Annotated in this window: 43 protein-coding genes and 1 tRNA gene (2 of these 44 only partly in view); 22 read left to right on the top strand and 22 right to left on the bottom strand. The window is 42.7% G+C overall.

Features of this window, described 5'->3' with window-relative positions:
* Positions 1-1,096, bottom strand: partial view of an FUSC family membrane protein gene (locus tag DBZ36_RS05200; protein ID WP_147394996.1) — the 5' portion only. Its footprint begins 1,007 nt before the window's first position; only the first 1,096 of its 2,103 coding nucleotides appear in the window; it begins with the start codon at positions 1,094-1,096; its stop codon lies beyond the left edge, outside the window.
* A gap of 64 nt (positions 1,097-1,160) precedes the next feature.
* Positions 1,161-1,817 carry a Bax inhibitor-1/YccA family protein gene (locus tag DBZ36_RS05205; protein WP_120353863.1) on the bottom strand — a complete coding sequence of 219 codons (657 nt, stop codon included), beginning with the start codon at positions 1,815-1,817 and terminating at the stop codon, positions 1,161-1,163.
* A 226-nt stretch (positions 1,818-2,043) separates the two neighbouring features.
* Here DBZ36_RS05205 and crcB point away from each other — a divergent pair, with 226 nt between their 5' ends.
* From crcB to DBZ36_RS05240, 7 genes are all read left to right on the top strand, one after another.
* Entirely contained in the window at positions 2,044-2,430 is a 387-nt protein-coding gene (gene crcB, locus DBZ36_RS05210; protein ID WP_120353864.1) for a fluoride efflux transporter CrcB, read from the top strand.
* A 117-nt stretch (positions 2,431-2,547) separates the two neighbouring features.
* Positions 2,548-2,638: transfer RNA gene (locus DBZ36_RS05215), tRNA-Ser, on the top strand.
* A 1,022-nt stretch (positions 2,639-3,660) separates the two neighbouring features.
* Positions 3,661-11,253, top strand: coding sequence for an OmpA family protein (locus DBZ36_RS05220; RefSeq protein ID WP_120353865.1), 7,593 nt, complete (start codon positions 3,661-3,663; stop codon positions 11,251-11,253).
* 1 nt (position 11,254) lies between these two features.
* Positions 11,255-14,617 carry a hypothetical protein gene (locus tag DBZ36_RS05225; protein WP_120353866.1) on the top strand — a complete coding sequence of 1,121 codons (3,363 nt, stop codon included), beginning with the start codon at positions 11,255-11,257 and terminating at the stop codon, positions 14,615-14,617.
* Position 14,618: 1 nt separating this feature from the next.
* Complete coding sequence (locus DBZ36_RS05230; RefSeq protein ID WP_120353867.1) at positions 14,619-17,921, top strand: phospholipase D-like domain-containing protein; 3,303 nt, start codon at positions 14,619-14,621, stop codon at positions 17,919-17,921.
* A gap of 146 nt (positions 17,922-18,067) precedes the next feature.
* Entirely contained in the window at positions 18,068-18,652 is a 585-nt protein-coding gene (locus DBZ36_RS05235; RefSeq protein ID WP_120353868.1) for a hypothetical protein, read from the top strand.
* Positions 18,649-18,981 (top strand): hypothetical protein, encoded by a 333-nt coding sequence (locus tag DBZ36_RS05240; protein ID WP_120353869.1) that lies wholly within the window; start codon positions 18,649-18,651, stop codon positions 18,979-18,981. The genes DBZ36_RS05235 and DBZ36_RS05240 overlap by 4 nt, the downstream gene beginning before the upstream one ends.
* A 39-nt stretch (positions 18,982-19,020) precedes the next feature.
* On the opposite strand, the gene DBZ36_RS05245 is transcribed toward DBZ36_RS05240, so the two are convergent.
* The 4 genes from DBZ36_RS05245 to cls all read right to left on the bottom strand — a co-directional run bounded on the left by DBZ36_RS05245 (position 19,021) and on the right by cls (position 23,827).
* A complete protein-coding gene (locus DBZ36_RS05245) occupies positions 19,021-20,082 on the bottom strand; it encodes a hypothetical protein (RefSeq protein ID WP_120353870.1) in 1,062 nt (353 codons plus the stop codon).
* Positions 20,079-21,155 carry a lipase family protein gene (locus DBZ36_RS05250; RefSeq protein WP_120353871.1) on the bottom strand — a complete coding sequence of 359 codons (1,077 nt, stop codon included), beginning with the start codon at positions 21,153-21,155 and terminating at the stop codon, positions 20,079-20,081. The genes DBZ36_RS05245 and DBZ36_RS05250 overlap by 4 nt, the downstream gene beginning before the upstream one ends.
* A gap of 241 nt (positions 21,156-21,396) precedes the next feature.
* On the bottom strand, positions 21,397-22,002 hold the full coding sequence (locus DBZ36_RS05255; RefSeq protein WP_120354469.1) for an N-acetylmuramoyl-L-alanine amidase: 606 nt from the start codon (positions 22,000-22,002) through the stop codon (positions 21,397-21,399).
* A gap of 397 nt (positions 22,003-22,399) precedes the next feature.
* Entirely contained in the window at positions 22,400-23,827 is a 1,428-nt protein-coding gene (gene cls, locus DBZ36_RS05260) for a cardiolipin synthase (protein ID WP_199711775.1), read from the bottom strand.
* A 576-nt stretch (positions 23,828-24,403) separates the two neighbouring features.
* Here cls and DBZ36_RS05265 point away from each other — a divergent pair.
* The 5 genes from DBZ36_RS05265 (at position 24,404) to DBZ36_RS05285 (ending at position 31,082) form a co-directional block, all read left to right on the top strand.
* Positions 24,404-24,796 (top strand): hypothetical protein, encoded by a 393-nt coding sequence (locus tag DBZ36_RS05265; RefSeq protein ID WP_120353873.1) that lies wholly within the window; start codon positions 24,404-24,406, stop codon positions 24,794-24,796.
* Positions 24,797-25,362: 566 nt separating this feature from the next.
* Positions 25,363-27,636 (top strand): bifunctional diguanylate cyclase/phosphodiesterase, encoded by a 2,274-nt coding sequence (locus DBZ36_RS05270; protein ID WP_120353874.1) that lies wholly within the window; start codon positions 25,363-25,365, stop codon positions 27,634-27,636.
* Between the two features lie 497 nt (positions 27,637-28,133).
* The gene (locus DBZ36_RS05275) at positions 28,134-29,090 is read left to right on the top strand and encodes a tripartite tricarboxylate transporter substrate binding protein (RefSeq protein ID WP_120353875.1); all 957 of its coding nucleotides are present in this window, start codon (positions 28,134-28,136) and stop codon (positions 29,088-29,090) included.
* 61 nt (positions 29,091-29,151) lie between these two features.
* Positions 29,152-29,598 carry a tripartite tricarboxylate transporter TctB family protein gene (locus DBZ36_RS20815; RefSeq protein WP_120353876.1) on the top strand — a complete coding sequence of 149 codons (447 nt, stop codon included), beginning with the start codon at positions 29,152-29,154 and terminating at the stop codon, positions 29,596-29,598.
* A gap of 8 nt (positions 29,599-29,606) precedes the next feature.
* Positions 29,607-31,082: a tripartite tricarboxylate transporter permease gene (locus tag DBZ36_RS05285; RefSeq protein WP_120353877.1), complete on the top strand. Its 1,476-nt coding sequence runs from the start codon at positions 29,607-29,609 to the stop codon at positions 31,080-31,082.
* A gap of 106 nt (positions 31,083-31,188) precedes the next feature.
* Here the strand turns inward: DBZ36_RS05285 and DBZ36_RS05290 are convergent, their stop codons facing one another.
* From DBZ36_RS05290 to DBZ36_RS05300, 3 genes are all read right to left on the bottom strand, one after another.
* A complete protein-coding gene (locus DBZ36_RS05290) occupies positions 31,189-31,743 on the bottom strand; it encodes a TVP38/TMEM64 family protein (protein ID WP_120353878.1) in 555 nt (184 codons plus the stop codon).
* Positions 31,740-32,237 carry a hypothetical protein gene (locus DBZ36_RS05295; protein WP_120353879.1) on the bottom strand — a complete coding sequence of 166 codons (498 nt, stop codon included), beginning with the start codon at positions 32,235-32,237 and terminating at the stop codon, positions 31,740-31,742. The genes DBZ36_RS05290 and DBZ36_RS05295 overlap by 4 nt, the downstream gene beginning before the upstream one ends.
* A 260-nt stretch (positions 32,238-32,497) precedes the next feature.
* Positions 32,498-33,262 (bottom strand): glutathione S-transferase family protein, encoded by a 765-nt coding sequence (locus tag DBZ36_RS05300; protein ID WP_120353880.1) that lies wholly within the window; start codon positions 33,260-33,262, stop codon positions 32,498-32,500.
* A gap of 209 nt (positions 33,263-33,471) precedes the next feature.
* Here DBZ36_RS05300 and DBZ36_RS05305 point away from each other — a divergent pair, with 209 nt between their 5' ends.
* Entirely contained in the window at positions 33,472-34,323 is an 852-nt protein-coding gene (locus tag DBZ36_RS05305; protein ID WP_120353881.1) for an NAD(P)H-binding protein, read from the top strand.
* Positions 34,324-34,342: 19 nt separating this feature from the next.
* Here DBZ36_RS05305 and DBZ36_RS05310 read toward each other — a convergent pair whose 3' ends face one another.
* Positions 34,343-34,765, bottom strand: coding sequence for a MarR family winged helix-turn-helix transcriptional regulator (locus DBZ36_RS05310; RefSeq protein WP_120353882.1), 423 nt, complete (start codon positions 34,763-34,765; stop codon positions 34,343-34,345).
* A gap of 178 nt (positions 34,766-34,943) precedes the next feature.
* On the opposite strand from DBZ36_RS05310, the gene DBZ36_RS05315 reads away from it, so the two are divergent.
* The 5 genes from DBZ36_RS05315 (at position 34,944) to DBZ36_RS05335 (ending at position 39,014) form a co-directional block, all read left to right on the top strand.
* Positions 34,944-35,723: a siderophore-interacting protein gene (locus DBZ36_RS05315; RefSeq protein WP_158589032.1), complete on the top strand. Its 780-nt coding sequence runs from the start codon at positions 34,944-34,946 to the stop codon at positions 35,721-35,723.
* 160 nt (positions 35,724-35,883) lie between these two features.
* Positions 35,884-36,369, top strand: coding sequence for a DUF4405 domain-containing protein (locus DBZ36_RS05320; protein WP_199711776.1), 486 nt, complete (start codon positions 35,884-35,886; stop codon positions 36,367-36,369).
* A complete protein-coding gene (locus DBZ36_RS05325; protein ID WP_120353884.1) occupies positions 36,369-36,656 on the top strand; it encodes a hypothetical protein in 288 nt (95 codons plus the stop codon). The genes DBZ36_RS05320 and DBZ36_RS05325 overlap by 1 nt, the downstream gene beginning before the upstream one ends.
* Positions 36,657-37,035: 379 nt before the next feature.
* Positions 37,036-38,262 (top strand): D-mannonate dehydratase ManD, encoded by a 1,227-nt coding sequence (gene manD / locus DBZ36_RS05330; RefSeq protein WP_120353885.1) that lies wholly within the window; start codon positions 37,036-37,038, stop codon positions 38,260-38,262.
* Between the two features lie 545 nt (positions 38,263-38,807).
* Positions 38,808-39,014, top strand: coding sequence for a cold-shock protein (locus DBZ36_RS05335; RefSeq protein WP_120353886.1), 207 nt, complete (start codon positions 38,808-38,810; stop codon positions 39,012-39,014).
* Positions 39,015-39,191: 177 nt separating this feature from the next.
* On the opposite strand, the gene DBZ36_RS05340 is transcribed toward DBZ36_RS05335, so the two are convergent.
* From DBZ36_RS05340 to DBZ36_RS05395, 12 genes are all read right to left on the bottom strand, one after another.
* Complete coding sequence (locus DBZ36_RS05340; RefSeq protein ID WP_120353887.1) at positions 39,192-40,418, bottom strand: urate hydroxylase PuuD; 1,227 nt, start codon at positions 40,416-40,418, stop codon at positions 39,192-39,194.
* Complete coding sequence (gene guaD / locus DBZ36_RS05345; RefSeq protein ID WP_120353888.1) at positions 40,364-41,731, bottom strand: guanine deaminase; 1,368 nt, start codon at positions 41,729-41,731, stop codon at positions 40,364-40,366. The genes DBZ36_RS05340 and guaD overlap by 55 nt, the downstream gene beginning before the upstream one ends.
* A gap of 1 nt (position 41,732) precedes the next feature.
* Positions 41,733-42,056: a hydroxyisourate hydrolase gene (gene uraH, locus DBZ36_RS05350; protein ID WP_120353889.1), complete on the bottom strand. Its 324-nt coding sequence runs from the start codon at positions 42,054-42,056 to the stop codon at positions 41,733-41,735.
* Positions 42,053-42,544, bottom strand: coding sequence for a 2-oxo-4-hydroxy-4-carboxy-5-ureidoimidazoline decarboxylase (locus DBZ36_RS05355; protein WP_120353890.1), 492 nt, complete (start codon positions 42,542-42,544; stop codon positions 42,053-42,055). Before DBZ36_RS05355 ends, uraH begins: the two co-directional genes overlap by 4 nt.
* Positions 42,541-43,422 carry a xanthine dehydrogenase accessory protein XdhC gene (gene xdhC, locus DBZ36_RS05360; RefSeq protein ID WP_120353891.1) on the bottom strand — a complete coding sequence of 294 codons (882 nt, stop codon included), beginning with the start codon at positions 43,420-43,422 and terminating at the stop codon, positions 42,541-42,543. Before xdhC ends, DBZ36_RS05355 begins: the two co-directional genes overlap by 4 nt.
* On the bottom strand, positions 43,406-45,787 hold the full coding sequence (xdhB, locus tag DBZ36_RS05365; protein ID WP_120353892.1) for a xanthine dehydrogenase molybdopterin binding subunit: 2,382 nt from the start codon (positions 45,785-45,787) through the stop codon (positions 43,406-43,408). Before xdhB ends, xdhC begins: the two co-directional genes overlap by 17 nt.
* Positions 45,780-47,192, bottom strand: coding sequence for a xanthine dehydrogenase small subunit (xdhA, locus tag DBZ36_RS05370; protein WP_120353893.1), 1,413 nt, complete (start codon positions 47,190-47,192; stop codon positions 45,780-45,782). Before xdhA ends, xdhB begins: the two co-directional genes overlap by 8 nt.
* 77 nt (positions 47,193-47,269) lie before the next feature.
* Positions 47,270-48,238, bottom strand: a complete 969-nt coding sequence (locus tag DBZ36_RS05375; RefSeq protein WP_120353894.1) for an isopenicillin N synthase family dioxygenase — start codon at positions 48,236-48,238, stop codon at positions 47,270-47,272.
* Between the two features lie 47 nt (positions 48,239-48,285).
* Positions 48,286-49,362, bottom strand: coding sequence for a BMP family ABC transporter substrate-binding protein (locus tag DBZ36_RS05380; RefSeq protein ID WP_120353895.1), 1,077 nt, complete (start codon positions 49,360-49,362; stop codon positions 48,286-48,288).
* Positions 49,363-49,655: 293 nt separating this feature from the next.
* Positions 49,656-50,585, bottom strand: a complete 930-nt coding sequence (locus tag DBZ36_RS05385; RefSeq protein ID WP_120353896.1) for an ABC transporter permease — start codon at positions 50,583-50,585, stop codon at positions 49,656-49,658.
* Positions 50,585-51,748, bottom strand: a complete 1,164-nt coding sequence (locus DBZ36_RS05390; protein ID WP_120353897.1) for an ABC transporter permease — start codon at positions 51,746-51,748, stop codon at positions 50,585-50,587. The genes DBZ36_RS05385 and DBZ36_RS05390 overlap by 1 nt, the downstream gene beginning before the upstream one ends.
* Positions 51,741-53,273 carry an ABC transporter ATP-binding protein gene (locus tag DBZ36_RS05395; protein ID WP_120353898.1) on the bottom strand — a complete coding sequence of 511 codons (1,533 nt, stop codon included), beginning with the start codon at positions 53,271-53,273 and terminating at the stop codon, positions 51,741-51,743. The genes DBZ36_RS05390 and DBZ36_RS05395 overlap by 8 nt, the downstream gene beginning before the upstream one ends.
* A 552-nt stretch (positions 53,274-53,825) precedes the next feature.
* On the opposite strand from DBZ36_RS05395, the gene puuE reads away from it, so the two are divergent.
* From puuE to DBZ36_RS05420, 4 genes are all read left to right on the top strand, one after another.
* Positions 53,826-54,722 (top strand): allantoinase PuuE, encoded by an 897-nt coding sequence (gene puuE / locus DBZ36_RS05405; RefSeq protein WP_120353900.1) that lies wholly within the window; start codon positions 53,826-53,828, stop codon positions 54,720-54,722.
* Positions 54,719-55,915 carry an amidase family protein gene (locus DBZ36_RS05410; protein WP_120353901.1) on the top strand — a complete coding sequence of 399 codons (1,197 nt, stop codon included), beginning with the start codon at positions 54,719-54,721 and terminating at the stop codon, positions 55,913-55,915. Before puuE ends, DBZ36_RS05410 begins: the two co-directional genes overlap by 4 nt.
* Positions 55,916-55,939: 24 nt before the next feature.
* Positions 55,940-57,511: a gamma-glutamyltransferase family protein gene (locus tag DBZ36_RS05415; protein WP_120353902.1), complete on the top strand. Its 1,572-nt coding sequence runs from the start codon at positions 55,940-55,942 to the stop codon at positions 57,509-57,511.
* An 84-nt stretch (positions 57,512-57,595) separates the two neighbouring features.
* On the top strand, positions 57,596-57,671 hold the beginning of the coding sequence (locus tag DBZ36_RS05420; protein WP_120353903.1) for a sulfite exporter TauE/SafE family protein. 743 nt of this gene lie beyond the right edge of the window; only the first 76 of its 819 coding nucleotides appear in the window; the start codon lies at positions 57,596-57,598; its stop codon lies beyond the right edge, outside the window.

The following is a 57,671-nucleotide window of genomic DNA, read 5'->3' on the forward strand; positions in this document are numbered from 1 at the left end:
ACATGCGCAACCATTGTTTAGTTCCAAGCTTATTGAGCGGCGTAAATTCAGTGTGTTGTTCAGGAAATGTAGGCTTAGCAGCCATTAACTCGATAAGTATGGACATGTTTTGGCTTAAAAACTGATAACCATGTAATGACTCTAAGTTCTTATGCTCAAGATATTGGTTAATTTCAGTTAGCTGTTCTTCAAGTGCCTTTCGATCGTTATCTTGTAGCGGCTGCGAACTGATCTGATTTAGATGTCGTGCTGTGTTTACCAGTAACTGCTTCACTTGTTGATCGAGTTGGACATCAGTATTTGGATCAGGCGCTAAAAAGCTAAAATGCGAAGAACCCATACGCTCATGCAGTAATTGTGCTCGTAAAAAAGAGCTTTGTTGCTCAGACTGTTTTGCGAGTTTTCCGCGGCGTTGTTGTACATATAATAGCTGGCGTACGGTGGCTAGTTGTTCGGCAATCGCTTTATCCAATAAAGCTAACTCGTGGTTTAAGCTTGCACCGTGCCATTGTTTGTCGAATAAACGTGCTTTGCGAAGTTGGTAGCGGGCCAGTGTGCCATATAAGCTGCGCAGGCTTTGATTCAAGCTTTGAGCTGGTACAAGACTATCCCATATAAACGACAGCAAGAGATAAGCAAATGAGCCTAGGATTAAGTACAGTGGTTGTAGCCAAGGGTTCTCAAAATCGCTGTAACCAAACATTGTATACACAGCAATGATCAATGAGCAAAAGCCTATCGTTGCGTATTTAAGCCCTTTATTGCCAAGCATAACAAATAGGTAACTTGAGCCAACAAGCCCAATATAGAATAAAGTAGGATAGGGGAACAGCAAGGTAACACTTAGGCTTGCTAAGGCAAAACAGAAGGTTTGCAGTAACAGCGTTTGCCACCGTCGTTGATAAAAGTCGTTATTTTCAGATAGCCCAGCGGCTATCACACCTAAGCATGAGCTTAGGGCCAAATGTAAATTGTCTACCCCTGCTTGATTTGCAAACAACTGCGTTGCTAACAGTATAACTGCAACTAATAATGCAGCTTTAGCCGCGATGCCCCATTGCATTAGGCTGGTATCTATTTTGGTTACACTCAGCAATGCCTAAACCTCTGCCAAAAAAAAAGCTCCAAAAAGGAGCTTTTTGATTCATGTTGACTAAATGCTAGTCTCTTGCTGCCATCAACAAGTTGATTAGGCTCAAGAAAATATTATAAAGCGACACGAAAATAGACACTGTGGCAGAAATATAGTTGGTTTCGCCGCCGTGAATAATTGCGCTGGTTTGCATCAGGATTGCGCCTGCTGAAAACAGAATAAACAAACCACTCATGGCCAAGTTTAACACTGGCATTTGTAAGAATAGGTTAGCAATAAAGCCAACTACGATGACTACAAAACCTGCTGTCATCATGCCGCCTAGGAAAGACATATCTTTCTTAGTTGTCAGTACGTAGCCAGACAAAGCAAAGAATGTTAATGCTGTTCCGCCAAGTGCCGTGATTAAAATGTCACTGCCGCCAGTACTTACCAAAAGGTTAATGATAGGCCCTAAGGTGTATCCCATAAATCCGGTTAACGCGAATACCGACACCAAACCCATGCTTGAATTTTTGGTTTTTTCTACCGCAAACAATAGCCCATAGAAGCCGACTAGCGTTATGATTAAGCCTGGTGGTGGAAGCGCTAGCATTGCAGCAACTGATGCAATAATCGCAGAGAACGCAATGGTAAGTGATAGCAGCCAATAGGTATTACGTAGTACCTTGTTGGTTGCGAGCTGGTTGACTGATGAATAGTCGAGGCTCTGTTGTTGATTCATTTGAAGCTCCATCAAAAGGTGGTAGAAACTAAAATCAGTATAACGGATTAAATGTGATCCGAATATTACAGACTACAAAATATGTTAGTTAGCTGTAAACTACACTGCTTGAATATATATAGGGTTTCATAGTTACAATTACAAGCGTTTTGCATGCAATAAATGTGTATTTTGCGAATCTTTACAAATCATTGGTCTCAAAACTTTGTTTTATAGGAAATTATAGATGTGGATATCGATATTGGCGATCAGTGTGGGAGCCTCTTTAGGTGCAACTACGCGCTGGGGTTTAGGCAACTTACTCAACTCAATGTTTCCTACTATCCCACCCGGTACCCTTATCGCTAACTTGATTGGGGGTTATCTGATTGGAGTTGCCATGACGATATTTAGCGATATTCCCAACCTAGCTCCAGAAATTAGACTTTTAGTAATAACAGGGTTTTTGGGCGGTTTAACCACATTCTCATCCTTCTCCGCTGAAATGAGTGCTTTAATCCAGCAAGGCCGCTACGCATGGGCAATGGGCGGGGTGGCGATGCACACCTTTGGATCTATCAGTATGACTATTTTGGGTATCTTTACTGTTAACAGTTTGCGACAACTAAGCTAGTTATCGTGTGAAATGAGCAAATATCGAGCACTTAAACAGTTTTGTGTGCGTTTGCTTAAAATGCCAGCAGGCAAAGGTTTACAAGCGACAGGCACATCGTTATTATTCGTCTCGCTCGGAGAGATGGCAGAGTGGTCGAATGCACCGGTCTTGAAAACCGGCATGGGTTTATAGCCCATCTAGGGTTCAAATCCCTATCTCTCCGCCATATTAAGAATTAAACCGCTGATTTATCAGCGGTTTTTTCGTTTCTGGAGCTCAAAATCGCCCAATACTAAAAGGTGATACAAATGTATCTTTTGAGTCTGCCCAACAGCGTGTCCTACACACGTATATCTACCCCGTACACATTACGTAACGTTGGTTATCCGAATGAAATTCGATTATCACTGTTTACCCGTCATCCAAAAATTGCGACTGGAATTCCCAGATCTTGCCAACACCCGTAAGCCGCAGAATATAACTTCCCTTACAGCTGTTTATGGGCAAAGAAGAACCTTCTATCCACGAGTTTATAACCGAAGGTAAAGCAGTCCATCGAACGCGGCTTTAGGATTGAAGAAGTCGCTAAGCGCTTAGGAACTCGGTGAGTTCCTTGTTTCATTGCTGAAGGTAATCTGATGGTAAAACGAAGCGCGTTCAACAAAGGTGAAGGATTCCAAAGCTTCGGTTAGCGCTTTTGACCGTGTAAATTTTTTTGCATTCTATGCTACAACTATTATTCAAAGCCATGCAAGGTGAGCGTTTAAAAGCGGAATAGATAAGTGAAGACGGTAAAACAGTTGAAAACCAAAACGTATTTAGCCTAAACAAAGTAGTACTAGACTTATGTGCGCAAACTCGTATGAATTGAATCTAAATTTATTATAGAAGGTTGATATTTAGTTACTTTTTACATAACGCTATTGGTGTGTGTAAATGATGGTGAACACCATTTATAAGGTAACTGTAGCGCGTAGGGGGTTAATCTTTGCTTATTATCCATGGGCTAACTAAGGTTTTTTAGTTATAGGGGAACTAACACCTAGTTCTCATCTTAATGTATAGAAAATTGAGAAAGTTTCTATTTAAATTGCGTATCAACCTTGTTACGCAATTTTCTCAACGCTCTGTTTGTGAAGCCGTATACAATTTGATTAATTTGCTGTCAGTTTTTTTGTAGTACACATGCCTTATTAAGATTTTTTCCTCTAGTTCCGATTTATTGATGAAGAAGAAAAGGGATTTAGCATGGCGTTCACTCTTGGTATTCCGCTTGTCGAACTATTTGAATCAAGTGCTCAGCAAACTTCAGCATTGCCAGCAAACGTACAAGCGTTTGTTAATCGCTTCTCTGTAATAAATCATACAAGCACAAGTTCTAATAGTGCCATATTTCACCATGGTTTAGTCCAACCATTGCGCGATGTTATTAATCAATCGGTAGATGACTTAAAGTTGGGTGATAACATATTAAAGCTACCCGGGATTGATACAGGAGTTGCATTCCAGCTTTCGTTCGGTCGAGAACAAACCATTGATGACTTAGAACCTGCATCGACTAACTGGCGCTTAGATCTAGTCTTAGAATCCTTTGAACTGGTTTTACCCTTTCTTTACCCAGCTATTTATGTCCCAGACGAAGGGACTAATCCTCGTCATTTAAAGCCGGACCCTAATCGCTCAAGAGTGAGTATCAGTGGCTCGGTGGTACTTAGAATTGAAAAACCTAGCCAGAACAGTGGCGTAATTGTTCGTTTAGTCGATAAACCTGATCCACTTGATCCCTTCGCCCAAACAGGTTTTGTCGCTCGGGTGGCCTTTAGTCCGCCGCATTTCTTTATTAAAGGTTCAGAGTTTGGTTTTACCATTATCGATGTACTCTACGATCGTTCTGAGCAACATACTCCGGCAGAGATAGTCGAACGGGGACAAAATAATAGCTGGATGGGTTTCTTAATAAACGAAGCCACGTTTTATGCACCGCGCGGCTGCCCAATAATTGGAGACTTATCCGCAGGTGTCCGCGATTTTATAATTGGGGAACCCTTAGGTTTTCAAGGTGAGTTTGAACTTCAGTTTGGTCGTACAAATATTGAACCCGATAAATTCTTGTTTGAACAAACCCTCGATGGTGTCGTAAACACACTAACGATAGATGAAGAGAACAAAACGTTTATTGTCACGATGATAGGGGCACAAAACCAAAGCATTGCTATTGCTGCCGGGATAAATCCAAACGGCCTTCCTAAAGTTCTAAGTGATGGAACAAGCCAAGATTGGAGCGCACAGTGGAAATGGCCAGAATCGAAAGTTGAGGATTCGAGTAGCTCACGCGGTAACATCAGACATGGGGAAACCTTAACCGTTATCCCTTATGAGCACATAGAAAAAGATGGGGTGACGGTCAGCAAGACTTTGCCTGAATTGAAATTTAGGTTTGTAGTCACAGGCAGTGCTCCAAACATTAATGCGCAGCATGGCGGTTCCATTTTCACCAACGCACTGCACATTAGTGGTTCAATATCAGATATAGAATCTTTAACACTTATCGCCGTGTCTAATCCGCCATCACTTGATAGTTCTAGTACATTTTCATGGTCGATTGAAGGTCAGCCCGATACCGTCTCTGGTGTGAATTACACCCCAGTACTAAACGATTTACAAGGGCAGCAAATCCTAACACTTGAGCAAGTTTTACCCGAAACAGATGGAAAGCCAGATAAACGCTATACCCGAATTGTATTAGAGATCAGCACCCACGAGCAATTATTCATTGGCTGCGAAACCGGAGTATTTAAAGCCAGTGATGCAAGTACAGCTTTAGCCCTTACGTCAGTAGAAAATTCCTATAATCTAAGTGATTTTCACGCTCAAGGTAAATTTCATACGTGTCTATCGTTTGCAGATATTAGTCAAAACGCTCCGTTTGTCATCGTTCCCAAAGACGTACTCGCTAAAGTTGTTATCGCGCCCGAAGTCATCCCAGTTTTACCCACAGATCGACATGTACAATTGTTAATGGAGTTTGAGTCTGACGATGAATATGCCTGGGGAGAAAAAAAACCAAAAGAAATTGTCGCTAGCCGTCGTTTAACATCCCAAGTTTTGACACAAGAACTACACGCATGGGCAGCTAAGTATCCCGATGCAGATTTTTTAATTGTCGGTCGTTGTGATGACCTTGGAGGGCAAAGCTTAAACGAATCGCTTGCGCAGGAACGCGCAAAGAAAGCTAGAGACATGTTACAAACACTGGAGTCTAGCGATATTCAAAATAGAATTTTTTGGCGAGGTGAGCAAAACACATGGGATTCACCAACTGACCTTAATAGTGATGCAAACACCCTTGAAGCAAGCCTAAAAGCAGACAACTTAGTTTTAGCAATTGAAACAGACGATGAAGTTCCGATTAGTGCAGCCAATGGCTGGTTAATAAAAAACATTCATGAGCAACACAATGTTTGGCCAAATACTCGAGCTGCAGGGCAGTCTTTTTCGATAAACACTGCAGAAAACGGAAGTATTAATCTTGAGCGTGAACGGGCTCGGTTTCGCCGGGTTGATATCTACGCTGTTGGTGGTACGCCGGTTCCTGAAAGCACAGAGATTCCAGATGATGACATTTCCTTAGACCCACAGCTGCGCAGGTCTTTGGTTCCTAACAGCGCAAAAGATATTGTGCCTACGCCTAGCTCCAGCCCTGATATTGACTATAGAGTTAAATTAAAATTTGTGTGGGATAGTCCGTCCGTAGCAAGTTTTGCCGATGCAATCCCAACCTTAGCTGAGTTTGAGCTTGTCCTCGGTGAGCAAGAACCCGACATGATGTTAAACGGAAAAGAAGTCGAGTTTAGTCGCGAAGTCTTCACCATCATGGGCCAATGGCTTCATGATGCTCGAACAGGATATACCCAATTAACTATAGGGCTTGCTACTGATGGTGATCCCGATGGTTTGTTTGATATCAAAAACGATGAGCTCACCGCGGCAATGGCATTTGGCCCCATGTTATTATCTGGTGTTGACTTAGAAAATGACATGTATAGCGGTGGAGCGCGTATCGCTGCACTTGCTGGCTTAACGGTCTTCGCCAAACACTTATTTGCTCCCGAATCACGAACTATTGTTACTGCAATTTCACTGCAAACCGCAATTAAGTCTTTTACATTTTCAGCTTTCGTTGATGCGGCGCAGTATAAAGTCATTGTTGATTACATCAGCGAGCTGCATGTTAACGCCCCTGTACTTGGATTGAAAACCAGCGAAGGTAAACCGGTCAAAATACTTTACAAAAAGGTAGGTTTTGCTGTCGATGTGGGAAATCAGGGACTCGAAAATGTAGCTCTTATCTATGATTCCACAAGCATGGAAATATTAGATCCCGGAAAGTGGGAAATAGATGGTGTGCTTGGAGAATTGCTACGAATTACCGAAGTTGCAATGGGTCGCGGCTCTGTCTGGGTTGAAGCTACCTTAGCAATAGGGATTGAAATCGGTGTTATCGAGATTACAGAAGCAACGCTGCGACTGGTGTACAAGGATGAGAAACTCACTGAGCTCCCAAGTTTTGAGCTAAGGGGGTTTGCTCTAAAACTTGATATCCCAAATACCATTAAAGGCGAGGGCAGGTTACGGATTGAGGATGGCGGGGTCATTCGAGCCGGTATAGAGTGCAGCATTATTCCGGTTGGACTTGCAGCAAATGCTGCCTTAGCAATGTCTAATCAAAGCGATCCTCATCCCTATATGTTCTTCAATCTTTCACTTGGCGTTCAATTTGCGACACCGATGCCTTTAGGACAATCTGGTGCAGCTATATACGGTTTCAAGGGTTTGTTTACCATGAATGGAGAACGCGCCATAACAGACAGCCCCGATGCTGTCAGGCGTGAACTCGAGTGGTATAACAAGAATCCAGAATCAAAATATAACCCCAAACTAGGCCAATATGCCTTGGGGGTTGGCGTTGTTATCGGTACCACCCCAGATGTAAGTTTTTGCTTTAGCGCAGAAGGAATGCTGGTAGTAGGATTTCCTGATCCAGAAGTTATTTTTGGTGTTCGGGTAAAACTTCTAGAAATTCCTAATTTAGTGGCCAAAGACAAAGGAGATAGTAGCTCGGCCACTATCACCGGGCTTGTTGTTATTGATGATACAGCCGTAACCGTTGCGGTCGCCGGTCAGTACAACATTCCAAAAATTCTGGATGTGAATATACCTTTTGGAGCCTACTTCCCATACCCAAGTACAAATAAAAAGGTATATATTCGCCTTGGAGCGGATAACCAACATGAACGTTATGGAGACCCCATTACTCTGATCTTGCTACCCGGTACGCTCGATATAAAAGCGTGGGCTTTTCTAATGATTGAGCAAGAGGGCTTAGATGATCTTGGCGGAAATCCCGAGTTTTGTTTTGATGGTTTCGCTGTAGGTTTTGGCGCTGGAGCCGCTGTTAAGTGGAGCGCCGGACCCATTGTTTTGCGCGCATCTATAGAGCTATTAGTTGGTTTAGGAACCAATCCATTAATTCTAAGGGGCGGTATATTTGTTGATGGCGAGTTGTCCTTAGTGGTGGTTAGCGTATCTGCGCGCGGAAAAATTGAGATTGAGTTTAGAGAGTTTATTGACGCTAACAATAACAAGACACACAAAATGCGTTTAGACGGAAGCTTTTGCGGCAAAGTAGACATGTTCTTCTTTAGTCTTGAGGGTTGTGTAGCAATCTCGCTTGGGGATAGCTTTGATTTAGATGCTCCAGCGCCTATTAGCCCAGTGGCTGCTGTTTCATTGCTTGATCGAAAAGACCAAGTTATGGGCGAAATGACCAAGAGTACACCTCAGAAAAATCCGATAATCCTCGCACCCGATCCTCAAACGGGCAACACCGCAAGCCCTGCTCAAAACAATACCGTCTGGCCTGATACCGTTCCCCTGATTCAGTTTACACATTATATAGAGAACGCCTTGCCTAGCTCTTGTATATTCCAGCCTGAAACGACGCCCGTTTCAACAACATGGTTTGGCTCAAGTGAATTAAAATATACCTATAGATTAGACAATATTATATTGCGTAAGCGTCACTCAGATGGAAGCAAAACAAACTTTACGCAAGTCCAGCATTCTACGTGGAATAGTAAACACAGTAGTCGTATAGGCGATTCCTCAGGACCCGATGACCAAGACACTAACGCTACTATTAATCCAGTTCATTCTGAGCACGAAGGACCTAGTCTTAAGCTACTTGATTGGAACGCGTTTGCATGGACACTTAATCTTGATAATGGCGGAGAAGATTTAGCTGGAGACCCCGTAACTACCATAGATGATCTCTGTAATCCCAAAACTAAAAAGCCCAAATTTCAATGCCTATTTGGACAAGATGCACTGCATACCGGTCTTTACGCAGTATTAATACACATGCAAAACCCTGTATGCGGGCCTTATCGCCGTCGTTTCGATGTAGAGGGAAAATCCTTCCTTGAGCAAGCAACAAACCCAGTAACGGGGAATGCGCTACTCAATCTTGTAAACTTATTTGGCGCGACCATCATTCCAGGAGAAGTGACGCAGTTGCCCTTTGCTTTTTCGCATTCTCAAAGTTTAGTGTTGTCAAAAGGCTATCAACTTCCTTATGTTCGTTTACAACAAAAACAGCAGCTTATCGAGCAGTCTTTGCCCTTCATGGCTAACTATAGCAAGGCCTTGTTTAAGCCAACATTAACCCTATTGGTTTGCAACTTATCTAAACCGAATACCGACAAGCCCGAAAACGAAAATAATGGCAAGTGTTTACATTTCAACCGGGTCAAACCTAGTCTGTCAAAAAGACCAAAATTTAAAACTGAAGGCTATACCTTTACTTGCATCGACCCAAATACAACGATGAGCTTTACAGATCTGATTGATCAAAACACCAGTCCAGCTCGCAGAGGACGCGATAGTCGGGCGGAAGTACGCTTCCCAAGCTCTGGAATCATTATAGTGCTGCCAGAAACTGCCTCTCGCGTAGAACTCAGTATTATGTTGTTTAACGCAGCTGCGGTAACAGTCTCAGCAATTGATGAGCAAGGACGTAAACTTGATAGCGATCAAGTAGCAAACATACAAAATAGCTTGCTCAGTTTATCCGTAGAAGGCAGTGCTATTAGCCGCATCATACTAGAAGGGGGCGCATCTGAAGCAATATTGGCAAAGATTTGTTTCCAAAGTATTGCCAGCAGCGCACCGTTTGCACATCCAACACTTTCGAATCAGATGCTTGCAAGTACCTTAAACATTCCTGTCGTTACCGGGCATCGTGACGACAATACGCATAGCCCATGGGCTGGAGAGATAATCGAGCAAATACGTGTAGGCAATAAGGAATGTTCGATTATTCGATATAAAGCTGACCAAAAATCGCCTTGGACCGGTTTTCACATTACCCCATTACGCCAAAACATAATCACGATTATCAGCACTTGCGGCACTGCTTATGAAGCAATCCAAGCGCAGCGCCAAGATCGTGAAGTACGCCAAACCATGGCTCAGACTATTAGTGATGCTGCTCAAGTTGCAGCAACGAGTCCAGAGCTACTCAGAGAGATTATTCTCGAACCCAATAGTATCTATGAACTTGAAGTGCAGTGGAGTTGGCAATCATGGCAAAAATCAGAACAACAAAAAGAACCTCCAGAAACAACAGATGGCGTATGGGAAACGGGTAAAGAAGATGTGTACTTGTTCCAAACCGCTGACGACCTTACTGGAATTCCCGATGCCAATGGAGAGGAGCAACAGCAAGATGGACTTAATGAGTATATATTCGATGTACGTGATGTTGCTCGTTATATAGAGGCAGTAGAGCCTGCTGATAAAGAGCTTTTCCATTTTACCAAGGATAGTTTATGGATCCACTTTGAAGTAGCACACCTTGAGCAATTATTAGAACAGTATGATCGTAAGCTGAGACTCTTGGTGCAGCGCACCGACCCCAGTCCTCAAAGCGGAGCAGACTTAAGCCAAGTATTAAAACCGCTTCCAGTTAATACGCGCTATGTGTCTTTGAATCAATCATTCCAAGCAAAAGCCTATCAACGAATTAACCAAGCCATCATTGAAGCCCCATGTTTGCCTTCTAAAGGTCCTTTGGGTGGGCTGAGTCTGGAAGCGTCACTGGAGCTCGAAGCCAATGCCAGTTACGACTTAATCCTCAGCTCTAGCAAGACCGATGGTAGCGATGTTGTGGACATATTCAGATCCCATTTTCATAGTTCTCGCTATGCAGATCCCTCAGCTTTACTGGATTCTTTGGGTTACTCCATAGCCAACAGTCATGCTTATCAGCCTGACGATTATATTTTGGACACGAACGTAAATCATTGGGTTGGTGGGTTTGTTGCAGGGGATGCCATGTTAGATCAAGCGTTGGCTGATGTAGGCGCAAGCACTTTACCCTTACCACAAGAGCGCTCTGTAAATACGCTGTTTTGGCGCCAAGTTAATGAAAGCTGGGAGATTTGCGGCCTATTAGTCGACAGTCTTGAATCCTTGAAACGGCAACACTCAGTGCTTGTACTTGAGCAAAACGAAAACGGTGAGGAAGTAATTGAAAGCAAGTCCCAAACTCGTTTCAAACTTAAACAAGCCAAAGTAGTAGGCATTACTCCAACGATGAATGTTTACCGAGCAAACCAAGCGTGGACACGCGTACTCCTCACTTTTGATACCCCACAACAAGTACCTGAAAACATAGTGAGTGGACTGATACTGGAGTGCGAGACCGGCGACTCAGAAATATTGAGCGCACAGCGGCATCTAAGTACTCGCCCGATAACGATAGACAAGGAGGTTTTCTAAGATGAAGGTCAAAGCATCACTCCCTTATTTTTTTAGCGCCCACGCTCTGCCTGCGCAAGAAAACGAAGCTCACGTTCAATCAGGTAATCACTTACGCTTGTCCCATAACCCTTTACTTGGATTGCCTAAAACTCCGTTTGTTGTTTGGCGGGCTGTTTTAGACAATACCAAAGCGCTACAACGCCGAAATCAGGTAAGCTGGTTTGACTCAAACGGAGAACAATTAACGACACCTTTTGATGTTCATCCCAATAATCCAGTTACCGCTTATTTAAGTTTGGCTGCGGGCGAAGTGTGTATGTGGGCAGAAGTCTTCGCAAAACCAGCACAATCGGCGCTGGATATTTTGGCATCAGATCGATTATCAATACCGACTAGACCTAGTTTTAATGCAACACGCCGAATAAATCATTTAAGGCCTTTTGTCCGGCCACGTTCAACGAGGGCATTATCACTAGCAAGAAATACGGTGTTATCAGAGCGTTTTTTGGTAAAAAAATCCTTAACTGTTGAAGCCTTTGTTCCTAGTCACCAAGGGCCAGTTGCGATTGCAAAGTGTAAACATCCGCGTTATGCCTTTAGCGCACCGGGTATCATTGAGCTCAAAGTCACAGGCACAGGAACGGTTACGAATTTAGAATGGTTTGAAAGAAACGATACACTTGATGCTAATTTTAAACCATGGCAACTCCTTAGCTTGCCGCATACTGGCGGGTCGCGGTATATATCAATGGACAATGCGCGAGCCCATGCTCAGCAGCGTGTTTCTCATGGTGCTCCTAAACGAAAACCCCTGCAAGAAACCTTAAACACCCCTAGTCCAGCTGACGCGCCTCCAGCCAGCAGCGATGAGGAACTAAAACGAGTGACATCATTTGCTCATACTCTGGACATAGATTTAGAAGCGCTGATTAATGATCTATCAATGCCAGAAACAGCGCACATTTCTATGCAAAATGTTGTTGATGAAAACTTAAGCACTAATGAGCAAAGAAAACTAGGGACCATTGAATCAAACCGCTTAGGGGTAATACTCCAGTCATGCTTAGATCCCGGTATTGCCAATTGGTTAGGTTACAAAACTTATGATTCTGATTTTACGGACAAAACGTCCCAATTAGTGGTTTATTATGTCACTGGATATTGGGACATCGAAACGCTTCGCAAGCCTAGAGACAAATTTAGTACTAGTGACAAAATACTGGCTAAGTTCCTTGGACAAGAAGGCACCTTAAACAATGATGATTCCGGCTCAAGCAATGACGTCCGCTCTAGCCAAAGTTTTAGTCCTCTTGAGGTGCATCAGCAGCTACAAGCAATTAGTAAAAAAATGGGCCCAAGCTTTAAACTGAGTCCTAATGGCCTTAACCTCGACCCAAAGGCGCGCCTAACTTCGTTTAGTTGTATCGCTATCGCTGATAGAGGTTCTGATCTATCTGATCTCGAGCCGGTAAAAATTGACAGCCATGAACATGTGCGCTGGCAACCTGCAACACCTCCTCAAACACGACGAGAGGTGCGTTTGGGTATCACCAAAACAGGGATTGGCGCTACGCTAGCTGGAAATAAACTAACGATTAACACGGATACAAGGCAAGCACTAAATGCGACTAACCAAGGCAAGTACCATCTTCCTTTAGCGCTGGCCTTACCCGGCGAACATGAACGCAAGAGCCAAAGTCCAAAGCCTGGTGATGGGAACTTATATGACCGCGAGGCAATCGATAGTGACATCCGTTACGCTGTTGCTCAGCAAGATTATTTTGGGCGTTGGAGTAGCTGGGCAAAAGTAGTTAACAGTCCTGGGCCTAGACCTAAGCCCCCACGACCTGTTTATCAGGCTGTCTATATTATGCCCAAAGATCTCGAGCTCTCCACCCGCGGCGAAATTTCAATAAAAGTACATGTTCCAACCCCTGAGTCGATGCCGCTCGCTAGTCATTTATTGCACAAATTTGAGTTGCGCTTGAGTGACCTTGCTACTGGACAAACCCAAAGCGTGGTTGAAGTATTAGACAATCCAACTAACCCAGCTCAGACCCTAGAGTTTTTAGTTGATGGCCCGATTTTACAGGCAACAGAGCAGCGCAAGTGGCGCTTGCTTGCAAATTGGATTGATAGTCAGGGGCAGGAATCTATTGATTCGGAAGCCATCGTTTTAACAATGACAGATCCGCGTCCACCACAACAACTAGTTTCAGTTGATAGTTTAAACTACTCCGCTAGGCCAGATATAACCGGAAAAGCTTGGATACACTTTGAGTGGCCGACTCAAGCCAGTCAGTCTAGTTTTGCAGTTTATTATTCTGACGAAAATAGGTTGCTAAGTTACTTAGAAAGCAACGAAATCCAGCACGGAGACTTGTTGGATAGCCTAAAGCTTGCGACCAGTGTAGCTGCAAAAGCAAGCTTACTAAGAGCAAATTCGCAGGTATTTCCTTCGCATCTTTTTGAACGCCTAGAGAATGTTGCTTTTAAGATTTCACAAAGCAAATATGGTTTTAAACATAGCGTTTCAGGAAGTCTTAAAGTACTTAGCTTCTATAAAGTTGTCGCGCAAAGCAGTTCGGGTTCAAGACCTGAGTTTGAACTTGTCCCTATGCTTAGTTACGGCGTCCCCAATACTGCGCCACCAGCAAAACCAACCGTAAGCGTTACACCCGTTTTACCCAATGAGAATGGTGGAGAATACCTGGCCAACATCACGCTTAAGTTGATTGCGGGTCAAACCCAAGGTGCAAGGTATCGAATACGTCGCAGTAGTCAGGGCGCAGAAAACGCCTTACGAATGCCTATACTGCCCATGAACGAACGAGATACCTTGCCTGTTCCTGATGTAGATGGGGTGCAAATAGCAAGCCTAGAAGATAATGGAGAGTTAGTTATTGAAAGTCAGGCGCGCTTGCGCCCATGGATCCGCTATTACTGGGTGGGCGAAGTACAAGGTTTACCCGAAAGCGGTTCTGCTGTTGAAGGGTTGTGGAGTGAAGCTTCTGATGCATTTAGTACCATATTAGTTCCACCCAAAGAGCCTTCAGCGCCGATTGGACTGATTGCCGAGGGCAAACCTTCTAGTTCTGGTTTTAAAAAAGTAAAACTCAAATTTAGCTATGAACATGCTTTTTATAGCAGTGAACGCGGCGGTTATGTTGCAAGGATTTACATGAAACGACCAGGGCAAGCGCAGCAATTAGTTCGTGAAGAAGTGGTAAATGGCAGCGGCCCTTTTGCATTTAGAGATCTTAGCTCACCACAAGAAAGCTTACCCGCCGACACCACCTTTAGAGTCTTTATCGTTGATCCGGCAGGCCGTGTTGGTTTACCAGCCGATGTCACAAGTATTGTAGTGAAACAGGGGATTTAAAATGGCTATACTCGTACCCGATCCAAAAGAGCTGGGACTCTCTTCTCCCGCTTTGGGGCCATGGTTTGAAAACAACGCCGCTTTTTCACTAGCCCCACCAGAAGCCAATTTGAGCGTAGAGATCGTTTTGATTATTGGAGGCAAGTGGCTCGCACCTGCTAGCGGTACAATTAGCTTTAATATTGCCAGTGAGGTGAGACCCCAGCAACTTGAGAATTTGCGTCAAGAAAACGGAAACCTTGCTTTTTCCCTCAATAGCTTTGTTGTGCTGTTAACTTTACTGCCCGAAGTAGAGCAGCGCTTGCATTCTTTAATGAACAAGCTCCCTTCAGCCGATGGTTCAAGCAACAATGCGTTGGCTACTCGAGCCAAAATTCGCTACTTCGCGCTTGAATTTAACAGCAGTGATGTTGCTTCACTAGAGGACATAGAAAAACTCATCCCTAATGGCTTTCCTAATGATCTAAGCAATGATGCGCTCAAAGCAGAGTATTTGGGCTTACAAGTCAAAGACGATGCATTAGTCAATTCAAGTCAAAAGAGAGCGGCTCACTTGGCTCGGCCTAGTAAAAATTCGATAATCATAGAAAACAATACAAGCTCGGGAATTAATGCCTTTCTTTGGGCGTTTGACCACAACGGTCGGCCGATTGACCCGGGCGCTGTAGCAAGTTGGTATACCTATCTTGCAAACGAGCACTGGGAGAACCTGTGGGAAGACCCTTCAACCCAAGCGACGGTGCTTTGTGAACAAGAAAAAACAATTCATATCGTCAATGCCCATGAAGGACCCATTGCAGAGGACTTAAAATCTAGACTAGACACAAACGGCATGACAACAGTTCCGGATAGCCACGCCTTGTATAGTACCAACGCTCCAATAGAACTTGCGATTACGACGGCGCCAAGCCCAGATAATGCTCCACTACCACGATTAGCACTATTACCAAATGCAAACTATGTTGAACTAAACTCGACAAGGCATAATCCAATACCACTTTGGCACAATTCAAGCCTAAGTGATCCTTTAGACCGTGATTTTGTAAGGCTAGCTTTAGTCGATCTTGAGCAACAACTTGTAGGTTTGGACCGGAGCAATGCTTTACAAGAATCAGCTAGCACTCGCATTGAAGTACGTCAGAATACCAAAGCTGAGCCCTTTTTACATACTGCTGATGAAGTCGCGCAAGCCATTATCACTAATTTTTCTGACGATAATCCAAGTACCTTTGTAACGCCAACGCTAGATTTAGACTGGGGACCCTTGCCGCAAGTTGATCTAGGCTCGCAAAGCTTATCTGAAAACATTAACTTTGAAGTTAAGGCGATTAGTGGAGAAGGGGAAACCAGCGCAAACGGCGATACTGTAATAAACCAAAGCGTGGTCTTTATCTTTGATGATGTTGAGCTTCCAGAAAATACTTGGATCCGAGTTTGGCCCAAGGGACTTGACTCGCAAACTGGCCGGCACTTCTTGTTAGATGGTGGAGCAGGGCGGGTTAATAGTAATGGACAAGCATGGGTAGTGGTGCCTTTGCCCGATGGAACTTTTGAAAGCTTAGCGCCCATGGCCTGTAACATAGCTATGGTTAGTGATATCGATTCTCAATATTTTGAAGAACAGCGATTTTCTAGGCCTGCACTCATAAGCGGGTCTCGTTTTGACTTACCTCCATCCAATACACCAATTAACGCCCAGCTGCATATCTGTGAAACGGGTAGAAGCTTTGATCGAAGCAATGAGCCTTTAGGATCGGGGCAAACCTTGTTAGCAATAACGGGAAGCGCCGGCAGCGAAATTTATCAATTAGTAAATGAGCAAAGCCTTGAGATAAGTGATTTAAGCCCACAAGTCATTGCGAATCTGCTCTCAGCAAACGATACGGTAATTCTCACTAAACCCGCTTATGGCGCCAGCCCTGAAGGTAGTGTCACGGATACATTGCCAAATAACGCTAAGCTTGTTTATCGGGATAGATCTGGGTTTATAGATACCGAACTTAGCGCTGGTCGACCTGTTCCTGGTATGGAACGTAACGAAGTCGCAGCACTAAACACAGAGTCCCAAAATGCAGTAGTGGGCGGCGCTCAAGCTCGCGCAAAAGTACATGAGGCTTTGCCATCTCAACTTGGGCACCCCGGTGTCCCTGCAGCTAAAGAAGTCCATGCTCTAGGACTTGCAATTGAAGGGCCGGCAATAGTCCCCGTTGCTGAACATTTACGTGAACGCGTTAGTATTAACACAATTGAACTTGCGCTAGCCGCAGCTACAAAAATTGAGGAGCCTCAAAGCGTTTCAGGTCCTACTAAATGGACTTCGGTTCTAGACACAATGACCCATAGTGTTGCTGCCGATGCCGCTCTTCGTGATTTCATTGAAAACTCAGGGCCTATTGCTTTAGGGCAAACTTGGGATTCACTAAAATCAGAGATTCAAACAGGGACTGGTGCTGATCTTGATAGTGCGCTAAATCAATTAGTTGACACCGATAGCCTCAAGCGTGCGTTTGAAAAAATCGCTCACAAAACCAGCCACGGTGCACATGAAGGTCTCAACGCATTACTAGGCGCAATAAGGCGAGCCGAAGATTTTATATATATCGAAACACCATGTATCGATAATGAGACAATTAATGATACATCGTTCAGCTCAATTGTATTAGCGCTCACGCAACGAATCGAGCAGCGCCCGGCTTTGAAAGTTGTCTTGTGTGTTCCTGAGCGCTACCTACCAAACCAACCCAAAGCGCTAGAACGAATTCGACAAAGCGCAATTTCAGATGCTTTGTTTGCATTAAGGGGCAAGAGCACGAGCAACATTGTTTTAATTACACCCACAGCAGGCCCGGGACGTTATCTTCATTTAAGTACCAGCGCTGTGATTGTTGACGATGTATTTGCGCTGATCGGAACCACCCATCTTTGGCGCAGAGGTTTAACCTTTGATTCGTCTATTGCGGCTACTTTATTTGATGAATCTCTTGTCCAAGGGCGCTGTGCTTCGATTGTTTTGTTGCGGCGACAGTTACTTGCTGAACGTTTGAATCTTAGTCTAGACTTAGTTCCAAATGATATGGCTGAAACGGTTTTTGCACTGGCTAAACTTAATCAAATTGGTGGATTAGGAAGAGTAAAAGCGAACGCTTTCCCTGCCAAGCGCGATGAAAGTACAAGCACATTAAAATCGGCCTGGAATCCTGATGGTAGCTTAGGCAATACCCCAAGCAACCAGTGGTTTAATTTCTTTAGTAACATAGACAATAGTACTCAAGACGGCGCGGACTTTTCCAATGCAGTTCGCTAATTCTTGCGCGGTTTTTACAAGTTATCTCGTGCACCTGCAATACAAGAGCCGTTAAAGCCCTAACAGTTTATAGCGTATTCGGAGGCATTATCGGGCTTGAATTACTTTTGGGCTTGGCTTAAACATCACAACAAAGGATTGTTCGTATGAACACGTTTGACTATGCCGTACTCATAAGTGCTATCGCAGGTTTAGTAATGGTTGTTGGCGGCCTAGTCCTTATTTATAAAGGCGCATTAGTGCTAGCATCAACAGATTCGAGCCAAGCGTTAAACATTGAGTGGAAAAAAGATTTCCGATTAAGCACTCAGGCGCCCGGTATTGCGTTTTTTATTATTGGTTTAGCGTTTTCATTTATCTCGGTATTTGCTTCAAAACCTTCGGCAATCGAACCCATTAAAATTGAAGGTTTAGTTGAGCAAATAAGCGAGCAAGTTACCATCAGAGCCCGCTCTTCGATTTGGACTTTGCAAGGCGGGTCTAATGGAGTAGTGAAAGGACGGATCCACCCCCATGTTGAAGATATTATCTTAGAAATTTCTGCACCTGGATATAAGCCTGAACAGATCACATTCCGTTTAAGTGAGCTTAAGAATAGAACAGTAAAATTTGATACGGTTAATCTTGAGCACAAAGTTGAAGCTATTGCAGAACAAGAAGAAAACATAATTGATGTTCCCGATGAATTAGAACCCATTACAAGCAAACCTAATTTTGGAGCTGCACAATGAATGCTAAGTTAAAACTAATGTGTCTAATAATTCTTGGGATAGTTTCTCTAAACCTTTATGCACTACCGAGCCGTTCCTATTCAATTCAAGGAGGCTTTTGTAGCGCTCAAAATCAAGCACCTGTACCGGGTTTGCTAGTCTCGCTTGTGCACCCACAACTCGGTAGAAGTGAGCCAAGCTATACCAATCAATATGGCGTTTTTCAACTGTATGATATTCCTCACAATGATAAGCCTTATTATATTGAAGTCTATTGGGGAACAAGGCTCATATATCGTAATCAACTTCTAGTCCAAGGACCACTAAACTTGCCCATGCAATGTATTTAATCATCCCTTTAACTTGTGAAACGTTTTCCACCTTGTTGATTACGGTGCTTTTATTTTTGCAAAGACTTCATCGACACGTTTCTCCCAACTTTTAACTTCGCTCTTTTTATCAGTGATTGCTTTAAGCAGATCTGCGGTTACGAAAATACCAGTCTCACCATCACGGAAAGTTGCTCCAAAAGAGTATTTGTTGCTAACGTGCAGCATCAAGCCATGACCAAAGTCATCTAAACCTGCGCGATCTGAGTAGGTACTTATTAGCGATGCGCCGCACGCTACATTGGAACCAAAGCAACCTTGCCACAAATTTATCCCAAACCATTCAAGTGATAATGCCGCTTTAAATTGGCTGCCATCGGCTGCACCATCCACATATTCTAGAACGGCCCACGGTCTTAATAAAAATAGTTGTTTGTTTGGGGGGGCGGCAAATGTTGTACTGCTAAGTTGATCCCTATAAATGTATGAGGTGAACATCTTTTCCCAAGGGTACTGGTAACGCGCTTCGTAATAAAACTTGTCCCACTCTTTGCTATAGGCCAATAAATACTTTGAAAGTTCCGCTGCCTCTGCTTCTTTAGCGCCAAGTGTATAAGCAGACCAAGCTGTTGCCCAGGTGCCTAAGTACTGGGCTTGTATTTGCTGTGTACTTTCATCGAATGTACATCCTAAAACTGTAGCTATTCGCTTGGATGTCTCTATGTTGAATGCCGGCGTTAGCAAAACGGGGGCTTCGGTGCCTTGTGAAAATTTTAGGTAATAATTAAAATCCATATCGCTGGAAAGCTCTACTTTTGGCCTGGTTTCGTCATTTAGCTCAAAGGGCGCAGCTTTACGCGAATATGTACGACTGTAGCTAACAATTGAATCTGCCTGGATCACACTTGCAACTTCAAGAGCTGCTTTATCAGCAGAAGCTAGCCATGCTTGGTAAACCTTTTGAGTGACTGCTTCAGGGCCTTTATCTAGCTCCTCAGAGTAATTTAGGCTGGCGTTTAAAAGAGGTTTCCAATGCGCTTTAACTAACTGAGTTGTACATACTTGTGCAGCGGTATTAAAGCTTATAACTAAGGGCAGGGCATATAGTAAGGTTCGCTTCATAATGTTTTCCCACTCATCGCTTCGAGCGTTTTACCAAACTGACTTAAGTTTTGAATCCAATCAGAAAAATTGCTCGCTGAGCTAATTGAAGAAAAAGATTCGCTAAGCTCACGTAGTTGATCAACAAGATCGACGACTTCATTTTCGACTTGGTCGCGTTCTTGTTTGGAAATTGAGATTGCATCAGCAGGCATAATCTCCCAAAGAAATCGGTAGCGAACCGCGGGGTCAATTATATATCCAAACAGATCATGTGGATTTGGAGTTTCAATAAGATGCTCAGTTTGAATATATTTGTAAGCGCGTAAGTAAGTTTCATTGGGTATCCAATTATCACCAATTCTTGGTTCGAATCCATCGAGTCTCATCGGATCTAGGGCGTGCATTACGTTATAGTACTTGCAGGTTGCGGTACTACGGTTCATTGAAGGTTTAGCTAAAGATTCCAGTGGGTTGATTGTTGTTTTAGTGGGATTAAGTTTAAACATTGCTTCAGATGCGTTTGCAAACATCCATAAACTTTGGATTTGATTAAGTAAACCAGTGAGCCGATATCGAGTACCATCGGTATCTAAAATTCCACCGCCAAACAATTTTCCTAAGGTGTCGTTTAAAACTATTGTCGATAAAGAATGCCCTACAATATGAACCTTGCGCGTACCTGCTGCTTGTAGATGCTTCGTGATTTCTTTCGCAATATATAAACGTACAATTTCATGATGCGTTGCCGCATAAAATATTACATCAAGCAGATGTGTAGTTAGGAAGTTGTCTTCATCAGTTTTGGATAAAGTGTTTATGATTTCAGCAGGAAAACTGCCTAAAGTGGCGAGCAAAGACTTGAGCGCATCAGCATTGCTTGCGATGCTCGCTCTTTCTTTTTCAAAGATATGGTCGTAACCAATGCCAACAATTTCAACGTAATCTTCTATCTTTTTTTTGGCTGTTTTTGTTCTCCAGCTTGGGTAACTTGCCAAACTATAATTACATGCCTCAATAACGCTTCGTTTCACTGATTCCGCGCTATGTCTTCCCATTCCGTGCACTACTAGCACGAGTGGTTTATCACTCATGTGTCATCCTTGAGCTTGCTTAAGATTATGAAATAACAGTAGAAGCTAGTGCTAGATTTGTCCTTGTTTTGCGGATGGTTTTACACCAAGGGTGTATCAATTAGTTTGCACAATAACTGTGGCATAAATGGGCAACAGATAGAGCAGGTGAGCACTATCAAAAATCTTATGAAAAACTAAACAAATTAAAGCTAACAACTTCACGAAGAAATCTATTTATTACTAAAAAAACCTAAGCAAGTTAGGGGTTACGCTTTTTCCAATTGATGTAATTGACTATGCCTGCTTCATGAAAGTTAACAATTTTTGTTCGACCTTCAGTGCTAAGAAGAATATCTCTACATTCACGCTCAGTATCCATAAAGAAGCTTTCGGTAAGAACGGCAGGCATCGCTGTTTTTCGAAGCACGTAATAGTTTTTTTCTTTGTCGCGATCACCATCGCTCATATCAGCGCGTAAACGATGTTCCGGAAATTCCGCTTTGAATGCTTTTGCCAAACATTCAGCTACTGGATCGCTTTGAGTGTCACCAACAGTGGTGAAGACCTCAAACCCGGTACCACCTCCAGCATTGGAGTGTATGCTTAGAAAGATGCATTCGCGATCTGCGTAGCTATTTGCGCGATTGACCCGCGTTTTAAGAGTTACATCTCTTTGCTCAGGGCTTATCAATACATAAGGAATACCGCGTACACTGAGCCTCTCAGCGAGGGCATTCGCAATCCATCGATTGAATTCACCTTCGAATAGTTGAGAGCCATCGTCCCATACCGGCGAGCGTTTACCTGAAGTTTGATATACACCATCAATAATGCCGCCATGTCCTGCATCTAGTAAAATTAGCATCGCAAAACCCCGAAACAAATTTTGAGTATAGTGGACTTCCCAGACTTTGCTCGACAGTTTAAACGTCACAAACCGAAGCTGTAAAAAGGACACCTACCTAGACTATTGAATTCACTAAGAATCGGAGCGCCAAGGGCTCTCGGGGTAATAGCTGTATTAATGGGATGCCAATCAATAGCCAAAGTGAGGCGATTCTAAAGTTTGATGTTACGGTTGGTAAGGCTGCTTAAGATGCAGGTTTCAAACGGTTGCGCAGTAGTGTGGCTTTCCAAAAAAATGGTTACAGGTACTTGCTAGCCATTCACATATTGGTGAGCTATGTATAGCTAAGTTCGATCAAGCGTACTTTTTGGAACAGTAAACTGGCTAGAGACTGCTACTAAGACCAATATGTCGATTAAAGAACAGGCCCGACAATGGCGAGGGTATTGTTCCAAAGACGTCGACGCCAACTCCACGCGGCAACTTCCTGAGACGTAATTTGTCGACAACTGGCCAAAAACTCCTGTTGACGTTCACGCATTTGCTTCGTTAGATCGTCATCGCAAATTAGCATGTTGTTTTCGTAGTTAAGATCAAAACTACGTCTGTCCATATTTGCTGAACCAATTAATGTAATTTCTCCATCTACGGTCATGGTTTTAGCGTGCAATATACCTGGTTGGTATTCGTAGATATTGACGCCTGATGCAAGCAGTTCTTCATAGTAGCTTCTACACGTGGCACCTACTGCGAAGTCGTCGTTAAGCGCTGGAAAAATAATAGAGGTCTTAACGCCACGATTACCGGCTGCACAAATAGCGGCTTGTAACGATTCAACTGGCACATAGTAGGGTGTTGTAATAAATAGTTCGTTGCGAGCGCTATAAATTACAGTTTGAAAAGTATCGGGGACAGCTGAATAACGTGCTGTTGGTCCGCTAGCAATAACTTGAGCGGCAAAGCCTGCTTCAATCTTGGCTAAAGGTTGTAGCAAAATATCACTGATATCTTCATTGTTGTATGTCATCCAATCTGTAGCGAAAAGATGCTGGTTTTCGCGAACTATAGGCCCGGTTAAACGTACAACTACATCCACCCATGGGGCATATTTTGCTTTAGTAAGAAATTCTGGATCAGCGCAATTTTGACTTCCACAGTAAGTAAGCTGATTATCAATCACGAGAATTTTGCGGTGATTACGTAAATCGATACGGCCATTTAGAATACGTAGTATGGGATTACCTACTTTTAGAACTCGACATAGCTTTACCCCCGCCGTTTGCAATTCTTTCCATAATGGCGACTTGATTAGGAGTTGAGACCCAATATCGTCGACCATTGCACGGCATGTAACCCCACGATTTACGGCACGTATTAATGCCTTCGCTACTTTTGAGCCATTGTTGTCAGGCATCCAGATGTAAAAAAGAAGGTGAACATGGTCTTCGGCATTATCAATGTCAATAACCATAGAATCGATAGCAGCGTTGGAATCATCCATCAAATGAGCTTGGTTACCACTAACAGCTTGATAACCACTAATTGATTCACCAACTTTAAACAGTGGCTTATGGCGAGCGCTAAGTGTCGGCTTGTTTTCATCAGCATCCCATCCGGGGATATTTTTAACATCAGGAATACCAGCCATGACCTTTTGTAAACGTTCGCTACGTTTCCTGCCAATGTTGGTCTCGCCAAGTAACACATAAACAATGATACCAACAACCGGTATCGCAAGAATCACGACTATCCAAGCAACACGTGAAGATGGGTCTCTATGCGGGCGTAATAAGACACGAAGTAGAACAACAATAGTGATGAGTGCATTGAGTAAAATGAGCATGTGATGTCCTGTCTTGTTCATATTATATGCTGTACTCATCCTAAGCTTGTAGGCTAGTTAGTCAATACACAGGTTGACGATAAGCGCTCATTTATACTAATAGCTTAGTTTTAACAATTGTGTGTCGCTGTCTGCTCATCTGATCTGTTATTCCTATCACTAGAAACAAATGTATTGTGACGAGTTTAGGCGTAAAAATTGACTTACCGATAAGAGTCTCAGTGACTTTGGTTTAGAGCGGTCTTGAAGTTAGATTATCCTAACAACTCAAGTTTTGGTGCTAGCTTGGTCCGCAATTTTAATGGTAAAGAAAATGTGTGCGTAACTAGCGTTCTCCTTATTCCAATACCGGTTCAATACACTAATTAAGCTGTATTTTTTAATCAAATTTCATGTTGCCTTTGACGAGTTGCTGTTAAAGGCTTATCCATAAACGGCCATCCTTAGGATACTAGTTGGCCGTATTTCTGCTAGCTATCGTTACCGATTTATCGACTCTTACTGGCTAACAGGCTTTGATGCTGCTAATATTTTTGTCAAAAAAACATGCGTTTACATTATAAGGAAGCAATTTGCATGATAAAAACTAAGGGAATGTGTTTAGGGGCTGGGTGTTTGTTAGTCTTGAGTGCTTGTTCAACAACAGCGAATACTGTACCCAAGGCTGATGCCGGTCCTTCAGCTTTTGATGGCGTATCATACGACGTGAAAACAAAAGTGTTAAAGGATGATGTACCAGATTCTGAGGCATATCGTTTGTACCTAGAGGAAGACACAAGCTATGGTTCGGTCTATTCCGTTCGTAAAACAGCCCTCAAACAAGCCGCAAGCTACTGTGCGCAAACTTCGCAGTATGTGTCATTGCTTCGTGAGTCTTCTGCCTTAGGTTTACTTTCTGAAGGCAACTACCCAAGAGTTGAGTTAGTGTTCGCTTGTGTAGACGAACAGCCAGAACCCTTACAACAATAGTTGTTAAACGCGGTGCTTTTGAATAAGGTTATTGAAGTTCTTAAGCACCAAACATCGCTACTTTACGCCTTTAATATGTTGGTCCATGGATCTTATTTATGTGGTGCATACGGCTCTCGCAACAAAGCCATCAGATTCTTTTTCGAAACTAAACCAACGAACGCCATACTAGCCAAGCAACAAATGGCTAATTATAACTTCCATCCACGCAATATTTATTTTCTTCGTCAGGATGGTTGCTGTGCTACATCTTCCAATATAAAAAGCATAGTGGTGCGTTTTGTCGAAAAGAGGGAATCGATTACACTCATCCTTACTTAGAACCCTATCTCTAGAAATGCTTATAGGCTTGCAAGGCACTTACCTTAGCTAGTTTCACGATCTTGTTTAAGGCAAGTTAGCAAGCTGACAGATACCAATCTGATTAAGAGCCCTCGCTTTAGGTTTGACATACTTGGAAATATAGCACTATGCTGAAATACATAGTGGAGCATGTATCAAATGAACGCAGGTTAAAAATATACGTATGTGAAATCGTCCGATGAACGAAGATAGTTGGAGATGTGATGAGCGTTGTAGAAGAAAATTTTGAATCGGTATCCTATTTATCTGAATTGCTAGAGATCCAACAGAGAGTAGTAGCCCAGATCGCGCTCAGTGGAAACCTTCACGAAACACTAGATTTAATTTGCCGTGGCATTGAGCAAATATTTTCAGAAAGTGCCGCTAAAAGTTCGGTGTTATTATTAAACGGGAACCAGTTATTACATGGTGCTGCGCCCAGTTTACCCAAGGCTTATTGCGATATTATTGACGGTGTTACAATTGGGCCAAGTGTTGGTTCGTGTGGGACGGCAGCGTTTAGTAAAAGTCGATATGTTGCGCAAGACATTAGTAGTGATCCCAAATGGGTTAACTTTAAATCCGTGGCTCAGACCTACCAACTAGCAGCTTGTTGGTCAACACCTATCATATCGACAGATAACAAAGTGTTGGGTACCTTTGCAGTATACTATGACTATCCAAATGCACCGACCGCCAGCGAATTAAAAGTAATCGATCGTTTTACTAATTTAACGGGTCTGGCGATTGAAAAAGACAAATCATTCACACGCGAACGTGAGCTCAATACTGAGCTCGAGTACAGCCATTCCAAAATTCTAGCAATCACCCACGTACTGCCAGACCAACTATATATATATGACGAAGATGCGCGCTGTGTGGACTTCTATGGAAGTGACGCTAGCAAGAGATTTACTCCTTCCAAGAACTTAATGGGTCAATTAGTGCTTAGTAATGGCGTTGACCATTGTACAAGTCAAGATGCTATCGCCAGAACACTACAAACCGGTGATATGCACATTTTTGAGTACCAAAAGCAGCGAAACGGAAAAACTTACTATTTCGAAAGCCGCATAACCCCGGTTGACGAGTACCTGATAGATTCTCGTAAAAAGTCTTATGTCTTATGGCTTGTAAGAGACATTACCGATCGCAAAGAAGCAGAACAGAAGATCCAAGAACTGGCATATCACGACTTGCTCACCAACTTACCGAATCGCCGATATTTGCTGAATCAATTGCAAAAACTGATGGAAAAGGCTGCGCTAGAAAACAGTATTGGCGCTTTACTGTATCTAGACCTCGACAATTTTAAAGGGGTTAACGATTCGATGGGCCACTCTGCGGGAGATACGCTGCTTAAAGATATTTGCAGTCGCCTATCTATTAAGCTAAATCCAAATGATACCTTTGCAAGAATTGGTGGCGACGAATTCGTAATTTTACTATCTGAGTTTAGCTATGAATCAGCTCGAGTTGCATCAATGGCCGCTAACATGTCTGAAATACTAATGGCTCAACTTAGTAAACCGTTCGATGTTTGTGGTCGCAATGTGATTATTGAAGCTAGCATTGGTATTACTCTAATAGGATCAGACGAAACCCACGCGGATGAAATATTAATGCGGGCTGATACGGCTATGTATTCTGCAAAACGAACCGCTCAAAAAAACTATTGTTTTTTTGATCCCGCATTGCATGAAAGTCTTAAGAAGCGTTTTGAAATTGAAAGTCAGCTCAAAGATGCGATTAACAAACGGGAAATCGTTACTTATTTTCAGCCCCAAGTCACGGCTAATGGTGAGCTACAAGGTGTGGAAGCACTAGTTCGATGGAATCATCCTGATAAGCGATTAGTTTCGCCCATTGAGTTCGTTGCTGTTGCTGAAGAAATAGGAGTTATCGATAGCTTGCAGCGCGTAGTAATGGAAGATTGCTGCGCTTTGTTTCGTACATTGCAATCACAAGGACGCTTAACACCTAATTTTAGGGTGTCTATCAATATGAGTGCCATTCAATTTCGGAATGTAAATCTTAGTGAAGATTTAACTCAACTTTTTTTGCAAGAAGGAGTAGCACCAAGTTTTATTACTCTGGAGCTCACTGAAAGCATGTTAGTGGAAGAGATCGACGGCGCAATAAAACAGATGCAGGCTTTAAAAGCCAAGGGTTTTCGACTCTCAATCGATGATTTTGGTACGGGGTATTCGTCACTCGCTTACCTGCAGACTTTTCCAATTGATGAACTAAAAATTGATAAAAGTTTTTTGGATAAGATGGACTCAGCTAATATCGGTACTGGCATTATTGATACAATTATAACCCTTGCAGAGCACTTGAACTTCGAAGTTGTCGCTGAAGGGGTAGAGCACCAAGGTCAACTTGATTACCTAAGACAAAAACATATTACAGCGATGCAAGGTTACTTTTTTGCACGCCCCATGCCAGCTGAATCCCTTTACGAGTGGATCGAGGATGATTTGGATAATATTTATTAAAATAGCTAATTCTGATTGTTAAGGTCAATATTTTCATTTTTTATTTTTTATTTGGATAATTAAAACTGTATATATATAAAATACAAATCTAGTTAAAGGCAGTTCTATATAGTATCTTTAGCTAGAGTTACTCTCCTCTATATAAATTTACCAATCCCTGCCTTACTAAAGTAAACCACCAAAGATTGAATATAGCCTATCATTTGAGCTTACCAGTAATCCATACGCCGAAGTTGCGTGTTTTCCATTCATACTTTCTGCATATCACAACTAAGATTTCGATAGTAATCACAGATCACAAAACTAACATAGTTCCAAATGCTGGCATTATGCATTGGAACTAACGTTTTAGTTTGAAGAAATGGGGGAGATTACGTTACTGTCAGAAAACAAGGTGTTTTGCTCGTAAATATAGACTCAGCAATTAAGAACATAGTTGATTTCTGTATTTTATGTCAATTTCAATAAATGCGAACTTAGTAAGCAAAGGATTGTAGATGAAAAATATATTATCCAAATTGATATTCGTACCATTAGTAGTTGCAGGTATGTCTACTTTTGTAAACGCAAATTCATATCCAGAGGGCCCAGTGAAAATTATTGTGCCTTACTCAGCCGGTGGTGGTTCCGACAGTGTGAGTCGTGCGTTAGCGGAAGCGATAAAAACTGATTTCCCTGACGGTATAGCAGTAGAGAACAGGACTGGAGGCGCAGGTTCCATTGGCATGTCCTATGGAATGCGTGCGGAACCTAATGGAAGTATCGTAACCATGGTGGCTCCAGAGTTGGTCATGTTACCGCACTCAGGAAATGGCGGAGATATTGATTATAAACAGTTCATCCCTTTAGCAATCGTTAATTCGGGTTATGCGGCAATAACGGTTCCAGCAGATTCGGCATATAAAAGCTTAGAAGATTTGCTCGTTGACGCAAAATCTAACAACTTGTTATTCGGTAACTCCGGTACTGGCTCTATCTGGCACCTAGCTGGCGCTGGTATGCAGCAGGCAGCAAGCGTTGAATTTACGCATGTACCATATAAAGGTTCATCTGCAGCAATTACGGCATTGCTTGGACGTCACTTGGATGCAGTATCGGTATCTTACGCTGAAGTTGCAAATCAGGTCGACGCGGGTGCCTTACGAACCCTAGCTGTGCTTGCGCCGAATAGACTAGTTGATGCACCAAATGTACCGACTGCGACTGAACTTGGATACGATGTTGTAATAGGGACATGGAGAGGGTATACGGTGCCTGTCGGCACGCCACCAGCCACGGTAACTTATTTAACGGATGCAATATTGAAAGCTGTTGAAACCGATACGTTTGTCGAATTTATGAAGAATACTAATAATGATATTGAGATTATAGAATCCGAAGAGTTTGCAAATAAACTTAAAAGAGAAGATGAGTTTTATAAAGGATTAATATCTAGTTTAGGGCTTAGTCAATAATTTTACTTGTTAAAGGCATCACGCAAGGTGCCTTCTAAATAGTAATAAAAATGGAATTATTATGAGAAGTGGAAAGTTAGTATTAGCTGCGGGCTTCTTAGTTTTGTCTATTTTTGTATTTATTCTTTCACTTCAACTACCACCTACAAGAAACGGAGTTCCAGGACCTGCGACGTGGCCAGTATTAGTCTCGATAGTCATGTTTATATCTGCCATATCGCTTGGTGTTAAAGAGTTTTTTAAAAGTAACGAGACCGTAATAAAAATTATTGGAAAAGATCAAATCAGAGTCTATATAAGCATGACTGCTTTGTTTGCTTACTTAGTATCAATGATGTTAATTGGTTTTTCAGTATCGACGTTTATTATGCTTTATGGGTTTATAACATGGCTTGGGAATTATAAATGGCATTTTAGAGTTATATGCGCTTTAGTCATTACTACGATTGTATATTGCGTTTTCCATTTTGTGTTAAAGGTGCCATTTAGATTTGGCATACTTTTTTAGGAGTTGCAATGTTAGTTGAAGCCTTAAACTTGGTACTACAACCTTCCGTACTACTATTTATCATTTTAGGTGTTGCTGGTGGAATGTGCATTGGCTGTCTCCCTGGTCTGACAACTACAATGGGCGTTGCTCTCGTTTTACCATTAACATTTGGGATGGATGCAACTCAGAGTATTTTGTTGTTAATTGGGGTATATGTCGGTGCTGTTTACGGTGGCTCCATGTCGGCTATTCTACTTAACACGCCTGGCACTCCAGCTTCAGCTGCAACGGCCTTAGATGGCTACCAAATGGCAAAAAGAGGAGAGGCAGGTAGAGCCCTTGGCATAGCGACTACCAGTTCGTTTTTAGGCGGGGTCATAAGCTGTATCTTCTTAATCCTTATATCTCCTGTGCTAGCAAAATTCGCTCTTAAATTTAGTGCGCCAGAATTTTTTATGCTGGCTATGTTTGGATTGTGCATCATTTCCTCTATCTCGGGGAAATCAATGTTAATCGGTTTACTAAGTGGTACTTTTGGCATTTTGATTGCGACAATAGGTATTGACGATATCACTGGTTCAATGCGCTTTACGTTTAATAATATGAATCTGTTTAGCGGTATTAGTTTTATACCGGTCATGATTGGACTATTTGCGATGAGTCAGGCGTTTGTTGGCATCGAAGATATTTTCGTAAAATCGCAAACAACTAAAAAACTGTCTCACGTTTTTCCAAAACGCGAGGACTGGGGCTTAATAGTTAAGAATAGTATCGGTTTCGGTTCACTAGGAGCGTTTGTTGGGAGTATACCTGGCGTCGGAGCCGATATAGCGTCCTTTATTGCTTATGGGCAGGCAAAAAGTATGTCCAAACACCCCGAAAAATTTGGAACTGGCCTACCAGAAGCGATTTCAGCTCCAGAAGCTGCAAACAATGGTGTAACTGGAGGTGCGCTTATACCTATGCTTACTTTAGGCGTTCCTGGAGATGCTGTGGCAGCCATCATGATTGGTGCGCTCACTGTACAAGGACTGCAGCCCGGACCCTTGTTATTTCAAAATGACGCACCTGTTGTATACGCAATTTTTATTGGTTTACTGTTAGCGAATATTTGCATGCTAGTGCTTGGACTTAATAGTGTTCGTTTATTTACTAAGGTGCTTTCAGTACCAAAGCAGATTTTAGTTCCTATTATTTTCCTCTTATGCTTTGTTGGCTCATATGCACTAGCTAATAACGTATTTGACGTGATCGTTATGCTAGTGTTTGGGGTTATAGGATATTTTTTTCATAAATTGGAAGTGTCAGCATCTCCAGCGATATTGGGTTTGATCCTTGGACCGATGGCTGAAAGCAATTTTCGAAGAGCGTTGCTAATGGCGCGTGGCGACTATTTAACCTTTCTATCAACTGGAATTTGTTGGACGTTTTTTGTGCTTATTTTAGTATCCTTATTATGGCCGTTTGCTCAAAAACAGTGGTTGAAACGCAAACATGCATAAATGCAGAGGTGTTAGATTCAGTTTTTAACATAAGCTTAGTTTCAACAATAGCGTCTGGTGCTGCATACTAATGGTTAATACTGCAATAAAAATTAAATGTCGCTTGTTACAACACCAATTTAGAAATCCAGTCACTTACGTAAATAAGCAAACTTATTAGTAAACCCTCACCAACAGCTACCGACATTACGATTTGTTTTCGTGATAACCCAGACAGGCGAGCGAGGTAGACAATAATTTCGGTAAAGACTAAGGGAAAAAATGCCCATGCGGCAATGGCTGCAACGCCCATTGAATTTACCCAAGCTTGTGCACGTTTTATAGATTTACCTGGTATGGAACTAAGACGCTTTTTCATATCTAGATGGTCGATTGCCAAACATACAAAGTAAGCCGATAAGCAAGACATCGTCAGGCTGATAATAAACAGTAACCAAGGCTCTACTGCGCTTGCCATGACAAGAATGAGTGGCATTGTAGGTATAAATAGCAGGCCTCTGAAGGCAATCACGATGGCGTACGCACTCAAAAAATACCATTGATAAGTGACGATTGCTTCGCGCATTTCATCTAAGCTATAGCGAGAATTTAGCCAATTCATACTTAACATAGCGATTGCAACTATTGAAAGCCAAATCAAGAGCTTAATTCGTGATTTCATTGCCTATTGCCGTGCTTTCTATCAGAACAGATTTGCTGTTCGCGGGCTTTTTTGCAGCTTTCTTTGTCGTCACATCGAGTTCCTACAACTTCCCATGCCAAATCGATCGTCCGATGTTTCGCGATGATCGTAAACTGGCAGCGTTGCGGGTAATCTTGAACCACGAACATGTGAGCAAAGAATGTGCTTTTATCGTGATTTGGGGGGAACTGTTCTTTTAATTGCTGAAACAAAAGTTTGTCATCGTCTGAGGGGGTTACGTTCCATTGTTGAGCCAGTTCGGCTTTACTGCTGACTTGATAATGGGTGAATTTGTATTTAGGCAAGATCTCCAAGCCAGTGCTTAAAACGTTGCTAAATATTGAAGGGATATAAACGGCACAGACTACCGTGAGCACCAATGAAATGAGCAGAGCTAAGGCTATGCGGGTGGCACTGCGAATAATTTTAGACAACGTTTTTGAGGAACGAAAGCGTTTAGCGAAATTTGTCACATACACTCCAAAGAATACCCTGCAGAGCCATATACATTGAAGCTAAGGCTAAGCTAATTGTGTCAAACGTTAACTAGCTCTTTGCTGAAAGTAAACAAAAAAACACCTTAAGTGTGCCAAAGCTGTGAGCCGAGGTCTCCCGTCTTACTACAGATAGCAACTTAGATTAAGAGTTAAACGTTTTGCTAGCGATTTAGTGTTGTTAGTACCGAGAGAGTTCGTGCATATATGGCTTTCGACCTTGAGCAAATAGAACGAGTTTATTTCTGTGGTAACCAGTCCAAAATTGCTGTTTTAAAGCTTGGTCGATTTATAATCTCGTTTTTCCAGTTTTCTAAATGTGTAAACTGGTGAAATGGATAATCTGCAATTTTAAGGATTACTAATTGCGGGATCCAAGCTATATCTGCTAGTGAAAAAGCTTCTCCCGCTAAAAACTTATGTTGTTTTAATCGAGTATTGATACGAGTAAAACAATCATTAAGTACGTTCGTTGCTTTATCGATATCAATTTGTGTAAAACCCTCATTTGAGTTGTAGCGTTCATGAAAGGCTAACAATGCTTTGTTAAAAGTTTGGTTTTCTCTGTATTGTGCCATTTGTTCAGGCGAACGCATTAGTTGTTTGCCTCCCTTGGCGTTGGTATACATAAAGGTTTTAATGGAAAAATGATTATCGCTAGCTAGGTTCATCCAATAGTACATGTCCAATAAATCTTGCTCATTAGTGGGACGCAATGAGTAAGCGCTGTAGTTCATGTCTAGATAGTCAATGATGTCCGCAGATTCGATGATAACTGTACCGTTGTCAATTAAGCTTGGTACAAGGCCATTAGGATTTACTCCAATGTAATCTTTACTGTAATTTTCACCTTTGAGTAAATCTAACAAATGGCTTGTCCAGTGCAGTTGTTTTTCGGCAAGCGTTAACCGTACACGCATTGCGCAATTAGAAAAACCAGCATGATACAGGTGTAAGCCTTTAAAGTTTTCAACAGAGGTATTGCTTGGTTTGATTATTCCCATAGTATTTCTCCAATATTTAAGGTTTTCGATAATTGATGTTGCTGATTTTGTACTGCTGCAGTGCCTGTTTTGATAAAGCGCCTCAATAAAGTTGATATTATCAATCATATTCTATAAAGTTGATAACATCAACTAGTGAGAGCGGCTTTAGTTGAGCGGCAATTTTTGAGTTAAGCGGCTACAGTTCTAAACGTGTAAGGAAAATGAAAATGACAATTGCTATTAGTGCGGCAAGTGGAAAGCTCGGGTCGGCGATAATTGATGCTTGCATTGCGCTTGCACCGGAACAAACTATTGTTGCTTTGGCGCGAACACCAAAACGTGTTTTACAACAAGGTATAGAAGTTAGACCCGGCGACTACAACGACCTAGAACAACTAAAAATGTCTTTGCGTGGTGTCGATTCATTGCTGTTAGTTTCGGGTATGGATGCACCTGATAAACGTATCATCCAACACCGAAATATGATTCAAGCTGCTCAATTTGCTGGTGTAAAAAAAATAGTCTATACCAGCGTACAAGGAAGTGAAAAAGATACGGCATTTTCACCCGTGATCAAGAGTAATCGCCAAACCGAAAAAGACGTGCAAGAAAGTGGACTAGCGTTTGTCATTGGACGAAATGGTATCTATATTGAACCGGATATAGAATACATAGAAAATTACGTCAAAGAAGGTGGGATTGTAAACTGCGCAGATGATGGTAAATGCGGCTACACAACACGTACAGAATTAGGCTTTGCCTATGCAAAAATGTTAATCGAGTCTAAACACAATAGCCAAATTTATAACCTAAATGGCGAAGCAATCACTCAATATCAACTTGCAGACTATCTGAATCAAGCATTTGGGACTCAGCTGAGTTACAAGCCAATTAGCGTCGTTCAATACCGACAACAACGTATCGATGAATTAGGTGATTTTATCGGCGCTATTATAGGAGGAATTTACCAAGGAATACGCGAAGGCAAAGCTGACAATCCGAGTCATTATTTTCAAGCGGCCGGTCGCGCTCATATCGATTGGCAAACCTACTTCGACAAACTGAAATCCACCCTTTAAAGGTATAACTTGTGTTTTCTTAGCGTAGATTGTTGCTCATTCGAGCAGCAATCTCCATGAAGTCCACAAGGTCTACATCGTTAATATCTGTCGTCATTTTGGCGAAAACCTGGGTGTCAATTTTTGCTAATTGTTCTAGAGCATCATTACCTTTGTTAGTCAGTACCAACAATTGGCTTCGTTGATCATCTGGATTCGCTGACTTATCAATAAAACCTAAATCTAACAGTGTCTTAATCAAGCGGGTAACCTGTGCTTTATCGCGATGTAGATAGTTAACTATATCCATCGCTGTGCAGGGAGCTTGCTTGTGAATAATTTTCATTACCCGCATGTGCATCGCTGAAACACCAAGATCTAGTGAGTCTATTTGCGATTGTAATTGGCTCTTTAGGGCATGTGCTAAACGAAATACACCGTCTAATGACTTAATCTGGGACAAAATTCACCTCGAAATAATAGTTGACTTAGTCAATCAATATATCTATAGTTGACATTATCAACCATAAGGGCGAATAAATCAAGTTGCTTGTGAAAGAACAGGTACGCTGCTGAATTCCCCATCGATTAATCGAAAGTCATAAATGGTTACGTACTATTTAAAATTAAAGAGAATTAATATGAAACCTAGAAAATCCCCAAAACTAGTAACCGTCGTATCGACTGAAGCGTTAAGCAAAAATATCCAGAGAATCGTTTTTTCAGCAGATGAATTACATAGTTTTGATGAAAACTGCGCTGGACAGTATATAAAATTGTTGTTCAATCAAAAGGGAGGTACCGAGTTGCCTAAGGTTTCCCTCTGGTCTAAACCTTCAATGCGAACATACACGATACGCTCGTTTGATAGAGCAAACTTGTTAATGAGCGTTGACTTTGTAGTTCATAGAGACGGGTCGGTACGAGGTCTAGCTTGCGATTGGGCCTTAAGAGCGAAAGCTGGCGACACTATTACTATTGCAGGTCCAGGTAATGGACAAGTATTACCGACTGGTGCGCAGAACTACTTATTGTTCGGCGATATGACATCCTTGCCTGCTATTGCAGTTATGCTAGAGAGATTGTCAGCCAACGCTGTAGGGCAAGCCTTCATTCAAGTCGAAAGCGAGTCGGATATTCAGAAATTGGCAAAGCCACTGGCTGTCGAGATTCATTGGCTGATAGCAAACCCATCGTCATCAGTGTTGTTAGAGGCTGTAGAAAGCATTCCTACATCGGATCAAATACCCGCTATTTGGTGTGCATGCGACTTTAATCAAATGCGGGCTATTCGTTCTATCGTAACGAAATGGTCTAACTTTAATCGCGAATTGACATACTTTAGTAGTTATTGGAAACCTGGTGTTACTGAGGACGGGCATAAAGCGCTTAAACAGCAAGATCAGCAACAAAGGGCTTAAGCCCGTGGTAAACATCGTTTAAGTCATCTTCAGTCTGAGCAAATGTCATAAAAAAATAGCTTGGTAAACTTATGTAAACCTAGTTGATGAAGTCAATTAGATTGCTAGAATAACCATAATATTTTAAGGGCTTCATTTGGCACTATGGCAATGGATAATCATGAGTAAAAAGACTTGGAAAGATAGTTTAGAAAAAACCCGCTATGTAATGGATGCATGGCTGCTAATTGGGTTTATTTTAGTATGTGCGCCAAATACAACTGGCATCGTATTACATGAGTGGTTAAGCCTCGTGTTTATCGTGCCTTTGATTATCCATATGCTGTTGCATTGGGATTGGATGAAGACTCTACCAAATAAATTCATACATAATTTTTCATCAAAATCGCGTTTCAATGCCATTTGGGATGTTTTCTTTTTTGTTGCGATGATGATGGTGATACTAAGCGGTTTTCTAGTATCGGTTGCGATGTTTCCCCAGCTGGGAATTCCTCTAGAAGTGAAGCCGTTTTGGTCAGAAATTCATCATAGTATAGGTAATATTTTATTACCCATCTTAGGAATACACTTAGCGTTGCATTGGCAATGGATCAAGTCGATGACCCAAAAAATGATGGCCAAAGCTAACCAACGAAAGGAAAGCTAATGAAGTACGTGACAAAGCATTGGAAAGTAAGATCGGTCATCATAATGAGTGTTAGCCTAGTCGTATGCGCAATTCTATGGACATTATCGTTAAGCGAATGGGCCGCTGAAATGAACTCAGCTGTTACGCAAGCACACGATAAACCCGATATTTCGGCAATAGCATTAGGCTTAGTCTCGCTTCTAAAAGTAACCTTGATGATCTTAATCCCTGGGGGACTGACGCTCGCAATAACTTCGCTTTACAAAAAATTGACCCTAATGATAAAAACCACAAGCAAGGGTTAGCATTGTGTGTCACAGAGCTAATAATTTTTCTTTTCATTAATTGCCCGTCATTGGTACATTTTAAAATTGCTTAGATTAAGGATTAATCACAGTTAGTCATTAGCCTAATCACTCCCCAAACAAGTTCTTGTATTGATAAAGCCGCCGATGGCGGCTTTTGCGTTTAACCGATATACCTACCCAAATCTAGTTACTTCCAAAATTTTGGGGTAGATCTAGTTTTAAAACATTATTCATATGCATCATCTAAATTTTTTGTATTATTAAATGACATAAGTGCTTGGTTTGAATAAACAGTTCTCTAAGCTTGTATGTGAAGCTATAGCTGCGTTTATAAGCTGATCACTGCTTCAAGTATAATTACAAAAAGGGGTAGGCGATGAAAATAACCAGCGCAAAGGTGTTTGTTGGTGGACCAAATAAAAACTATGTCACTTTAAAAATTATGACAAGTGAAGGTATTTATGGCGTCGGTGACGCGACTTTAAATAATCGTGAAACCTTGCCTGCACACTACCTCGAAGAGTACCTTATTCCATGCTTGGTCGGTATGGATCCGCGTAATAGTGAAGATATTTGGCAATACTTTTATCGCGGAGCTTATTTTCGGCGTGGCCCAATTGCAATGGCGGCTTTCGGCGCGATTGATATGGCCTTATGGGATATCAAAGGCAAAATTGCTGGTTTACCTGTATATCAATTATTAGGCGGCAAGAGTCGGGACGGTGCAATGTTGTATGCTCACGCGTCCGGTAATGACTTAGAAGATTTGATGGATTCAATTGCCTACTATCGTGAACAAGGTTACCAGGCGGTTCGGGTTCAATGTGGTATTCCAGGAATGCCAAAGGGAGGAGGTTACGCTGTTGCAGATAAGGGCGACACCCAAAACTATATTACTAATTTTACCGGTAATGGCCCTAAAATAGAGACTTGGAATACAGACAAGTACATGCGCTATATGCCAGATGCACTTGGAGAAATACGTGATCGGTTCGGATGGGATATGAAACTCCTGCACGATGTCCACCATCGCCTGTTACCTCGAGAAGCTGCGCAATTTGCCAAAGAGGTTGAACAACACCGTTTGTATTGGTTGGAAGATCCAACCCCAGCCGAGGATCAAGATGCATTGGCGTTTATTCGCCAGCATTCAACCACACCACTAGCAATTGGCGAAGTATTTAATTCAATTTATGACTGCAATAAATTGATTCAAAGTAATCTGATTGACTTCATACGGGTTTCAGCAACTTATGCTGGTGGTATTACCTCGCTTAAACGAATAGTTGATTTGGCGGGGCTACACAATGTGCAAACAGGGTTTCATGGTGCCCCGAGCCACTCACCAATATCAATGGCTGCACAAGCGCATATTAATGCTTGGGCACCCAATTTTGGAATCCAAGAATACTTGGTGTTGGGAACTACAGAATGCGATGCCTTGTTTCCCTCGGAACATAAAGCGCAGAAAGGTTTCTTTTATGTCAGCGATGCACCCGGTTTAGGTGTGGACTTCGATGAACAAGAAGCGGGTCGCTACGAATTCAAACGTGGTTATCATCCCGTGGCGCGCTTAGAAGATGGAACCGTATGGAACTACTAGTTAGCTAGTCTGGTCGATGCTTGGCAAAGACCAGAAACTGCTGTTGTTTGGGTAAACATAGCAGGTCATAAATTGTTCTTGAACTTATCTCGATGTAAATTTGGAAAACGATGATGAGCTATACTTAATGTGGTTGTCGGTAAGTGCTGAACGATAAATGCCAGCAATTTGTTAATCCACGTGTATAAGCCATAACTGGATGTCTGTATCTGGTCTAATCAGATAATTGGTTCAGCGTACTATACTCAAGATTACCGTATAGGAAATAGCCTGAAGCCAGCTTTTATTAATAGTAAAATCGACTATCTATTAGCAATATCGGCTTTAAAAGTTGGTTTTTGGTGCCTAAGGCTAATAAATGAGCCTGTATTGTTTAAGTTACTAGGTATTTTAGACAAACTAGGACAAACTCAATATCAGCTTTATATGAACTTAGATTTTATATTTATCAAGCGCTTAATAAGTTAACCAACTTTACATTGTGTTCGAAACGGTGAATTCGAATATGATTTTGTATAGTTCACCACATAAAAAGAGTACAGAAAATGAGTAAAGGTACAGTTAAGTGGTTCAACGCCGATAAAGGCTTCGGTTTTATTACTCCTGAAGATGGCAGCAAAGATTTGTTTGTTCATCACTCAGAAATCCAAGCGGGCGGTGGATATGCGACTTTAAGCGATGGCCAAGCGGTTGAGTTTGAAGTTGGCCAAGGTCAAAAAGGTCCTTGCGCAAACAAAGTTGTTGCTATCTAGTTAGTAACAACATTCAAAAAGCAGTTGGCCACGAGAGCTGCCAACTGCTTTTGATTGAAAATCTCATAAGCTTATCAGCCCCAAGATCATTTGATAGCTCTTTGCCTTATAACAATTCGTTGTAAGCTCTAGCGGTAATCTGTATTTCACCAGCTTTCTGTTTTGGCCTACGTACTATCATTGGCTAAGCAGTTGCTTTAATTGTGTTCGTTCGTTATCGCTCATTTCGGTTTTATTCAAAAATGGCATGTCTGCCGTTTCAACAGCCCGCGCAATAATATTCGGTTTCCAGCGCTCAACATCTTCCCAGCTATCAAATATTGCGCCACTTGGCGCTATTGTGAAGACCTCATCAGTAGGATTGCTACTATGACAAGTCCCACAGCGCTGACTAATTATTTGTAGGGCTTGTCGCTGGTGATCTTTAAGATCATTAATTGAACGTCTAGACTCTAAGATTGCTGTATCCTCAGATAAATTGTTAGACAATTTTTTCTGTGTTGGCCAGCTTAAGCCCAGCGCAAGTAATAGCATTGCAATGGCCCCACCAATAAGCACTGATGGTTTAGAGACGCCGCTATGCTTGAGATTAAAATAATGTCGAATATAGGCGCTAATTACCATAATACAGAGCCCAACAAGCCAATTTTGAGGGTGCTGATAAACCATTGGATAATGATTGCTGATCATTAAAAATATGATGGGTAAGGTAAAGTAGTTGTTGTGAATTGAACGTCTTTTTCCCTCCAAACCCGGGGCAGGGTCAACACTTTCGCCATTAGCTATCTGGGCCACCATTTTTCGCTGTCCAGGGATAATCTTATAGAACACATTGTTTACCATGATCGTACCGATTAGCACGCCCATGTGTATAAATGCGCCACGACCGCTAAACACCGAGGTAAAAGCATAAAAGAAAACAGCAGCTAGTATGACTAGTGCAAGTACAAACACCGATTTTGTTGTAGCAATCTTTGTTCGCAGAAGTAGTTCGTAGCAAACTACTCCTAGTGCTACCAAAGCTATCCCCATTGCTACCGCTACCGGCACACTAAGCGCCATTACCCGAGGATCGATTAAATAGGCTTGGGCGTTAAAGTAATACATCCATATTAACAGCACGCTTCCGGTTAACCAGGTGGTATAGGCTTCCCACTTAAACCAATGCAATGTTTGAGGCATTTGTTCCGGGCCTGCTTGATACTTGGCTACTTCATAAAATCCACCGCCATGCACAGCCCAAAGATCCCCTTTGATACCTTTGTCTTTTTTCCACTTAGGTGGCTCTTCGAGGCTATTGTCCAGCCATGTGAAATAGAAACTAGCACCAATCCATGCAATAGCTGAAATTACATGAAACCATTTAATGAATAGGGCAATCCATTCGTAGAACTGTGGCCACATACGTTTGTTCCTTTTTTGTAGACGAGATTTCCATTCAAATACGTGCGTTCAACAACGCGGTCGTCGCTTAGTGTAGTCATTGCAAAAAGCTGTTCGGCTAAGCTTGTACAGCGCAGCATCCTCTGCGCCATAATCGGGCTGGCCATAAAATCGAGTTCTATAAAATCAGCTTCGGTTCCGGGATTCAAATTACCAACCAAATGCTCAATCCCCATGCTACTGGCGGCACCTTGAGTACATAGATATAGAGATTCAAATGGGTCAATGGTGGTGCTTTGTAATTGACATATTTTGTAGGCGTCCGCTTGATTTGAGAACAGACTTAAACTTGTGCCGGCGCCAACATCACTAGCTATTGAGAGCCCAATGTTATGTGCTTTAACACTATCTATATCAAATAGACCACTACCTAAGAAAAGGTTAGAGGATGGACAGAAGCTTATACTTGCCCCATTAGCTGCAAGCGATTGATATTCTCGTTTAGACAAATGGATAGCGTGTCCGAATAATGCTCGCTCTCTCACGAGTCCATTTGCCTCGTAAACTTCCAAATAATCTTGATGTTCAGGGAATAGTTCTTTGATCCAAGCAACTTCTCCAACGTTTTCGCTAAGATGGGTTTGAATAAAAGTGTCTGGGTGCTCTTTAGCGAGTTTACCGGCCATTTCGAGCTGATGTTCACTACTAGTTGGCGCAAATCGTGGTGTAATAGCATACATATTGCGACCATTGTTGTGCCAACGTTCGATAAGTTCTTTACTCTGAAAGTAGCCACTTAAAGCAGTATCGCGTAGCTCTTCTGGGCAAAACCTATCCATAAGTACCTTACCGCAAATCATGCGCGCCCCGTGTGACTGCGCAACTTCAAAAAACGCGTTTACTGATTCGGGGTGTACTGTCGCAAAAACACTGGCGGTTGTGGTTCCATGTGCAAATAATTGACGAATAAAAAACTCAGCTTGCGCGGTCGCATAGTCTTTATTGGCAAACTTTTTCTCAGTTGGAAAGGTATACTGATTGAGCCAATCGAGCAGTTGTTTGCCATAACTTGCCATCATTTCAATTTGTGGAAAATGAGCGTGACTATCGATCATGCCAGGAATTAACAAACCTTTATGTAGAACAACTCCGCCATTATTTAGTAGTTGTTGGTTTACAGTGATTGAAAAAAAATCTTTTGCATCTCCAATATGACTAATTACTCCATTTTTAGTAACGAGTACGCCATCATTAAAGTATTGATAATTCGCAGCTGGGTTATTGGTGGTTCGAGGAAAGTGCAACAAACTACCTCGATGGATTTTTATATCCATACTAACTTCCTCGGTAACTAGAAAAGGAAAAGGGGGATAGTAGTAAGGGCACGTGATAGTGACGCTTTTGGTCAACACAAAAATGGATTTCTATGAGAGGGAAAAAGGAACTTCCGAAGTTTTTTATACAATAAGGCTTGATGTAAAAACGTAAGGTATAGTCGCCGTTGCATAGATCCGTTGTATCGAAGCTAGCACGTCCGTCGTCGTCGCTAGTAGCAACTGCTAGCGTTTGTTTTGAATCAAATGACATCAATTCAATTTCGATTGATGACGCTGGCATACCATTGCTGGTATCCAATATATGACTACTTAGACTACTCATCGGTAAGCCTCCATTCTAATACTACTAATTTTTTGTTGTTCAATCTGAGCGTTCTTTAACTCGACGTCTCGCGTGTTTACATAACGTGCTTTGAGCAAAGAAAGCATTTCGGCTGCGGTTTTATGGCTAGCACAAACGATAAAAATGAAACCAAACTTATGTTGATAGTCCAGGTTAAATTTTAATAACTCGCTAAGCACCGATGGTAATGCATCACTTACCAATGACTGCTCTATCTCGCTTAGGGATTTCCCTTGGGCGTATTTTTCTTGCAAAGTCTTTAGATCCCCAATCATCGGGTGTCCGGCAAACGCCTCAAGCCAGTCATCTTCGTTTAGGTTGTTGAAGCTAATTTCTGCGCATTGACATAGTTGCGCATAACTTACAAAAGGGCTTCGTTTGAGCATGTTATTTACCCAAGTAGAGCTGGTGCACAGTTGTTGCAACTGCATTTGATCAAGTTGCAGCGCTTGCAATTTAAGGGTCATTTTCTAGTCTCCTCAATGCTTTTGCGTAAGCTATTCGCATTTTCCCAATCTGATTTAGTGGTTTGAGATATCGCGTCTTTGTTTTCAAAGTACTGCATTAACTGAGCTGCAATAGAAACAGCTACTTGCATGGGTAATTTGCCTTTAATATGAGCCAAGCCGACGGGGCAGGTGAGTTGTGTTAAAAGGTGCTCACAACTCAACTGTTCTTTAAGCCTAAATTCGAATCGTTTTTTCTTGGACTGCGAGCCAATTAGTCCTATAAAGCTAAAATGCTGTTGCTCTAAGGCTGCACGTACAATGTCATAGTCAAGCTGATGATCCTGAGTCATGACCACGATATGACTTGCTTGCGTAAGGTGTGTTACTTCTTGTTCAGGTTTAGTTGAATAATGTGTGTTTATTCCGCGGTTTTTAAGGTCGTCAAGCCATGGCTGCCGGTTATCAATGACCCTTAATTGACAAGGTAGCTGGGTCAGGATTTGGCATAATGCTTGAGTCACATGACCGGCGCCAAACACGACCACTTCTGGCATGTCTACTTGCATATATTCGAATAATATTTGGGTTGCTCCCCCACAGCATTGTCCAAGATCTGCTGCAAGCGCAAAACGCTCAATCGAAACATTTTTATTTGCTACGTTTAGCCCTTCACGGGCTTTTTTAACCACCTCAAATTCTAATGCGCCTCCGCCAAGAGTGTCGTACTGATGGGACTTGCTAATAACCATCTTGGAACCACTATTGCGTGGAACCGAGCCTACATCAGCGACGACTGTTGCAATGCAATAGGCTTCCCCTTGCTGAGTCAACCATTGGCATGCGCTTAACCAATCTAGGTTAAGGTTCGTATAATTTTCATTATCCAATGGTTTCATTATCAACCTCAGCTTCGTCTCTGGTATAGCCAATGGCGTCAAATTGAGCCAAACAAGCTTGAAGTATGTTTTCTCCAGTTGCAGGTACTTGTAAGTTCGGAATTTCTCGATGCTGGCTAATTGACGCTACCGCATCATAGATTGCGCACCATAGGCTAATAGCATGCATGAAAGGTGGTTCCCCAACAGCTTTGGAACGGTAAATACTATGTTCAGGGTTGGCTTTATCCATTAGCGTTATATTCATTTGTTTCGGATAGTCTCCGATACTTGGGATTTTGTAGTTCATTGGACTGTTGCTAAGTAACACGCCGTCTTTGTTCCATACTAATTCTTCGTTGGTAACCCAGCCCATACCTTGGATAAATGCACCTTCTATTTGTCCGATATCAATGGCTGGGTTTAAGCTGTTACCCACATCGTGCAAGATATCGACACGGTCAACCTGCATTTCGCCGGTAAGGGTGTCCACAGTGACCTCTGAGCACGAAGCTCCGATTGAAAAATAAAAGAATGGTCGTCCGACAGATTTATCGATGTCGAACCAAATTTTTGGAGTTTTGTAGAAGCCACTAGAAGAAAGAGAGATCCTTTTTAAGTAGGCCTGCTGTACTAAGTGTGTCCAATCTACGGGTTGGTCCTTAGTTTCAAATCGCCCATTAACGATTATTGGTTCTGCGTCCAAGTTGTAGTGTTCTTTGGCGAATTCCAATAATCGGTTTTTAATTGCTATTGCAGCATTATGTGCAGCCATGCCATTAAGGTCGGTGCCAGATGATGCAGCAGTTGGAGAAGTGTTAGGGACTTTGTCGGTACGTGTAGAGCTTACATGCACTAAATCGAGAGGTATCCCGAATGTTTGTGCAACAATTTGAGCTACCTTGGTATGTAGACCCTGACCCATTTCGGTTCCGCCATGGCTAACTTGTACACTGCCGTCGGTATAGACGTGTACCAAGGCACCGGCTTGATTTAAGTGGGTTGCGGTAAATGCGATTCCAAATTTCACTGGGCTCAGTGCCAGTCCTTTTTTTAGCACCAAATTGCTATTGTTCCATTGTTTAATCTCAGCTCTGCGATTTGTATAGTCACTGCTTTTTTCTAAGTTTTGCATGACTTCCAAGAGCATATCGCATTGGTCTACCTCCATACCGTATGGCGTGGTGCTTCGCCCTTCACGATATAAGTTTTTTAGTCTTAAACTATAAGCATCTTGTCCCGTTTTGATGCTCAGGTCTTGTATCGCTCTCTCTATGGTGATCATGCCTTGAGGTCCACCAAATCCGCGGAAGGCAGTGTGGCTAACGGTATCAGTGCGTAATCGGTTGCCGACTATACTTGCGTCTCCAAGGCTATAAGCGTTGTCACTATGAAACATTGCTCTATCTACAATCGCGCCCGAGAGATCTGCTGAATGGCCACATAATCCATTAACTTCAATGTGAGCTTTCTCGATTACGCCATGTTTGTTCGCTCCAATATGATAACTATTGAAGAAGGGATGGCGTTTACCAGTGGCGCTCATGTCAATTTTTCGAGGCAAACGTAACTTAACCGACCCTTTAGTCAGATGAGCGCCTAAACTTGCGAGGCAAGCCCATTGCGCAGCTTGCGACTCTTTACCACCAAAACCTCCACCCATTCGTCTCATGTCGACAGTTACTTTGTTAAAAGAGATATCAAGTACTTCAGCGACTAGGGTTTGCACCTCTGTTGGGTGTTGGCTAGAACAGCGAATAAATATGCCGCCGTCTTCGGTAGTTTGAGCCAAGCTTATTTGCCCTTCCAAATAAAAATGCTCTTGGCCACCAACTTCGAGCTCTCCTTTAACGACAACAGCGCTTTCGATCAGACTGTCGAGATCAACGCTAGCGCCAAATTGGTTTTTTGGTAACAGGTGTGGCTGCTGTTGGGCTTGTTCAAAACTTAGATTTGGAGTCTCACTTTGGTAAGTTAATTTGGCTTTGCTGGCTGCTTGCCATGCTTGGCGGTGACTGCGAGCCAACACCAAGGCAATTGGCTGCTGGTGATATTTGATTGTCCCGTCACTAAGTAAGGGGTCGCCTTTAAAAATTGGGCCGATATCATTGAGGCCAGGAATATCGTCAACTGTGATCAGTTTGATCACGCCTGATGACGACTCAACCTGGGTAAAGTCCGTGGATTCAATTTTTCCTTTGGCAATGTTGCTGACAATAACCGCCGCATGTAAGCAGTTACTAGGGGTGGGGTAGTCGTCAACAAAAAGCGCTTTACCACTGACTTGCTTGTCAGCGCTTTCATGTTTATGACTTTTTCCAACAACGCTAAACTCTATATCGCTCGGTTGCGCATCTAAATGATTGATTTGGGTAAGTCTACGCATGATCAGACAACCTCGTAGGGATATTATTGCATTCGAAATAAAAACGTTGGATTAGATTTTGAACCAGCGATACGCGGTAGTTTGCGCTGCCTCTGACATCAGATAAGGGATGGATATGTAAAGCGGCTAAGGCTTTGACTTCTCTGACGAGCGCTTGGGTGAAAGGCTTGCCAAGCATGTGGGCTTCCAACTCGCTTAGACGGGTAGATTTGGCTGCGATGCCGCCACCAGCGATACTGCAACTTTCGATACGTGATTGGGTATCGAATCTGAAATTAAAGGCCATCACGACTGTAGCAATATCGTCTTCAAAACGTTTACTAACTTTATAAATAGCGTGCCGTTGATTTTTACCAAGACGAGGAATATAAACACCACTTATCCACTGCTGCTTTTCTAATAAGGTTTGCCGATAACCTGTGATGTATTCGTGTGGAGCATGGCGACGCTTGGTTTCGCCATCATCAACTTCAATTTCGCCATTTAAGCTGATCAATAACGGGGCTATGTCGCCGATGGGTGACGCATGACCAAGACTCCCGCCTAAGGTCGCACGGTTTCGGATTGTAAGGCTTCCAAGACGAGATATGAGTTCATCAGTACTTGGAAAGTGTTCTCGCATAAAGGTGTGCACTTGATTGAGCGGCACCGCTGCGCCGATACGCCATCCGTGATCGAGTTCGGTAATGCTAAGTAGATCATCAACTTGGGAAATATCAATAATTTGTTCAATATCAGAAAGCTGCTGAGTAATCTCCAAGGCTAAGTCTGTTCCGCCAGCAATAAAACTTGCTTTGGGCATCGCTCGTCTAGCCTCGGCAAGCTGCTTTCGATTAGTTGGTTTTAAATAATTGTGGGTTGTTTGAGCGTTACAACTACTTAACCAGGCAGTCACCGCGGCTTCATCTGCCAAGGTTGGGTCATAATATTGGACGCCAGCGATCTCTTTTGCGGCATCAATTAGTGGACCATAACCAGTACAGCGGCATAAATTTCCTGCCAAGAAATCTTCTGGCTTGTCGGTGTTACCTTGGCGTTTTGATAATGCATACAATGACATAATGATGCCAGGTGTGCAGAATCCACACTGGCTACCATGTTTGTCTACAACAAGTTGTTGAACCGGGTGTAAGGCACCGTTTTTGTTGAGGTGTTCTACCGTCACAATATGCTTAGCATGCAGCGCGTTTAGTGGCGTTATACACGCGTTGATCTGACTGAACCGCAAGCCTGAATGGGCGTGTAGATCTATCATAATCACTGTACAGGCTCCGCAATCGCCACTTGCGCATCCTTCTTTTGAGCCGGTTAAACCCAACTGATCGCGTAGGTAACTTAACAGCATGGTACTGGGAGCCGCATATTCTATTTCAATGACTTCTTCGTTAATCATGATCTCTAACATAGCTGGGCCTCCTTAAATTGATGTGCTGTGACTTGCATACTAAATTGTCCATTTGGTCAGTTTTATAGCTAAATTTTTTAGTTTAGTTCAGATTCGCTACGGTAAGCGTAAGTTTGCTCAAAACGAGACAAGATCCAGTCTCCAGCTGTAGTCGGTGGGTACTGCACATGTTCGCCAAGGTCTAAGCAGGAACTGATAGTGCTTACTTGAGTATCAAAATTAGGTTCAACAAAAAACGGCATTGAGAACCGTGTTGTATTTTGTTTAGGGCTCATTACACGATGTGGTGTTGATTTATAGCGGTCATTGGTCCAACGTTGCATAAGATCACCTATATTCACGACGAAGCTATTGGGCACTGGCTCCGCGTCTAGCCAATCGCCTTCTTTGTTTTGAACTTGCAAACCGCCAGTAGCATCCTGATATAATAGGGTTATACAGCCATAATCGGTGTGTGCACCTGCACCATTATTGTGGTCCTGAGGCGGGTATTGGATCAGTCGTAATACACTGATCGGGCAATCAAAGTTTTTGCTAAAAAAATCAGACTCTAAATCTAGAGCTAATGCCATTGCCTTAAGTATTTTGATTGCTACTTGTTGGCTTAGTTCATATTGCTGTTGCATTAATTGAATGAATCCGTCCATTTTTGGGTACTGGTTAGGACCGTATAGTGCCGGGCAACGCTTTACTTGGGGGTGATGTGAGCTCAGATCTAAGGCCATATCAAAAGTTTCTTTAAAGTCCTTGGGACCATCAGGGTCAAGTTGTTCAGCGCTGACCTTTCCCCATCCGCGATGATTTCTCGATTTTTCGATGTCTATTTGTTGTTTTTCGGATTCGTCTAAAGCAAAAAATTGGGATGCCATTTCTTGTACAGCCGTAAACTGTTCAACTGGGATGCCATGACCAACGACATAAAAGAAACCGCTATTTCGGCATGCCTCATCGATCGCGCTTATAACCGGTTCCCACTGCTTAGGATCGTTGTTTGCCAACATAGATATATCTATGATTGGTAAAGAAAATGGTTTTACGACAGACATGAATCTTCCTTGTGTAGAGCCCAACCAAAGTTGGGCTATTTATTGGGTTATTTTGGAATCGAGGCGTCGATGCCTTCGACATACCAATTAACAGCAGCCAATTCGGCGTCCGTTAGGGTATATCCTGCTGCGATGACCTCTTTACCGGTGTTGTCTAGCATAGGGCCGGTAAAAGGATGGAACTCACCCGATTTGATTTTGGAGTGAGTGCTGGTAATGGCGCTTTGTATGTCGGCAGGTAGATCTGGATTGATTGAGACGATCTGTAAAATATCGTCAGCAAAACCACCCCAGTAGTCTTCTGGAGCCCAGCTTTTATCCATAACTTCTTGAACGGTGCGAATATAGTGCGGCGCCCAGACATCACGGACAGAAAACATATGCGATTTAGGTGCAAAGTGACTCATGTCAGAGGCTTGGCCAATGCCCATAATACCGCGTTTTTCTGCGGCAATCAGAGGAGCAGGGCTATCAGTGTGTTGGATAACGATATCGACACCTTGGTCCATCAGAGCATTTGCTGCATCTGATTCTTTACCTGGATCGTACCAAGTATTTACCCAGACGATTTTTATTTTCACATCAGGATTAACACTTTTTGCACCTAGGTAAACCGAATTGATATCACGGATAACTTCTGGAATTGGGAATGATGCTATATAACCAATGGTATTGGTTTTAGTCGCCATACCAGCGGCTACACCAGAAACGTAACGCCCCTCATAAGTTCTGAGCACATAAGTAGACACGTTTTTAGAGCGCTTGTATCCCGTTGCATGTTCAAATGTCACATTTGGGAAACGTTTTGCGGCTTTCAAAGTTGGATTCATAAAACCGAACGATGTGGTAAATATAAGATCGTGGCCAGATTTAGCTAATTGCGTTATTACGCGTTCTGCATCAGCACCTTCAGGAACGTTTTCGACAAAGGTGGTCTCAACTTTGTCACCAAAGTGTTCTTGCATTTCTAAGCGGCCTTGATCGTGCTCATAGCTCCATCCGTGGTCGCCAACAGGGCCAACATAGACAAACCCAACTTTTAAAGGATCTGCGGCAAAACTGGTTGCAGCGAAAAGGCTTGATACTGTGAACGCGGTGGCGGCCATCCATTTATTTATTTTCATGAAATACTCCGTTTTCATTGTTACTGAATTAGACTCAAAGCTGTTATTGCAAAAACTTGACCATACGGTTTGTTTATTAATAATTAAATTGGATATCGTGGTGTAAGCTAGCTGTGACGTATGTTGCAGCTCGGTTGCTAGCTAGTGTAACGGTGTTGGAAACAGGGAATCGATTTGTAGCAATGGACGATTTTGGTGCTTATAACGAAACCGACGCACTAGAATGATGCGCTAGATTGGAATTCCGAGCCTCGAACATTTTGAAGGTTCGAGGCTTGGACTTTTGTTGTTAACTAGTGAACTTTTGGATCAAAAGGTTTAGCCAAACTCATAGGCGTCGACAGCTTTTGGGCAAGAGCGTTGGAGCTAATCGCTACCATGACCACAATGGTTGCAATATACGGAGTCATGGCCAATAGATTCGGAGATATATCAACTCCAAGTCCTTGCATGACTAGATGCAAAATAGAAGCGAAGCCGAACAGGTAAGCCCCAAGTGCTAAGTAGGCGATACGCCATGATGCAAATACGACCAGTGCTAACGCAATCCAGCCGCGTCCTGCGGTCATGTTTTCCATCCACATCGGTGTATAAGCGAGCGACATATAAGAACCAGCTAAGCCCGCCATCGCACCACCAAACAAAGTTGCAAGAAATCGTACTCGGATAACTTTAATGCCTAAAGCGTTGGCGGAATATGGATTTTCGCCAACAGCACGAACGGTTAAACCAACTCTGGTTTTATGCATTACCCACCAGCTTGCTGCGACTAACACAAAGCTTAAATATACCAGTAAGTCTTGTTTAAAGAGCAGTGGGCCAATGAACGGGATATCACTTAACAAGGGAATCGCAATTGGCTTAAAACCGTCAATCGTCGAACCTACTAGATCGCCTCCTAAGAACGAGCTAAGCCCTGTACCAAAGATTGTTAATGCTAAGCCCGTTGCAACTTGGTTGGTATTTAGGTTTAACGATAGAGCACCAAAGAGCAATGACATCGCCATGCCAGCGAGTATCGCCAGAGTAACGCCTAAAAATAAATTTCCGGTATATAAGGCACCTGCAAATCCGGCCATAGCTCCCATTAACATCATGCCTTCTTGTCCTAGATTCAATACGCCGGTCTTTTCACACACAAGCTCACCTAGGGCGATTAATAGAAGCGGGGTACCGGTCTTTAAAGCGGCGATCATAATTTGTTGCAATAGCAGGATATCCACTATAGTGCTCCTTGTTGGGCTTTAGTATCTTCACTCGTGACTTCATTCATATCGTTAGCGTCGCGTTTCATTTGCAACAATGTTTCTTGGCGCCGTTTCTCGGTTTCGCGAGGAACGACTTTAATTTGATAAAATATGAGGTAATCGCAAGCAAGTAGAAAGAACAGTAAAATTCCTTGAAACAGCCCAGTAATTGCTGTTGGTAAACCTAGTTCGATTTGGGCTAAATCACTGCCCATATACAAAGAACCCATAAACAAAGAACTTAGAATAATACCGATAGGATTTAGTCGTCCAAGGTAGGCCACAATGATAGCGGCGTAGCCATATCCAGGGGACACTGATGGGATAAGTTGACCTATGGGCCCAATGACTTCTGAAGCACCGGCAAAGCCTGCTAGTGCACCAGCAAATAGCATCACCCCCCATACAATTTTACCGCTGTTAAACCCGGCGTAGCGGGCCGCTGCTTGGTCTTCTCCGTAAACTCTTAGTTTAAAACCGGGTAGTGTTTTGTATAAGGCAAGCCCAGATAAAAGTGCTAACCCCACAGCAACCACGATGCTTATTGTTGCTCTTCCGTTGTCGCTTAATAAGGGTAGTAACACAGAATCTGCAAAAATTATTGACTCTGGAAAGCCAAATCCGTCGGGGTCAGCAAGCGGACCATGGACTGCCCAAAGTAAGGTATATAAGCCAATATAATTGAGCATAATGGTGCTTAATATAATATTGGTGTGAAACAATCGATATAGAAAAGTAGGTATTGCTGCCCAAAGCATACCTGCAACAATTCCTGCAGCTAAAGCTAACAGTAAAACACCAAAGCCACTGTTTTGAGTCGCTTGGATTGCTACTGCGCTGCTAGCAACTGCGCCAACAAGTAATTGTCCTTCAGCGCCAATATTCCATATGTTTGCTCGGTAACAAAGTGCAAGACCGGTAGCACAAAGTAATAATGGTCCAGCTTTGACCATCAATTCTCCAATATTGTAAGTGTCGCTTACCGGTTGCAGGATAAAGACCTCAAATGCTTTGGTCGGGCTTACACCTAACGCAAGGAACATTAAACTAGAGACCAACATGGTTAACACAATTGCGATGATGGGAGAAAACCAAGCCATTTTTTTAGAGCTTTCTATCCTTGGTTGTACGCTAAGCATGTTGTTGCTCCTTGTGATGTATAAATCCACCGGCAATCCATTTGCCAATTTCTTCAATGTTTGTGGAGTCGGTAGCGACGGCTTTACTTAGATTTCCTTCGTATAGGGCAGCAATGCGGTCACAAATCATAAATAACTCATCGATGTCTTCTGAAATAACAACAATAGCGGTGCCTGAATTACGAAGTTCTATGAGTTGCCTATGGATGGCGCTCGCGGCGCCTATATCAACGCCCCAGGTCGGATGGGCACAAATTAAAACCTGGGGAGATTGCTCGACTTCTCTCCCGATGATAAATTTCTGTAGGTTTCCTCCGGACAAACTTTTGGCTTGTGAAAAACGGTTTCTGCATTTCACGGTATTGGTTTTAATGATCTTGTTAGTGAGTTGCTCTAACTTGTTTGATAAAACAAACCCATACTTAACTAATTTATCGGTATTGGTAAGCAGGGTATTCTCGCTTAAGCTCATTTCAGGTACCGCACCTTGTCCCAATCGGTCTGCTGGTACATAAGCCATACCAAGTCTTCGCCGTTCACCTGCATCCAATTTCCCTATTGCTTTGCCGTTAAACTGCATACTGTGGTCTGGTGCTCTCGTATCTTCTCCGCTAAGTGCGGCTAATAGATCTTCTTGTCCGTTACCTGCGACACCGGCAATACCTATGATTTCACCAACGTTAAGTTGTAAGTCCACCTGTTTAAGTCCACAACCAAAGGGATGAGAGGGAGCCAAAGACAAATCAATGGTTTCAAGTCTCACATTTGAGTTTAGGGATTTTGGGTAGGATGCTGACAGTTGGGCATCTTGGCCAACCATCATGCGTGCAATCGAATTTGGTGTTTGTTGACTGGGTATACATTCACCACTAACGGATCCACCACGAAGAATAACCGCGCGGTCACATAAATCTGTAACTTCTTTTAGCTTATGGCTAATAAACAAAATGCTACAGCCTTCACTTGCTAAGCGTTTTAGCACTCTAAAAAGGCCCGAAACTTCTTGCGGTGTAAGTACTGACGTTGGCTCATCCAATATAAGAAGTTTGACGTTTTGGATTAAGCAACGAAGTATCTCTAAACGCTGGCGCTCTCCTATGCTTAGACTATGTACATAACGCTCTGGTTCAACATGGAGTTCATACTTTTCACTGATATCTACAACTGTTTGACGCAGATCCGTTAATCCTTTAACAAAGTGTTTATCTAAGCCAAGCTCAATATTTTCCAATACAGTGAGTGTTTCAAACACGCTAAAGTGTTGAAACACCATTCCTATTCCCATAGCGCGAGCTTGGTTTGGTGAGTGTATGTCTACTTCTTGTTGGTTCCAAAGAATGGCACCTTGGTCCGGTTTGTTTACGCCGTATATCATTTTTACGAGGGTCGATTTTCCTGCACCGTTCTCCCCCAGTAGTGCCAGTATTTCACCATGATGTAATTTCAAATTGACATTGTCATTCGCGACAACGCCGGGGAAAAACTTACTCACATTCCAGAGTTCCAATAGCGTGGTATTTTTCATTGAAGGCAGAGTCCTTTCTTTACGTTCCACAAATGTTGCTCACCTTTGTGAGTTGTTAACTACACTTAATGCAAATACCTGACCATCTACACAAGTTAACAACAATGCAGTGCTAATGCGCTTAACAAATGTTATCGCTGATTATCTTTGCCTTAGTGTGGTGCGTTAGCACCAAACTAGCGCAACTTATTTGTGCATTCGCAGTTTGTGCTGACGATTGCAGAGTGATGTCAATGAGCAAAGCGGTGCTTCGTAAGCTAGCAGTTGAAGTGAATAGGGTTATATGTAGCTCTGTGTTTGTTAGTTGCTACTCTCAACGCCGTGCCAAGGGGGGACTAGAACAGGGCAGACAAGCTGTTAACGCGGCTCCAATCAAGAAAGTTAAGTGAACTTATATAGAAAATTTTAATCACGTTTGTTAAAACTTGTGTGGTTGGTCAGATTATTGCTTAGCTTATCGATAACAAACTGACGAAGAGCTAGTAACATCGCAAAATTACGATGCATAACAGCTCAGTTCAAAGGTGTATAACAAGCAATCAAGGAAGAGTAATGACGACAAACTATCCGCGTGACTTGATTGGCTATGGCCAAACGCCCCCAAAGCCTAACTGGCCAAACAATGCCAAAATAGCGCTCCAATTTGTTATTAATTACGAGGAAGGTGGAGAGAATAGTGTGTTGCATGGAGATAAGGGATCTGAAGCCTTTTTGTCTGAAATTATAGGTGCACAGTCCTTCCCCGATCGTCATTTGAGTATGGAATCAATCTATGAATATGGTAGCCGGGCTGGATTTTGGCGTTTGCATCGTCTATTTCAGCACTACAAAATCCCCGTAACCGTATTTGGTGTTGCTACTGCATTAGAAAAAAACCCTGAAATTGTAAGCGCTATGTTGAAATCAAACTGGGAAATTGCCTGCCATGGCTTACGTTGGATTAGCTATCAGGACTTTACCGAACAGCAAGAGCGAGAACACATTGAGCAAGCTGTTGCTATCCACCAGCAACTGACGGGTGAAAAACCTAAAGGGTGGTATACAGGGCGTACGAGCCCGCATACATTGAAATTAATAGCAGAGCGTGACGACATCATGTATTGCGCTGACAGCTATGCGGATGATTTACCTTATTGGGACAAGAATTACAGCAAGCCCTTGCTAATGGTGCCTTACACACTTGATACCAACGATATGCGTTTTGCAGCCGCGCAAGGTTTTAATAGTGGCGACCAATTTTTCTGCTACTTGAAAGACGCATTTGATGAACTCTATGCCGAAGGTGAAACGCAGGCCAAAATGCTTAGCATCGGGCTTCACTGCCGCATAATTGGTCGTCCAGCCCGCTTGGCTGCCTTAAGGCGTTTTATTCAATATACCCAGCAATTTGAAGGTGTTTGGTATGCCAAACGTGAACAAATTGCGCAACATTGGTTGGATAAAGCATGATTAAGCTTCAAGACTATAGCGTAGGTGATATAAGCGACCAGATAAGAACGAATACCCAAGGTACACTTTGTGACTATAGGCTTAGCGTTAAAGATTTATTTGATGTCGTTGGGCACAAAACCGGTGCTGGTTCGCCACTTTGGTTGGCACATGCCAAAACTGCTACTCGTAACGCCAAGGCTGTTGACTTGCTTGTGGCTCAAGGGGTACAGCTAGCTCATAAAACTCAGCTAGACGAATTAGCCTACTCATTGGCTGGATATAACGAGCATTATGGTTATTCCCTGCACCCCTTAGACAAAAACCGGCTTAGCGGTGGATCCAGTTCAGGTGCTGCAATATCGGTGTCCTTAGATGAATCGGACATTGGCTTAGCCACCGATACTGGGGGTTCAATTCGTGTTCCCGCTAGTTACTGTGGTCTGTATGGTTTGAGGCCGAGTTTTGGACGTATATCAACCCAAGGCATGCTGCCTTTAGCGCCTCGTTTTGATACGGTTGGAGTTTTGTGCCGAGATCTTGTTGCGCTAGACAAAGCTTATCAAGCATTGTTCGATGGTAGTAAACTAATCCCATCGCAGTCACCAATCAATACTTTGGTGTGGTGTGAATCAGTTTGGTACGGGGTGGAGCAACAATTAAAGGACCATGCAAAATCTGTTTATGAGGCTTTCGATGGGCCTAAACACCAAATACCGTCACCAATCTTAAATGCTGATCAGCGTCGTCAATGTTTCTCAATTCTACAGGCTCATTCTATTTGGCAATGTCATGGCCATTGGTTGGCTGACAATCTAGATAGCTTCGGCGAAGATACTGCACAAAGGCTTCAATGGGGGCAGAGCATAACTGACCAGCAGCTTGCTGACGCGGAAGCTTTGTTTAACTTATGGGTAGATCACCAAGATCGCTGGCTGCCCGATGGCTGTTCATTACTAATGCCGACAGTCCCAAGCATTGCACCGCGCATTGATCTAACCAGCAAAGCACAAGTAGAACAGCGTAATGTATTGCTTTCCTTGACTTCAATTGCTGGCTTAAGCGCTTGGCCACAACTTCAATGTCCGGCAATTTCTATAAAAGGATTACCACTAGGTCTCAGTTTATTGGGCAGATATGGATGTGATAGTGACTTAATACGTTTTGCAGACCGCATTTTTACACTTACTGACGACATATCTGATTCGATATAAATAGTAACAAATAAGGATAATAAGATGGCTTATCAAGCCGCTGTTACAGCGCCGCACTTTCTAGCAGCACAATCTGGTGAGAAGATCCTAAAAAGTGGGGGAAATGCCATTGAAGCTTGTATCGCAATGGCAAGCACTTTAAGTGTTGTTTACCCACATATGACCAACCCTGGAGGGGACGGCTTTTGGCTGATCCACAAACCTGGTGAAATGCCTGTGGGGTTAAATGCAGCCGGTCACGCAGCCGCTAATCTAGATGGCGTTGAGTTCGGCGATCACCTGAGGGGCCCAAAAGTTGCCCTAACAACAGCCGGAGCTGTTTCAGGTTGGAACGAAGCCTTAATACGCTATCCCGGACAATTAACACTAAGTCAATTGCTGTCACCAGCAATTGACTTAGCTAGAAATGGATTCCCTGTTAGCGAGTCGCTCCACAATGCCTTAATTAAACTTGCCGTTGATTATCCAAGCAAAGATTTTTCGAAGGTGTTTTTTAATGGCTCAAAACCCTATGAAACGGGTGACATAATGAAGCTTCCAGCGATAGCAAATACCTTTCGAGATCTAAGTGAACGGGGCTTTAGTGATTGGTCCAGTGGAGAGCTCGCGAAAAAGAATGCTGATTACCTTTATAAACAAGGAAGTCCAATAACCATTCGAGACTTGGAGAAAACAAAAGCGTTTTGGTGTGAAGCGTTAGAACTAGAAACAATCTGGGGGAAGTTTTATAACATGGGAGCTCCTACACAAGGTGGTAGCTCATTAAATATTATCGGTATATTAAATCAACTAGTGACCACAACTACAAAGCCTAAGTCTTTTTGGTTGACGCAGCAGGGGGAGCAATTAGCGTTACATACACTGATAGAAGCTGTAAAAATAGCGTTCAACTGGCGAAATGAACAACTGAGTGACTCAACAGATTGTGATGGTGATATCAAGCTTCGCTTGAATGCAACGCAGTTAAACGAACAATTTACTTCTATATCTGAACAGGCTCAAGCTTGGCCAAATCCAGGACCAACTGGTGACACGGTCTGGATGGGAGCTGTCGATAAAAATGGTTTAGCCGTAAGTTATATACAAAGTATTTATTGGGAGTTTGGTTCGGGATTGGTTAACCCTGAAACAGGGGTCGTCTGGAATAATCGCTGCTTAGGGTTTAATAACAACCCTGAACATCCAAATTCAATAAAGCCCGGTCATCAGCCTATGCACACTTTGAACCCTCCCTTAGCAATATTAGATGATAATAGCAGACTGATATACGGAACCATGGGTGGCGAAGGACAGCCGCAAACTCAAGCCGCAATAATTTGGCGATATTTACTTCAAGAGTTTAGCTTGTCTAATGCAATCGCAGCACCCCGTTGGTTGCTAGGTAAAACTTGGGGTAAATCGCAAGACAACCTAAAACTTGAGCAGTCGCTTTATGAAAGGCTTGGCACAAAACTGCTAGAGCAGGGCCATGATGCTGTGGCGGCAGCAGATTTTGCTGAATTTTTTGGGCATGCGGGAGCAATACATATAAAAGATAATGACAGTACCGCTGCGACCGACCCACGTAGCGATGGTGCTGCAATCGTAATCAAATAGATTGCCTTTAAGATAGTCTGTACTAATTGTTGATTAGTAGTACCCACGACTTTCCCACTGATTTTATAGGAATAATGAAAAGTAATGGACCAAATTTTAAGTGTACTACCGGTATTTTTAGCCTTAGTAAGTACCGGAATAATAGCAGGATTGTTAGCTG

The organism is Alginatibacterium sediminis, from assembly GCF_003610775.1.
GTDB lineage: Bacteria > Pseudomonadota > Gammaproteobacteria > Enterobacterales > Celerinatantimonadaceae > Alginatibacterium > Alginatibacterium sediminis.

Excerpts from the sequence above, each read along its gene's own strand:
- DBZ36_RS05205 (WP_120353863.1), bottom strand. The coding sequence starts at position 1,817 with ATGAATCAACAACAGAGCCTCGACTATTCATCAGTCAACCAGCTCGCA.
- crcB (WP_120353864.1), top strand. The coding sequence starts at position 2,044 with ATGTGGATATCGATATTGGCGATCAGTGTGGGAGCCTCTTTAGGTGCA.
- DBZ36_RS05220 (WP_120353865.1), top strand. The coding sequence starts at position 3,661 with ATGGCGTTCACTCTTGGTATTCCGCTTGTCGAACTATTTGAATCAAGT.
- DBZ36_RS05225 (WP_120353866.1), top strand. The coding sequence starts at position 11,255 with ATGAAGGTCAAAGCATCACTCCCTTATTTTTTTAGCGCCCACGCTCTG.
- DBZ36_RS05230 (WP_120353867.1), top strand. The coding sequence starts at position 14,619 with ATGGCTATACTCGTACCCGATCCAAAAGAGCTGGGACTCTCTTCTCCC.
- DBZ36_RS05235 (WP_120353868.1), top strand. The coding sequence starts at position 18,068 with ATGAACACGTTTGACTATGCCGTACTCATAAGTGCTATCGCAGGTTTA.
- DBZ36_RS05240 (WP_120353869.1), top strand. The coding sequence starts at position 18,649 with ATGAATGCTAAGTTAAAACTAATGTGTCTAATAATTCTTGGGATAGTT.
- DBZ36_RS05245 (WP_120353870.1), bottom strand. The coding sequence starts at position 20,082 with ATGAAGCGAACCTTACTATATGCCCTGCCCTTAGTTATAAGCTTTAAT.
- DBZ36_RS05250 (WP_120353871.1), bottom strand. The coding sequence starts at position 21,155 with ATGAGTGATAAACCACTCGTGCTAGTAGTGCACGGAATGGGAAGACAT.
- DBZ36_RS05255 (WP_120354469.1), bottom strand. The coding sequence starts at position 22,002 with ATGCTAATTTTACTAGATGCAGGACATGGCGGCATTATTGATGGTGTA.
- cls (WP_199711775.1), bottom strand. The coding sequence starts at position 23,827 with ATGCTCATTTTACTCAATGCACTCATCACTATTGTTGTTCTACTTCGT.
- DBZ36_RS05265 (WP_120353873.1), top strand. The coding sequence starts at position 24,404 with ATGATAAAAACTAAGGGAATGTGTTTAGGGGCTGGGTGTTTGTTAGTC.
- DBZ36_RS05270 (WP_120353874.1), top strand. The coding sequence starts at position 25,363 with ATGAGCGTTGTAGAAGAAAATTTTGAATCGGTATCCTATTTATCTGAA.
- DBZ36_RS05275 (WP_120353875.1), top strand. The coding sequence starts at position 28,134 with ATGAAAAATATATTATCCAAATTGATATTCGTACCATTAGTAGTTGCA.
- DBZ36_RS20815 (WP_120353876.1), top strand. The coding sequence starts at position 29,152 with ATGAGAAGTGGAAAGTTAGTATTAGCTGCGGGCTTCTTAGTTTTGTCT.
- DBZ36_RS05285 (WP_120353877.1), top strand. The coding sequence starts at position 29,607 with ATGTTAGTTGAAGCCTTAAACTTGGTACTACAACCTTCCGTACTACTA.
- DBZ36_RS05290 (WP_120353878.1), bottom strand. The coding sequence starts at position 31,743 with ATGAAATCACGAATTAAGCTCTTGATTTGGCTTTCAATAGTTGCAATC.
- DBZ36_RS05300 (WP_120353880.1), bottom strand. The coding sequence starts at position 33,262 with ATGGGAATAATCAAACCAAGCAATACCTCTGTTGAAAACTTTAAAGGC.
- DBZ36_RS05305 (WP_120353881.1), top strand. The coding sequence starts at position 33,472 with ATGACAATTGCTATTAGTGCGGCAAGTGGAAAGCTCGGGTCGGCGATA.
- DBZ36_RS05315 (WP_158589032.1), top strand. The coding sequence starts at position 34,944 with ATGAAACCTAGAAAATCCCCAAAACTAGTAACCGTCGTATCGACTGAA.
- DBZ36_RS05320 (WP_199711776.1), top strand. The coding sequence starts at position 35,884 with ATGAGTAAAAAGACTTGGAAAGATAGTTTAGAAAAAACCCGCTATGTA.
- DBZ36_RS05325 (WP_120353884.1), top strand. The coding sequence starts at position 36,369 with ATGAAGTACGTGACAAAGCATTGGAAAGTAAGATCGGTCATCATAATG.
- manD (WP_120353885.1), top strand. The coding sequence starts at position 37,036 with ATGAAAATAACCAGCGCAAAGGTGTTTGTTGGTGGACCAAATAAAAAC.
- DBZ36_RS05335 (WP_120353886.1), top strand. The coding sequence starts at position 38,808 with ATGAGTAAAGGTACAGTTAAGTGGTTCAACGCCGATAAAGGCTTCGGT.
- DBZ36_RS05340 (WP_120353887.1), bottom strand. The coding sequence starts at position 40,418 with ATGTGGCCACAGTTCTACGAATGGATTGCCCTATTCATTAAATGGTTT.
- guaD (WP_120353888.1), bottom strand. The coding sequence starts at position 41,731 with ATGGATATAAAAATCCATCGAGGTAGTTTGTTGCACTTTCCTCGAACC.
- uraH (WP_120353889.1), bottom strand. The coding sequence starts at position 42,056 with ATGAGTAGTCTAAGTAGTCATATATTGGATACCAGCAATGGTATGCCA.
- DBZ36_RS05355 (WP_120353890.1), bottom strand. The coding sequence starts at position 42,544 with ATGACCCTTAAATTGCAAGCGCTGCAACTTGATCAAATGCAGTTGCAA.
- xdhC (WP_120353891.1), bottom strand. The coding sequence starts at position 43,422 with ATGAAACCATTGGATAATGAAAATTATACGAACCTTAACCTAGATTGG.
- xdhB (WP_120353892.1), bottom strand. The coding sequence starts at position 45,787 with ATGCGTAGACTTACCCAAATCAATCATTTAGATGCGCAACCGAGCGAT.
- xdhA (WP_120353893.1), bottom strand. The coding sequence starts at position 47,192 with ATGTTAGAGATCATGATTAACGAAGAAGTCATTGAAATAGAATATGCG.
- DBZ36_RS05375 (WP_120353894.1), bottom strand. The coding sequence starts at position 48,238 with ATGTCTGTCGTAAAACCATTTTCTTTACCAATCATAGATATATCTATG.
- DBZ36_RS05380 (WP_120353895.1), bottom strand. The coding sequence starts at position 49,362 with ATGAAAATAAATAAATGGATGGCCGCCACCGCGTTCACAGTATCAAGC.
- DBZ36_RS05390 (WP_120353897.1), bottom strand. The coding sequence starts at position 51,748 with ATGCTTAGCGTACAACCAAGGATAGAAAGCTCTAAAAAAATGGCTTGG.
- DBZ36_RS05395 (WP_120353898.1), bottom strand. The coding sequence starts at position 53,273 with ATGAAAAATACCACGCTATTGGAACTCTGGAATGTGAGTAAGTTTTTC.
- puuE (WP_120353900.1), top strand. The coding sequence starts at position 53,826 with ATGACGACAAACTATCCGCGTGACTTGATTGGCTATGGCCAAACGCCC.
- DBZ36_RS05410 (WP_120353901.1), top strand. The coding sequence starts at position 54,719 with ATGATTAAGCTTCAAGACTATAGCGTAGGTGATATAAGCGACCAGATA.
- DBZ36_RS05415 (WP_120353902.1), top strand. The coding sequence starts at position 55,940 with ATGGCTTATCAAGCCGCTGTTACAGCGCCGCACTTTCTAGCAGCACAA.